Raw genomic sequence first — 57671 nt, 5'->3', positions numbered from 1 at the left:
ATGCGGTTATTCAGCACACCAAAGTCAAGACCAATATCAATCTGCTCCGTAGACTGCCAGCCTAAATTGGTAGCCGGAAGGCTGGTAACGGTATACGCCAACTGCTGACCAGCCGTGCCCGTTCCGAAATTGTAATAACCGGCCGACAAGGCTCCCAGTGTAGAGTAGGCTCCTACGTTTCGGTTACCCGACAAACCCCAACTTCCCCGTAGTTTCAGATTTGAAATCGTTGGAACACTTTTCATAAAGGGTTCCTCAATGATATTCCATCCTGCCCCAATGGCCGGGTAGTTAAAGTACCGATTGGCGGGCGAAAGCGTCGACGATCCATCCCGGCGTAACGTTAAGGTCAGCAGGTAGCGGTCGTTGTAGCTATAGTTTACCCGACCCATGTACGAAAGCAATCCGGTTTCTGAAAACGAATTACCAAAGTCCGAAGCCGCAACCGGTGTACCGGATGCCAGCGAGAAATTGCCCGTTTTAATGTAATCGGCCGGAACCCCCGTTATAGTAAAGCGGCTACCCAGCGAGTGGTTTTTGGTATATTCGTAGAGTGCCGTAGCGCCCAGTTTATGTTTACCAAACGTTTTGTCGAAATACAATAAATGCTGGAGGTTTACATCCCAGTATTCGGTATTGCTGATTTCGGCGTTGGACGACGACTGAACGGTGGCGGTGTTAAAATAGGTCAGTGGCCCATTGTAGCCATTGAAGTTCGACTGGCTGAAATTCAAACCCGCATTGAATCGGTAGCGTAAACCGGGCAGCAGGTTCACCTCAGCATACAGGCTGTTGAATGTCCGTATCGAACGCGTGGTGTTTAAATACGAATCTTTCTTGGTGATGATCGTCAGTGGGCTGATCCGGGCCGCATCAATAGAGCCTTCTGCCGGAAACAGGTTAACGGAACCATCCGCATTATAGGGCGAGGCCAACGGCGTCAAACTCACCAGTCCACCCGGAATTCCACCACCTCCTGGTGTGTTGGTATAGGTCAGCGTGTTGAGTGTATTCAAGCCAACCTTAATCCGCTTGCCAATGCGCTGGTCGATGGTAGCCCGAATGTTCACCCGGGTAAAATTCTGACCGGGAATGATCCCCGTCTCATTAAAATAGCCCAAGCCGAGTGAATACTGTGTATTTTCGACACCACCTGTCATGCCAAGTTGATGATTGGTCATGAAACCGGATTTGTAGATCAAATCCTGCCAGTCGGTCGAAACACCAGCAGCCAGGGCATCCTGCTCCTTCTGAGTAAGCGGGTAGGCTGTAGTGCCGGAAGCCGTCCGATTGTATTTTGTAGCATCGGCTTTAAATTGGGCGTATTCGGAGCCATTGAAGACATTGTATTTACCCATAATAGAGGTTACGCCATGATAGCCATCGTACGTAAATACAGGCTTACCCACTTTCCCTCGCTTGGTGGTTACCAGAATAACGCCCCCTGAACCTCTCGATCCATAAATAGCCGTAGCGGAAGCATCTTTCAGAATTTCCAGGTTAACGATGTCGTCCGGGTTAATGTCATTCAGCCCCCCATAGGGTATTCCATCGACTACCACCAGCGGCCCATCCAGGTTATCGCCCGTACCTGGGTTTGTGCTGCTGGTCAGCGTCCGATTACCGCGAATACGGATTTGTGGCTGTGCACCGGGTGTAGTTCCATTACTCACAATAGAAACCCCGGCTGCCCGCCCCTTTAGCTGATTGAGCATATTAGGCGCGGGAACTTCCTTTAATGTAGTCTCATTCACCGATGCGACGGCTCCAGTAATGTCGCGTTTGCGCTGCGTACCATACCCAACTACCACTACTTCAGTTAGCGTTTTGTCATCAGCAGCCATCGTGATATTAACGACCGACCGGGTGCCTACGGTTGCTTCCTGGGTCGCATAGCCGATGAATGAGAAAACCAGTACGGTACCAGCATCGTCGGGAGTCGACAGGCGGTAATTACCATTTACGTCGGTCGTGGTTCCCCGCGTCGTATTCTTGATCTGAATATTTACGCCAGGTAACCCCTCTCCAGTTTCGGCCGTTACCCGACCCGTGATCTGCCGATCCTGAGGTTGCTCCAGTTCAATGTCGCCAGAAGTTTTATCCTGAGGAATGGCAGTAGGGATAATTTCTCGTTTTATAACGATTTGCTGTCCTACTACCTCGTAACTCAAACTAAGAGGAGTTAGAATATGGTCCAAAACGAGGGAAAGCCGTTCGTTTTTAGCCTGATAATTAATTTTCCGTTTCGATTGGATGATTTCCCGGCTAAATAAAAATTGAACGTTAGCCAGTTTTTCAATTCGTTTGATCGTTGTCTCAACATCCTCATTCTGAGCGGAGATGCTAACGCGACGGGTTAAGAGTTCCTGGGCTTTTCCATCCAGGGCCAGGCTTGTATTGGCTAAGGCAAGCACTAATAGGAGTTGCAGGCTTGAAAATTTCATAATCCTGAGCCATACATTACGGTTCAATAAACAAGAATGCATAGGTTTGTAATTGGTGTTGGTTTCTGAGAAGAACTGACAATAATGCGCTATCCCTTAAGTAGAGGGAAAATGTGTGAGCAAGACACATTTAGGGCGATTCCGGGCGATAGTGTTGGTAGCACTATCGCTTTTTCGTTTAGAAAGAGAGACGATCTAGTGCATAAGCATACGATGGGTTATGGGTTAACAGGTAATTAATTACAGCCAGCGCTGTGGATGAGAATCTGGTTGTCAACAGTTTCGTAAGACGACTCGGTAGCCAGGCAGATGAGCCGGATTTTTTCGAGAAAAGGTACATCGTTGAGCTGCCCAGTAAATGTGCAGTTTCGCAATAACTGCTGATCGTAGCGGATAGGCATATGGTAACTGGCTTCCAACTGATCAAATACCGATGGAATAGGTGTATAATTGAATGTAAACTGCTGATTAACAATGGCACCAGGTTCCTCTTTCGATACAAAATGATCGTGCTTGATCACTTGCTTTGTCGTCGTTCCAAGTTTAAGTTCCTGGTTTACGGTTAGTAAAATCGGTTTATCGGGAGCGTTGGCCGGTGTAACGGTTACATTACCGGTTTTCACTTTAACATATGCGGTCGCTTCTCTGGCAAAAGAATGCACCTGAAAGCTAGTTCCCAACACTTTAGTAGTCAGGTTGGCCGTATACACAATAAACGGTTTGGCGGGATTTTTGGCCACTTCAAAAAAGCCTTCTCCCTGAAGATATACCTCACGCAGGGCATGATTGGTCTGTTTGCGAAAACGTAGTTCACTATTCGTCGATAGCAGGACAGATGAATTGTCGGGGAGCAATACCACCAGCGCCTGGCCTGTTACATTCTTCACAATCTTCCACTCTTTATCAGCCATAACCTGTTTAGCTCGCTCGTCGGATTTCGTCAATGGATTGAATACAGACTTACCCACTTGAAACCAGACTATCAAACCAATTACTGCAGCAGCACTTAACCAACGCCCCCAATACCGGTCCAGCAGCGGCTTGCTAACGGTAAACGGATCGGGCATCTGATCAATGATCTCCGCCGTTTTGACCTTTACCTGCTGGTCGGAGAGTGCTACGGGTTTACCTTGTAGGGCTAACAGGGTTGCTACGGCCTGCTCATACGTATCCCTTTTTTCAGGATGCTGAAGCAGCCAGGCCTGCCAGCGTATCCGGTCTTCGGTACGCCTTTCCAGAATCCACGCCCGAAACGCGTCGTTTTCCAGGAAATCCTCAACGGTCGACAGATTTTCGGGTAGGTGGTCCATTGGTACTTTTCTACTATTTTTATTGATAGTATGGAGAAGTACGCCAACGATACCCTACTTAAAGCGAATTTTTTTGAAATAAAATGCAAATCGCTGTTTAGCAGTCGATTTGCGTATGAAGTTGTTCTGAAATTTCCCTAATCGTGTCTTTTCTGTCATCCCTCCTTCGACTACGCGTCCCGGTCGGGATGACAGAAAAAGACTAGACCATTGCCGCGAAAGTTTAAACAGGTTCTTAGTCAATCAGCCACCGGGACTAAAAAAAGAGTTTGTTCACCAGAACACAGAGGGCCAGGAACGCGGGCGAAAGCCACCTACTTCGAATCTTATGGATGGCTTTCTGCAAGAAATTGGATACCGACTGGCGGTTTACGTTCATAACCTCGGCAATTTCGGGTATGGATAGATTCTCGTAGTACCGTAGATAAAGAGCCTCCCGTTCGCGAGTGGGTAGCGAAGCCAATAACTCCTGAATCGTATTGGTCAAACTGGTTAGTGATTCCCGTTGAATCAGTAAGGTTTCGGAATCCGTTTCTTCCGCTAATGAGCAGTCCCAATCCAATTCCTCCACCAACGCCCGTTTTTGCGACCGTAAGTGTAAAAGTATATGGTGTCGTAAGGCCTTGAACAGATAATGCCTGACGGATTCCGTCGGATTGATTTGGGTTCGATTTTGCCAGAGTTGTAAAAACAGATCCTGGATACAATCTTCTACCACCAACTCATCGACCATAAATTTTAGCCCATAGTGTTTCAGCGAACGATAATAGCGTTCGGCCAATTGGCCCAATGCGTGCTTATCGCCCTCCCGATATAACTGCCATAACGCCTGGTCCTGAAGAGTCATAACATTCTAAAAATCTATGCGTTGCCTGTTGATGATTGAATTGCGGTCAGAGGTTCACGCTCCAGAAGACTTTCATAGGCTGTTAACTCCGATCGAATAGGAGTGGATAATCTTTGCGCCCAGCCACTGGGAGATTGTGCTACCACACCAGAAAATAATGCTTATAAACCTCCCTCAGCGTTTGCTCCTCAACTGGATTAATTGGTTTGAAATACACAGTATTCAGAAAACGCCGGATAGTATAACATTGCATTTTTTTCTGTTGTGACCCAATCAAATTGCACTCCAGATACCATACTACGCCCAGGCCCTTGCAAAAGTGTCTTTTTGACACTTTTACGATTAAAAAAAATAGCTATTGATTTATAGCTAACCTATACAAATGCCCGAGATGAATGCAATTTTGACAATGCTCCAGCTCTTATCCTGCATAACTACAAGAGCTAATTAATAGACTCCTAGTTAATAGTACAATTTTACAGCGGTATAATTATAAATATACATATCTTTTTAACAAATACTGACTGTATTTTAACACATTTCATGGCCTTATAGCATCATTGGGCACAAATCGACAAATACACTGGGTAGTAGCTCGCCATTGATTATAAATTGACGTTGATCAGGAAAGGCAGCCACTATAAAAGCGACGCCAGTTCCTGCCAGGAAATCAGAACAATGGCTACCACAGCTAAGACCAATCCAATTTTGTTGGCAGTTGATAATGACTCTTTGAAGAAGAGAGCGGCCATGAGCGCAGCCAGTAGAATAACACCGATGTTGTAGACAGGATACACAAACGCCCCATTGCCACCAAACGCCGTCAAGGCCATCACCAGCGTATAGAAGCTCAAAAAATTGGGTACGCCGAGCGTTATAGCCCCGATCAGATTACGAGACTGAATTTGTTCCTTTCCCTGAATGAGTCGAATGACCAGCATCAACAAACCAGCTACGATAGCCCCAATCACCATGGTCAGCGTTACCTGAATGGTTTTGTCGGTAGAGGGAATATAGTGCAGATTCATGTAATTGATCATGGTATTAGTAGCGCCATAAAACAAAAACACCCCAACCGGCAACAGGACATTGGCCCCTAACCGGCTACGCTTCGTGCTGGCATCAGCGGCTGATTCTGACTTATACGTGCTTAACCCAACAGCTACTACAGCCAGTAACAGCCCGAGATAATTCAGGGTGTCAAATACTTTACCGCCCGTTTTAAAGACGAATAGGCTAAAACAGACCGGCACCACCAGCGAGAGGTTATTAGCCAAAGATGTAGCGGTAATTCCCATTCGTTGTGTCGATGCCCCCGAGAGCATGAACGTCAGAATAAACCCCACCCCCAACCCAAAGGCCAGCCAGGTCCAGGTTTGCGAGAAATCAATGGTAAACGATTGCCCGGCAGGCAGGAGGAGCAACCCGGTCAGAAAACAGACTGGGTAGTTGAACACTATAGCCTGAAACGTATCGACGTTGTAGCGGGGGAATACCCGGAAGTTCAGCAACAACAGCACCGAAAGCAGGATGCTAAGGGCTAAAAAGAGCATGGGTCTACGTGGGATTGGTAATTTTGGAGCTAAGTTAACCGGTCAAATCGGTTGTCGGTGTATCTTTCCAGTCCGAACCCAGCGGTTTCATTATGATCAGAACGTTGTGTCTTTTTCTTACCCTTCTGATTTCTCCAATTGCACTGGCCTTCGGTCAGAAAAAGCTGTCTCTTTCCGCAACGGTTTCTCCGACTTTCTCCCGCACGGTATATCAGTTCCGGTATCTTTACCCAGAAAGTGACGGGCAGATCGTAGAGCCTATTTTTCTGAATGGTAGCCGATGGGCATCTGGTTTTTCGGCGGGGGTATCGATTATTCACGATTACGCACCCGGCTGGTCGTACTCCTTCGGCATCTGGTTTCAGCAGTTGACCATCCGTCAGGACCGTCAGCCCACAGCGGGCGAAGGGACTGTTGCATTCCATAAACGAGTTGTTCGCTTTCCTATCCAGTTGAATTATTATTCGTCGCTGAAACGGCTATCCCCTTATTTTTCGATTGGTTTTTTAATCGACCTACCTATCACCTCACGGGTGGTTGTAACACGAGCCGGCGAATCGACGCAATATTTACGGTTACTGGATAAACCCCGGCCAATTTTCCTCGGCTTGTTAGGCGCCGGAATGCGCTACAAACTGACAGATCGGTATACGGTTTCGGCTCAACCGGTCTGGAGCTATAATTTTGGGCAATTAGGGGGTGCCAGTACGCATGATAGTTCCTTTGAAGTCAGTGTGCAGATGCAGGCAGCTTATGCATTTTAAAAACAGTAAAATCAGGTGCAACCCCATCTCGACGCATTGCATCTTTAGCCAAATTTCTGGCCTTCACGATGATGACATTTTTTATGATACTCTCCCGGCGTCTGTTTATCCTGGCTTTCTGGCTCGCTCCTACTCTGCTCCATGCCCAACCAAAACACCCCGAACAGAATTCCGCTCAGTTCGATGCGTTTATTACTCAGTTAATGAAGCGGGATAGCATACCCGGTTTATCCATCGCCATCCTTCGTCAGAACAAACTGGTGTACCACAAAGGCTACGGGCTCACCCGCTCCGATTCGACCCAGAACGTAACGGCTGAAACAATCTTCGAAGCCGCTTCACTCACCAAGCCTACCTTTGCCTATGCTGTGCTGCAGCTGGTCGAAAAGGGGCAGCTTGATTTAGACAAGCCCTTGTACGAATACCTCTCCTATCCCGATGTTGCTGCTGACGAGCGTTATAAAAACATCACAGCCCGACTGGTGCTCAGTCATCGAAGCGGTTTTCCGAACTGGCGTAAAAACCGACGTTCCGCTGAGCTTGCCATGCTTCGCACGCCCGGCGAACGATTTGGGTACTCGGGCGAGGGATTTGTGTATCTGCAAAAAGTGGTTGAAAAAATTACGGGCAAACCCATCAACGAGTTCATGGAAGAGCGCGTCTTAAGACCACTGGGCATGACCAATAGCGGTTTTGTCTGGAAATCGGCTTTCGATTCACACGTTGCCTTGCCCCATTATGAAGGCAATAATGTTGGTGAAAAGTATAAACCTGATCAGGCCAATATGGCTTACTCACTACAAACATCAGCCGATGATTACGCCAGATTCATTCAGGCTATTCTTACGCCAACGGGTTTGAAATCTGCTACCGTCGATCAGATGCTTAGTCAACAGACCCAATTACCAACCCGGTTTTCGGGCGATACCTTATCGAACCGGTTGTACTGGGGACTCGGCTTCGGGCTGGAACGCACACCCACCGATACGTATTTCTGGCACTGGGGCGACAATGGAGCGTTTAAATGTTATGTAGTCGGTAGCCGTAGCCGCAAAGATGCCGTTGTTTACTTCACCAATGCCTCAACTGGTTTGCGATTAATCAGCGACATTACCAACCAGGTGTTGGGCTATGACCCGGCAACGTCTGGTTTTCTTGGCTATCAATCTCCGAAAAAGTAACCCATCAAAGCAACCACCTTCTACTTTATACATTTGCAGAAGTCAACCCAGACGGTTATGATTGTAGATTGATAACGACGCCGGAGGTTAGTTCGGCGTCGTGACCAACTTCCTCGTAACCAAACATGATTGATAGTTGTCGGCCTGATTCATCAGCTAATACAGGTCGTATAGTTCGTCGTTGGCTATTTCTGATTTGTGCCTGCCTGCTTTATTCGTTAACAGCCGTTTCGCAGCCGTTTCTGTGTCGGCAGTTTTCGGCCAATGATGGGCTACCTTCCTCCTATTGCTTCATGCCCTTTCAGGATCATGATGGCTATTTGTGGGTCGGTACGTACGGTGGTATCAGTCGGTTCGATGGAACAACGTTCAAGAACTTCACGGTCAACGACGGTCTGGTCAACAACCAGGCCATGAGCATCTGTCAGGATAAAAATCAGGCTATCTGGATTGGCACCTTCAACGGCATCAGCATCTGGAAGCAGGGGCACTTTCGCAACATTACCAGCGTAGGGAATGCTCCTATCGAGCGGGTCTATTCTATCACGCAAACCCGCGACGGGCGAATCTGGGCAACCTGTGACGAGGGACTTCTCTACTTCGAAAATTCGGAGTCGGCGCCTAAGCTAATTCAGCAAACTGTTCGGAAAGAGCCCGTTCAGCATCTCAGAAGTGTTTGTCAATTACCATCTGGACAACTGCTGGTCAGCAACACCTACCATCTCTATGTTTTCGATAAAGGTCAGTTCTCTGAAATAATGTATGACAACGGCGCTCCTGTTGAAACCCGTTGCCTTAACCAGGTCGGCAATCAGGTGCTGATTGGCACGTATGAACAGGGCGTCCTTGAGTACAAATCGGGACATGTTAAGCCGCTATATACTTCCCTTTTGCCTAGCGGCTTACGCGTATTCAATATACTCACTGATAATAGGAAGCGTTTATGGCTGGCTACGAATCAAGGCGCTTTTTGCATCGACAAAGATCACGTAACCGCACTGAACACGACCAATTACCTGCCCAGCGACAAATGCCTGGGTATGTGTAAAGATACCGAAGGGTCGATCTGGCTTACGTCGCCCGAAGGACTGATTCAGTGCAAGGAGCGTTTTATTGATGTGTTTACCAAAGCCAGTGGGCTGCTGAACGACGAGATCTATTCACTGGCTCAGGATAAAAAAGGCGTCATTTATTTTGGCGGGAGCAACGGTCCCTTCACCGCTTACCGTCAAGGTGCTTTCGTTCAACCGTTTCCCCGTTTTACGGCAACGAAAAACAGTGGTACTCCTATTCATTTTACCCGATTCGACCGGAAAGGTAATTTATGGATTTCGTGCGATGCAGACAGTCTATACCGAATCTCCGGCTCGCGCATCGATAAAATTAAGCCCCCAGGCGCTTTCTGCTCCGCATTCCTCGAAGATACCATCCACGATGCGATCTGGATCGGTAACAAAGGGGAATTATTTAGAGGCCATAAGGACAAATGGGTGAAGATTAAGCCCCCTCCGGCTATGGCCGTCGATGATATTCTGGCGCTGTATCAGGACAAACAGAGCCGACTATGGGTGGGCACATACGGGCTACGGCTTTACGATGGCAAAACCTGGGTCGATCTTTCCCAAAAAACAAACACCGAAAAAGTATTCATCCAATCCATCAAAACCGATGCGGAAGGCGCTATCTGGGTGGGTACGATCGGAAAAGGAATTCGTAAAATTCGACTGGACAGCCAGGGAGCGATTGTCTCGGTCGAAAGTATTACTGTCCGCCAGGGTCTTCAAAATGATAGCGTGCTCGACTTGCTGTTCGATGATGACGGGCAGCTTTGGGTAGGCTCATTTGGCGGTATCATGCGAATCGACCTGAAACGACCCAAAGAAAATGGCCAGTATCGATCGCAAATTTTCAACAAGAATAGCGGGGTGCTAGATAACACCTGGCAGGTTGTTTCGCTGTTAAAAGACGACAATGGCAATATCTGGGCAGGCACTTCTAAAGGAGCGATGCGGTTTGCGATCCGGGCTATACCCACCAACTCCACCAGCCCACCTGTACATATCGTTTCGGCGCAACTCCTGCAAAATGCTCACGAATCGCCCGATAGCAGTCAGAATTTAGCCAACAATGCGGTATTGCCCTATAATCATAACACGCTGAATTTTCAGTTTACGGGTATCAGTCTGAGCGATCCAACGGGCATTCGCTATACCTATAAACTCGATGGGCTCCCCGGTGCCAACTGGTCAGCGTTGTCCAATCAGCGAAGCGTTAATTTCAGCAACTTACCTCCCGATACCTACACGCTGCTCGTGAAAGCCACTAATGCCGACGGCGTGGAAAGCGTCCGGGAGGCCCGATTCAGTTTTACGATTCAGCCGCCTTTCTGGCAAACCTGGTGGTTCCGTATCCTGATTGCCTTATTGGCCGCTGGAGCTATCTGGGCCGTTGTTCAGTTTAGAATCCGATTTCTGAACGAGCAGCACAAGGTTGCCCTGCAACTTAGCGAGTGGAAACTGAAAGCGCTTCAAAGCCAGATGAATCCGCATTTTATCTTCAACTCACTCAATTCCATCCAGAATTACATTATCACGAATCGACCGATTGAAGGTGTCCGGTACCTGTCGAAGTTTTCCAAGCTGATTCGGAAAATCCTGGATAACTCCAACTACCAGCAAATGGAGTTGGAGCGAGTTATTGAAACGCTACAGATGTATGTGGAGCTGGAAGCCATGCGGTTCAATCATGAGTTCAGCTATGAATTTCTGATCGACGACGATGATGCGGTCCATGATACCTTATTGCCACCTATGCTGTTTCAGCCGTTTGTCGAAAATGCGATCTGGCATGGGCTAATGCCTCAGAAGGGCGAAAAAAAGCTCCTGATTCAAATCAAAAAACAGGTCGATAGCTTGCTCTGCATCATTGAGGATAATGGCGTCGGACGACAAAACAGCGCCAAAAAAGAGGGACATACGTCGCGGGGCGAATCCATTACCAAACAGACTTTCGAAGCCTTCAATCAGCAAATGGGTAAAGAAGCTACGTTAACTGTTATAGATAAACCAGCCCCTCAAACCGGTACTCGGGTTGAGATTCAGATTCCCCTTTAATTTGATTACTCAGACAATAAAGCAGGTTTATCGGCCGCGAGCAGGCGCATACGGTAGGCGTTCATGGCTGTACGACCCAGTTGGTTGATGAGCCGGTAATTGACAACAATACCGACTGCAGCCCCGATACCGGGAATCAGTTGAGCCATTTTCGCCAGATCGATATAGTCGCGGTATTCCTGCTGAAAGCTTAACCAGTCGAACTGGTTGATGTCTTCTGGAAGTTGACGGCTATGCTCAGACCAGTTGGCCAGGTATTCGTACACAATCTGCCGTCGCTCCTGACTCGAAAAGGCTAACTGAAAGACATACAAAATATAAACGCGTTCCCGATAGTCGCTCACCGAAAATCCGTAGAGACTGGCGATTTCGAAGAGCATCTTCATTTTCAGTGCCAGCAGAATCGGGAAATCGGCCAGGCCGAGCCAGAATCCACCCGCTCCCGTCACACCCCCTTCGGCCGCACTGGTTTTCCGGTAGAAATCGATTCGTTTCGCAACAGCCGCATCGCGCTGGGTGAGTGTTTGGCCCTCTACAGGGGGCCGATTCAGGAATTCAGCACCAAACAGAACCGCCCGTGTCATCTGTTTGATAGTCGCTGTAATTATAGCATGTATCCGATTGGGAATGATACGGTTTATACGATGCTGAATAGATGTAGAGAGCCGTCCAAAAGCCGATGGTGGCTTTTGCATAGCCTGTTGCCAGCGGGTCAACTCGTTCTGAACCGCTCGTTCATAAGCACTCATATCGTTATTTTTTAACCAAAAAGTAATATCTTGAGCGAATTAAACCAGTGTTTAGGCTGTTGTAAGTTTATACATCCTCTTATACCCATAAACATATCCTATTTATCGGCATGAAGAATGTTTTTTCGCTTCTGGTAGGTTTAGCCGTTATTTATTTGGCCACCACTGGATACAAATCCTCCCGTAACGTAACGATGGCAGCCGCAGCCCCTAAAGTGGCAAGTACACCAAAAATTAATTCGACCAGGCACCTTGCTGTTTATGACCAGCTTAACCTAGCTCAGACCGGTTTACAGCGTAGTGTTTTTGAATACGCCCTGCGTGGCTGGCAGAAAATGGACACTGCCAAATCCATGCTCACGATCGTTGACCTGAGCCAGCCCTCGAATCATAAACGACTCTATGTGGTGGATTTGTTCAATAAAAAATTGCTTTTCAACACCTACGTAGCCCATGGACGAAATTCGGGCGATCTGGTAGCCAACCAATTCTCCAACATTAATTCGTCGTTTCAGTCAAGCCTGGGTTTTTATCAGACGCTAAATACCTACATGGGTAAACATGGCTTGTCGCTGCAATTGAAAGGGCTGGAAAAAGGCTTTAACGATAATGTCTACAACCGGAATATCGTGCTGCATGGAGCTGACTACGTTTGCGAAGACATTATTCGCAAGACCGGTCGATTAGGCCGCAGCCAGGGTTGTCCTGCCGTTCCCTACGCCGAATCAAAAGGCATTATTCAGGCGGTTAAAGGCGGCTCCTGCCTATTTGTTTACGCACCCAATCCCAATTATCTGGCTCAGTCGGCTTTTTTAAGCGACCCATATACATCTTTATAGAATCGCAACTTTCCGTTGGCGTCTACATCAGCGATGTTGTAGGTGATAAACACTGGAAATGGTTTTGGAATTTTCAGGACGCGGGGCTTCTGATCAATCAGGCATTTGTTCATAAAATCATCATCAAACGTCTGCTCGCCCAGCACCAGATTAGCCAGTTCAACTGGTTTCTGAACGCGTACACAACCATGACTCCGCCAACGATCGCTGGTAAGCTTGAATAAATCACGGCTGTTGGTATCGTGCAGGTAGATAGCGAGTGGGTTGACCAGATCGAACTTCAGCAGCCCCAGTGAATTCTCACAGCCAGACGCCTGCCGAATCCGATAGGGAAAGTTCGTTTCCGTTAAGCCATCCCAGTCGACTTCTTCCGGGTTTACTTCGTGGTTTCGCTCGTCCAGTACCTGAAAGTTCTGATTGTATAAGTAGGCGACATCCCGCTTTACGTGCGGTACGATTTCCTCTAGGGCAATTTTCTGGGGTACATTCCAGTACGGGTAAGCAATAATATCCTGAATGTAGGTGGCCATGCAGGGAGTTCTGCGGTCGGGCTTGCCTGTAATAACCTGCATCGGCAGCAATCGCTTGCCTGTTCGATCAAATACGTTTAGCTCACCCGCTGGAATATTGACTACCACGAACCGATCAGGATCAAACCGATTGACGTACCGATAGAAATTGAGTGTTTGCCGAATCAGTCGCAGCGAATCGTCAGCGGCCGGGTTTGTTTTCACTCGTTTACGCAATCGGTTATAATGACCAACCAGTTTAGCGTAGGGCTCAAAAGTCAGCAACGATGTTTTTACCTGCACCACCTGAACGGCATCCGTCTTTTTTGCCCAAGCCGAATCGACCGTTTCTTTCAATCCACTGAAGGCCAGCTGCGACGGTTTTTTCCCATATCGGGCTTCTAATAACACCTGTGTTATGTTGTCATCAAGTTCATCTTTGTCGAGTTTTCCGGGAACGCCAAACCGACTTGTATCAATACCAACCGAATCAGCATATTGGCAGAGCTGATGAAGGGCCAGAGCGGTCTGTTTGACGACCTTTTCATCCTGTTTTCGCTTTTGTTCAATACGGGCAGCCTGTTCGCGGTCGGCCTTTCGATGGGTCCACCACCGCCCGACAAAAAACAGGATAAGTACGCCTGCACCTATCGCTACTCCAATGATAATTTTCTTCTGCTTTTCCATGATTTATGGCATGAATGGTGTATCTTAAATAACGTAGGAAACGAGTTATTGGTTATGATTTCCCGGTACTCTACACAAATAAAAAGGGCAATTCACTGATCGAATTGCCCTTTCTCTGGTTTAGCTGTAAGCGGGTTTGTCAATATCAGGTTTCGGATTGGGGTTTCGATTGGGGTGTTTCATACGTACGTTAGCGGCTGGCTTATCCCCATCCATGTATTCATCCTCCAGTTCATCAGGAGCTAACTCTTCCGGGTCGATCTCGCTACCTGGCCCACTGGTTCCCTCTACTGATTGATTGGCTAGGCCCGCGGGCGAAATAGCCTGCTTGGCCCGGATAATGTCGTCCTTCTCTTGATTTTCCATAACAACCTTGTTTTTCGTATCGGACAATGTCTTGTTTTTTTAACCCGCAGTCAGTCGTATTGTTTCTAAAAATCTCTTGGTATTGATATTAGTGCGCTTTTGGGATGGAATACGGAAGAATTGCCAGTTTCATCGACTGGTTTTATTTTTACGAAATTGAAGTACTCTTCTAAGCTCATAATCAGCCAGTATAGCTTTATCATTCAGTACTACATCATGGATTTATTTCGAAAAGCAGATGCTGATGATGCGGAGCTTTTGAGCTTTCTGGCCAAAGAAACCTATATACAGGCCTTTGCCCACACTTGGCCCGATCAGGAGGGGCTTACAAATTATGTCAGTAAATCCTTTAACCCAGAAACCTTAGCCAATCAGTTGGCTGAACCGGGGACTGAGTTTTATATTGTTCAGTTGGCGAATGAGCCGGTAGGCTATTTTAAGTTTACGATTGCCGACAACTCGCTGTTTTTAAGCAAGATGTATTTTTTGCAAAAGGCCATCGGGCAGCAGTTAGGTACGCAATGTATGGCCTTTATTGAGACTGTTCAACAAAAACATAACCTAAGTGAAATCAGGCTGGAGGTGCTGGCTAGTAACGAAAAAGGGATTCGCTTTTATCAGAAACACGGATTTCGGGAAGTTGGACAGAAAGAAAACTATACGGTCAAGTCGAGGGGAAAGCTGCTGATCATGAAAAAGTAAACAGGCCCTTCCTTGAACCTGTTTAAACTTTTTCTTTTGTGGAAAATGTAAGACTCTTTTTTGTCATTCCTCCCTCCGGTCGGAATGACAAAAAATCGATCCAGTTATACCGAAAGTTAAAAGTTTAAACAGGTTCCTTATAAAATACCTTTACGAATGGAAACTCATTTTGATTTGAGCGACGAAGCGTTTGAACAACAATTTGAAGCCTGTACCTTACCGCCTGCCATTTTTAGTCACGAAGCTCACCTTCGGCTGGCCTGGATATACATCAGAAAATATGGCACCGAAAAAGCCGTGGAGACTGTCTGTCGGCAACTGATTAACTATGTGGATTCATTGGGTGCCCGTGACAAATACAACCAGACGCTGACCGTTGCGGCCGTACGAGCCGTCAGTCACTTCGTGGATCGCTCAAATGCCGATACGTTCTATGATTTCATTCAACAGTTTCCCCGGCTTAAGGATAATTTTAAAGCCTTGATTGCCACTCATTATCAGGTTGACATTTTCAATTCCGATCTGGCGAAACGCACCTACATCGAACCCGATCTGCTTCCGTTTGTCTGATTTTCTCTTTCGTTCTGTCCAATTTCCAACTTCTCATTTGTCATATGGGTGTAGTTTAACCTGTTTGATCACCTATTAAACCAAACACAAATGGACGAATACGTTTTAGTGATGCGAAATGAGGATGGGAAAAACCTGGCCTCGCCCGAACAGATGCAAATTTGGATGAAACAAACTATGGACTGGATTGGAGGTATTGCTGCCCAAAACAAATATGTATCGGGTACGGGGCTTCCTTTCGAAGATGCCCGTGTGGTACATCCTAACAACATCGTGACAAACGGCCCTTTTGGCGACATCAAAGAAACCATTGGCGGGTTTATTACTGTCAGAGCCGAGTCGGTCGATGAAGCCGTTGAATTTGCCAAAGGGTGCCCTGTTTTGCAGGGCGAAGGTAATAGTGTCGAAGTTCGACGAATAGCCAGTCGGTAAACCCAATTCGCGGAGTGGGTGGCGTACGTTCTTCTAAACTCCTTTCTTTAGGAAACGAACCCATCCACTCCTCTACTCGATGAATCAGGAAGTATTACCTCATTTGTTCCGAACCGAATTCCGAAAAATAACGACGGTTCTGTGTAAACATTTTGGTATTGACCACATCGAAACGGCTGAAGACATCGCTAGCGATACGTTTCTCTCCGCCCTCGACGTATGGACTTATAAAGGCATCCCCGACAATCCAACCGCCTGGCTCTATACGGTAGCCAAACACAAAGCTACTAACTACCGCACCCGCACAAAGTCCTTTCAGGAAAAGGTTTTTCCTCTGCTTCCTACCGATCCGAGTTACCAACCCGACATTGACTTATCGGCCGAAAATATACAGGACAGCCAGCTACAGATGCTGTTTGCCATCTGCCATCCGGCCATCCCGGTTGAATCCCAGATCGGTCTGGCTCTGCGTATCCTGTGCGGGTTCGGGATTGACGAAATCGCCAATGCGTTCCTATCCAATAAAGAAACCATCAACAAACGTCTGTTTAGAGCCAAAGAAAAATTAAGACTCGAACAGGTACGCATCGAACTACCCTCCAGCACAGAAATTGACAAGCGACTCCAACCTGTCCTGACAACGCTATACCTATTTTTCAACGAAGGTTATTATTCCGAAAGTCAGGCGATTGTACTGCGTGAAGATCTTTGCCATGAAGCGATGCGCCTAACGCAGCTATTGACAGAGAATAAGCGGACCAATCTTCCTCCTGTTAATGCATTACTTGCGTTGATGTGTTTTCATGCATCCCGGTTTCCAGCCCGGAAAAATGCGCAGGGCGAACTTATATTATATCAGGATCAGGACGAATCGCGATGGGATTATACCTTAATCTCGAAAGGCGCTTATTACCTGCAACAGGCTTCGCGGGGAAGTAACCTCTCCCAATATCATCTGGAAGCTAGTATTGCGTACTGGCATACCATTAAAGCCGACACGGTTGAAAAATGGGAAGCTATTTTACAGCTTTATAACAAACTGTTGCAGATTGCTTACTCGCCTATCGCAGCCCTTAACCGTACCTATGCCCTCTCGAAAGCCAACAGTAAAGAGGAAGCCATCCGCGAAGCCGAAAAACTTCAACTGACAGACAATCCCTATTACTTCACACTACTCGGTGAGCTATATAAAGACATCGATCCTGAAAAGGCCAGAGCGAATTTTGAACAAGCCTTGCCATTGGCTAAAACACAGACCGACAAACTTCTGATCACTCAAAATCTTTTGAAAATAGACGGAAATTGTTTGTAGTTTCAGGTTCATGTTGCCACTCCCTTGCAGTGATAGCCACCTTGAAGCGATAACCAGAATCATCCTCAACCTCTTTTGAAATCTTTCTGAACTATGCACATGTCGGCCAGTATTACAAGCGCATTCAATCAGCACGATGTGGTAGTACAAACCAACGGCACAACAAAGGAACTGTCCATTGCTACCAAACCATCTGGCTTTGGTTCGGCCATCAATGGAGGTGAACTGCTCCTGCTTTCGCTGGCCACCTGCTTCTGTAATGACATCTACCGCGAAGCAGGCAAGCGAAACATAGCTGTTTCGGGTGTCGAGGTTACTGTTTCGGGCGAATTTGGTGCGGATGGTGAACCCGGTTATAACTTTACTTATCAGGCCAAGGTCATTTCTGATGCACCAGCCACTGAAATTGATGAATTAATCCGCCATACCGACCAGATTGCCGAAGTTCATAATACCTTACGAAAAGGATTAAACATAACACTAGTGACCAATTTGGCAACAAACTGATTCTGGATGCGTATTTTGCTATCGTATTATAGCTATCACTGAGTATGGCCCACAACCCCTTTACCTATTTCATAAGCATTTGTTTGAGTTGGCTTTTTGCTGCGCCAGCTATCGGCCAGGCCCAACCGACGAATCCGGTCAAAGCAATCTTTCCGGCAGATACTCGATTTATTTCGAATGTGGCGTATGCGGGCGATACCCTAAAGAAGCATTTGCTGGATATTTATTTACCAGCTAAGATGGATGCTAATGCCCCATTGGTTGTTTGGGTACATGGCGGAGGCTGGATGGTCAACGACAAGTACGCCGATATGAGCTACATGAAAAATACGATTCGATCGATTCTGGAAAAAGGGTATGCCTTTGCTTCTATCGATTATCGGCACAGCACTACCGCACCCTTTCCGGCTCAGATTCAGGATTGCAATCAGGCGCTTGAATTTTTATACCAAAACGCGATTAAGTATGGCTACGATCGCAATCGCATTGCTCTGATCGGCTTTTCGGCAGGTGGTCATCTGGCATCGTTGCTGGCTCTGGCTACTAATAACTCGATGAGCGACTTTTATCCCAATCGAAAAAAGCCTTCGTTTCAGATCAAAACGGTCATTGATTTCTACGGCCCTGCCGATTTACTGGCTATGACTCGCCGGGATGTACCTTTGTCAGATACGGCGGTGGCTTCGCCGGAAAGTCGGTTACTAGGTGCTTCTCCCCTGCTTCGTCCCGATCTGGCCCGGCGTGCCAGCCCGGTAACCTACATCGACAAAAATGACCCACCTTTCCTGATTATTCAGGGCGAAAAAGATGAATCGGTCCCAGCGGCTCAGTCGGTATTGCTCAGTTCGTGGCTGACACTCGCTAAGGTAAAAAACAAGCTTATTGTGGTCCCCGGAGCACCCCATTACGGCGTCATGTTCGACAGCGAAACAAATCGTCAGGCTATTTTTAGCTGGCTGGATACGTATCTGCGCTAAACTCCTTGTAGGGATTTTGTTATAAAACAGTCGAATACAGAGCTATGTGAATTGGCTATTCAGAGTTCGCCCCGACCGTTCAAGGCTAATGAATAACCGTCAACTGTCCCCGGTATGTATGTGAGAGCGGCTCTTTACCCGTCCTGATCTGGTAGGTATATACTCCAGTTTGTACAAGTTGTTGTTTGTATGTGCCATCCCACGGTTGTGTATAGCCTTTTGAGAAGAAAATTAACTCACCCCACCGATCAAAAATCGATACCTCACATTGTGGGAATAAATCAATGTTAGGCAGGAGCCAAACGTCGTTATTTCCATCGGCATTGGGAGTAAAAGCAGTTGGAATATATAAGATAGACGACACTTCGACATACACGCCAAAGGTTGTACTACAGCCGTCGATATTGGTTGCTGTTACCTGATAGCGCGTCGATTCGGAGGGACTCGCCATTGGACTGGCAACCGTCGGCAGGTCGAGCGATGTCGGTGGCGACCACTGATAGGTTTTAATTGGCTGATCAGCCTGGGTTACCAATTGAACACTATTCCCCTGATTAAGATGATAGAAGATCTGACCCGACAGGTTCGGGCTGGCAACGACCGCTACCCTTTGGCTTTTCTGGGTCCGGCAAACCGTATCGGAAACGACGGTATACGTTATCTGATAGGTACCAACTCCTACAGACCTCGGATCGAACCGATTAGCCGAAACGCCGGGTCCGGCGAACGTTCCTCCGGCAGGCTGCCCTCGTAAGGTAACAACTTTGCTATCGTTGAAACAAATGGGCGGAATCGAATCCAGTAATAGTGTCGGTCGGTCATATTTCGTCGCTTTAACCGACGATGAAACAGCAGTACACCCGGATGGCCCTATTACAGCAACCTGATAAATACCTGATTGGCGAATAGTCAGCCGGGACGTCGTATCCGAAAGTTTTACTCCGTTTTGCTGCCAAACATACCGGTATCCAGTCTGGCTGTTGGCAGATAACTGGAGTGAATCATCTGCACAGAACGACAGCTTAGGCGCCTGAATAGTTGCGACTGGTTTCGGATTAATCGTCACCCGAGCCGTGTCAGTTCCATCGCATACGGCTGTGGCTGGCCTTGCCAATACAGTGTATACCCCTGATTGATACACGCGCAGCGTAGCCTGTCTGGCTCCAGCAATCTCTTTACCATTCTGCTGCCACTGGTATTGATAATTCGCCTGGCCGGTAGCCTGTAAGGTAAGTGTATCCCCTGTACAGTAAGGCTTAGGTGTCGCAATGGCAACCTTTACCGTAGGGGGCGTTACATAGGTTACTTTGACAGCCTGCGACGTAGTATCGTTGGCACAAGCCTTTGCCAGACTTTTTACGACCGTATACACCCCTGGCAAATGTACCTGTAGCGTGTCGGATGTAGCACCCCGAATATTATCGCCATCTTTTTGCCACTGATACGCCCAGGCCTGATTTTTCTCAACCGACAATACCAATGGCTGGCTTCCACACCAGACCAGGTCAGAAGCAATCGTTCCATTAGCCATTACGACAGCGGCTGGCGGTGTATTCTTCGAACAGTCGACCACTGGAAGCTGGAAGTCCCGCCGAACAACGCCAATCCGTTCGCCATTTCGGAACTCTTCGCACTGCACCGTAAAGAGATAAAGCCCTTCTTTTGTTGCCCGAACACTCAACTGACCCGTCGCTGGATTAATTGATAGAGCCGGATTACCGGGAATAATATTGGACAAACTATAGCCCGGTGCCCAGGTTATGATTGGATAGCTAGTTTGTGGAGATTCATCAAAAACGGTAGGAAAAAACTTAGTTGTGAATCCATTCAGGGGCGTTACGAGCGAATATCGAAGTTGATCTCCATCGGCATCCGAAGCGCCCACGTCGAATGTAAACGGCTTATTGATGCAGATATAATCACCATTGGGAAGTCCAAACTCAGGCGACGAATTTTTGAAACGTACACCGGCTCGACTCATTGGCGGGAATTCCAGGTAAAAGGTCATGGCCACACCCGTTGTAGGGGATGGAGTCACATTCGTCAGCGCATCGTTTCGGCAACAACGCTCCCAAACCATATAATACCCGCCGGGATCATTGTACAGATTGGTGTTAAATTGATAGGTCGTGTAATAACGGGCTTGAGTAAAGCTAAGCTGGCGTAGCGTTGCACAGGCAATATTACCAAATGTAAGAGGCAGTGTTTCCCGCAAGGGTAATGTCACTTTCTCCATCAAAATAGGGTTCTGCTTCCTATAAATTCGTAACGTAACCGATTCATCCTGATTACCGGGAACGGATTGGGTAGCATCCCAAAACTGAATGAGTTGCAGTTGAAAAAAGCCGGGAGTTGTCCCCACTGCTTTCATGCTCACCTCACCTCCAATAATATGATTTGCCAGTACCTGAACTGGTAATAGACTAGCCACTATAAGCCCTACCCGCACAAGCGTACGCCAGTGTTCTCCTTTTCTTCCCACCCGCATGGTTTCTGTAGCAGATTACCAAATTCCCTTCAACGTTACCAATTAACAATGAATTTACGCATACTTCCAGAACGATCGATTAAAAGACCAATTCTATTATTGTATGGCATATTCAGTTACGCCAGGTCAGCTTAGTTTGATCCCCTGAAAGCAGTAGTAAATAGCGAGTCGATTCGAAACGGGCGCATCAGAGTGCACGGGTGGTAGCCGTACCTACTTTGACAGAATACCCTTCGCAATAAGATAAGGAATCAGAAGCCACAAAAGCCCCTTAATTAGGAAGAAAAGAAAGCCCAGCCACCCAACTCGCCTGAACCAATATCTGAATCGTTCATTCATACGGTAAAGATATACATTTCCCTATTCTACACTGCTCCTATACCCTTTTAGGCATAGAATCGATCACTCGTTACAAGAGTTCATCAGCTTTATATAGTTAAACAGGTATGGGCAAAAACGGGCATGTCTTCGCTCACTAAAGTGTAAAAAGTACATGACTATAGATAGTTAAAGAATTAACAAAAATAGTCTAAACAGGAGGGTGCGGGAAGGTTCCCAGCTAGGGACAAATCATCTTTGCAATTGGTTAAATACCATTTGTTAGCCAACAACCAATCTATAGACTCTCTTTAAACTGTTTGGTCCCATGAGAAAATTTACCCAGTTAGCCAGGCTTCTGCTGCTAACCATTGCGCTCCTCTCGAGCGGGGGCGTGATGGCTCAGGTCGTCACGGGTGTGGTCACGTCATCGGAAAACAACGAAGCTCTTCCGGGTGTCAATGTCGTTCAGAAAGGTGCAACCAGCGGTTCGGTAACCAACGCTAAAGGGGAATACAGCCTGCGCGTTACAGGAACGAATGCTGTTACGCTCACCTTCTCCTCAATTGGCTATGTTAGTCAATCGGTTGCTTTATCCAATCAAACCGTCGTTTCCGTAAAACTCGAGCCCGACAATCGATCGCTTAGTGAAGTCGTGGTCATCGGATACGGTACGGCTAAAAAAGCGGATGTAACGGGTGCTGTAACCTCGTTTGATACCAAAACAATTGATCAACGTCCGATCCTCCGGGTCGATCAGGCATTGGTCGGTCAAATGGCCGGTGTACAGGTCAAGCAAACCAGCGGTGGACTTGGCAAAGGATTCAGCGTACAGGTTCGGGGCAGCGGCTCCATTACGGCTGGTAACGAGCCTCTCTATGTCATCGACGGATTTCCGCTGGCGACCGCAGCCCCAAACGGATCAGGCAACTTTGCGAATGGAAATCCATTGGACAATATCAACCCCAACGATATTGAATCGATTCAGGTGCTGAAAGATGCCGCTTCGGCGGCTATTTATGGCTCTCGGGCAGCCAATGGCGTGGTTCTGATTACAACCAAACGCGGAAAAGCCGGACGAACCACTGTTACGTTGAACACCTACACAGGCTTCATGGAGCGCACTCGTAAACTGGATATGCTCAGCGCCGACGAGTGGGTCGATCGGGCAACCGAAATGATCAATGCGCAATGGGTAGCCTCTGGAACCGGTCGTTCAGCCTCGCAAACCAATGAGCAGCGCCGGGTTATTTTAGGACTACCGGCTGGCACGGTCAACACCAGCTACATGACCGACGACCGTTGGGCTATGGCTGGCCATCCGGGCCTAAATTACTTCGACTGGCAGGAGTTAGCCTTCCGAAAAGGCCTGGTCCAGAATCATCAGGTTTCGGCAAGCGGTGGTACGGATAAGACCCGCTATTATATCTCGGGTAATTACGTCAACCAGCAGGGTATGGTTATCAACACCAACTACACGGCTTACTCGGCGCGTGCCAATGTGGAAGTAAATGCAACCAATCGGCTCAAGCTAGGTTTAAATCTGGCCCCCACCTACTCGATTAACAACGATCCGGGGGTAGAAGGAAAAGACAACATTCTGCACCAGTTGGTCAGCATGACACCGGTACAGGAAGATACCATGGGGGTTTATCCGAACGTTGGGAATAATGGTCAATATCGCTGGAGTACATCCACCAACAGCCCAATCGGTAAACTGCAAAATGCTATCGGTGAAACCAAACGGTTCCGTACCATCGGGTCTGCCTTTATCGATTATCAGATCCTGAAGGGGCTTACATTCCGGACTACGGTCAACCTCGACAATACCAACAACACAGCTAAATCGTATAACCCGTACATCATTGCCAGTACGCTGGCTACTCGTCAGGCCCAGCTTACCACACTCACGTCTGGCTCATACAGTACTTATCAGAAACGTACGTTTGTCAACGAGAACACGCTGTCGTACGCCACCACCATTGCCGATAAGCACAATCTGTCGCTGCTGGCGGGTTTCTCTTATAACTCCGGTAAGCTCGAAACGTCGACGCTCAGTTCAAATGGAGGCTTTAACAGCAACGTAATCACAACCCTGAATGCGGCTAACGGCATCACGGGCAACACAACGGAATCCCGCAACGTGTTGATCTCGTACTTTGGTCGAGCCCAATACAACTACAACGAACGCTACCTGTTCTCGGCCAGTTTACGGCGCGATGGTTCATCCCGTTTTGGAGCCAATACCCAATGGGGACTTTTCCCGTCGGCATCGGTCGGCTGGCGCATTTCGGAAGAGCAGTTCATGAAGGAAATTACCCCAATCAATGACCTGAAATTACGGGCCAGCTACGGAACTGCCGGTAACTACAACATCGGTGATTACAGTACGTTGCCAATACTGACCGCCTACAACTATACTTTTAACGGTGTAGCCGCTATTGGACAGGCTCCAAGTGGGGTAACCAACCCTGACCTAACTTGGGAAACATCTGAAACGGTTGATTTTGGTCTGGATGCTACTGTGCTGAATAACCGGCTGAGCTTCTCGTTTGACGTCTATAATAAACTCAACAAAGGTCTTCTACTGAACGTACCTATTCCAACTGCAACGGGTTTCTCATCGTACCTGAGCAATGCCGGAAGTGTTCGTAACCAGGGTTGGGAACTGGAAGTAAACAGCCGTAATACCACAGGCGATTTTAAATGGACGACATCGGTCAACCTGAGCCACAATGCCAACAAAGTAGTGTCGCTGGCTGGTGGACAGGAGCAAATACTAATCCCATCGGCCTTCGACGTTTCGCATTCGCTGTTGCGGGTTGGGGAGCCACTGTACAGTATTTATGTCGTCAAACAAATTGGTATTCTGTCGCAGCAGGACATCGATAGCAAAGCCGCTGTGTTTGGCTCAGAAACCGTTGGCGATCCGAAGTATTTCGATGCCAATGGTGACGGTGTGATCGATGCCAACGACCGGGTTATTGTTGGCCATCCAAACCCGAATTATGTTTGGGGGATTACCAACAGCTTCCGCTACAAAGGTTTCGACCTGACTGTTTTGGTACAAGGCCAGAATGGTGGTTCTATTTACTCGCTGCTGGGTCGGGCATTGGGCCGTACCGGTCAGGGCTCTACCGACAATGCACTTGGCTTTTATCGTGACCGTTGGCGCTCACCCGACAATCCTGGTGCAGGTGTTGTCAGCAAGGCCTATTCTACTTTCGGACGGATCAAAAACACTGACTGGCTGTATTCATCCGACTATGTACGGGTTCGGAACATTACACTGGGGTACGACCTGAAAACCATTGTTAAGATTCCGCAACTTCAGGGTGCCCGCGTGTATGTGACGGCCGAAAACTTCTTTGGGTTCGACAAATACAAGGGCGGTTTTAACCCCGAAGCCTCAAACACGGATTTGAGCGGCAATTCATCCTATCCAGAAGCTGGAGACTATGGAGGTCTGCCCCTACCCCGGTCATTGGTTTTCGGCCTGAACGTCACCTTTTAAATGAACAATGAATAATGTAAAATGAGCAATGAAAGCGGTACCACTCATCATCCTTTTTCATAATACATTTTACATTATCCAATTCTTCCGACTTTCAATCATGAAAAAGATACTATATATCATCCCTTTTCTGGCACTGGCAGCCTGCACTGGCGATTTAAATCAGGTGCCCATTTCGTCGGCGACCACGTCTACGTTCTATTCACAGACCAACGACTTTTTACAGGCCAGCAACTCGGTTTATAATGACCTCCGCGGCTACCCCGACCGACTGTTGAACCTGTCGGAAACCCGCTCCGACAACTTATATGCGGTTTCGGATGGCGGTGTTCGCGATTGGGAAGGCATCAACAGTTTTCTGAAAAGTATTGCGTCGAACCCCTATGTTACGGAAGCCTGGTCAGCGAATTTCAATGGAATTTACCGGGCAAACGTTCTGTTGGATCAGTTGACTAAAAACGGGAAAGTGATCACCGATGCCAGTCTGCGAACCCGGCTGGAAGCCGAAGCTAAATTTTTGCGTGCCTTTTTTTACTTCGATCTGGTACGGTATTTCGGCAAAGTACCCATAATCGATAAACCTGTTACGGCCAATGAAGCCCTTTCTATTGGTCGGAGTTCGGTGGCTGATGTCTACAAGCTTATTTTGTCGGATCTAACGTTTGCTGCGTCGAACCTGCCCGAAACCTATGCAGCGGCCGACAAAGGACGAGCTACTAAATATGCTGCTAAAGCTGCGTTGGCTCTAGTGTATATGACCCGTTCAGGTGCAACCTACGATATCGAAGGACCAGGCCTGGGCTTGAACGAATGGTCGCAGGCACTTACGTTGTTGAATGAAATCATTGCTAGTGGAAAGTATTCGTTTCTGCCTTCGTACACCAACATCTTCTCGTATACGAATGAAAACAATGCTGAAGTCATTTTCGATATTCAGTACGCGAATGGTCTAACGCCAGTGGTAGGTAGTACATTTCCCTGGGTCCTGGTGCCTGATACCTGGTTCCAGTCCAATGGCAAAGGCACCCAGGGTGGTCTCACCATCCGACCGGTATCGAACGATTTACTAAACTCGTATGAAGCAGCCGACGCCCGGAAAGCCTTTACGATTCAGACAGGTTATACCTACAATGGAGTTGCTGAGCCTCGTTCGTTCGTTAAGAAATATGTGGATCTAACCAAAGTACCGACTAACAACCGGCTCGACTGGCCTATCAATTTCATCGTGTATCGCTACACCGATATTTTATTGATGAAGGCGGAATGCATTTTACGAGGAGCTACCGGAGGAACTCAGGCTGATGTTGACGCGATTGTGAATCAGGTTCGGACGCGAGCCGGTCTGTCTACGATCACGAACGTAACGCTAACACGACTGTTTCAGGAACGCCGGAAAGAATTTGTCGGTGAAGGAACCCGTTGGCATGATCTGGTTCGCAGCGGGCAGGTTGATTCAATTATATCGGCCTGGATTCCGGTTGAAGATACGCAGAAGCAAATGCAGTCCTTCCAGAAAAACTACATTCTTTACCCCGTTCCGCAGTCTGAGTTAGACGCAAAGCCGGGACTATATACTCAAAATCCGGGCTACTAATTAGTGCCAGGATCAGGATCAACTTCCCGAAAGCTTATAACTTTCGGGAAGTTTTTTATACCATTTATTTCCGTCGCTTTTTCCGGACCACTAATTCCCGATAGCCGAATTTTGGATCTACCTCCCGTACGTATGTCAGATCGGTCATTACGCCGATGACAATCTCGGCTGTAGTATAAATGGTGCTACCGTCTACCAAATGCCCTCCTATCGTTCGGCCCGTTGAATCCGATACCGACAAATGCAGATGGCTTCCCCCTGTTGAGAGAGTACCAACCAGCGAAACAATTTCAAAATGTCCCTGCCATACTGTGGGTTCTGCCTGATTAGCCAATCGTAAAGCTACACGGGTAAGGCTGCCTACACAGGTGATCATGGCTCCAGCTTCAATCCGCTGTTGTTGAACAACGGCGTCTAATTCTTTTTTCAGATCCTGGCCTGGCAGCAACCGAAATGAATAGGTTTGCATGGTAGCCGAAGCGACAGCATCTGTATGAGTCGATTGTGCATTAAGCATGGTTACTTGGCAAATTAATAGGATTGCGAAGAGATAGCGCATTGAGGTTTCGAATCAGTATCAACAAAAAAACCGGGAGCGTTGGCCCCCGGTTTTTTCAATCGTATTAGCGAATTATTCAACTCCGAACATTACATCTGACCGGCGACCGCTGTTACCACCCCGGCGACGTACCGCTTTTTTCGGTGCGGGAGGAGCTAACAACTTAGCTTTCTGTTCACTGGTCAATGGCTTCAGGTCTGTAATGGTGTAGCTGTTATCACTGATTGTGGTCATGAAGCTACCCACCGTTTGCTCAGGCTGACCATTGCAAGGCTTCTTGGTAACCGTAAAGATAGCGCGGAAGTACTGAACCTGTGGACGTACCCGGCGACCTTTGAAACGAATAGCGTTACCACTTTCGATCTTCGCTTTTTCAGACTGGAATTGCTGAGCCAGACCACCTGGAAGTTCGTTCAGGTTCAGAATAACCGTGTTTGTGTCAAAATCAACAGCTCCCGATGCCAGCATACGGTTCAGGCCACGGTAGCGCAGACGTGTAACGGTGTCACCAACTGAGGTAACGGTACCATTACAGTAACAAACGTTTGCCACTTCGCGGGTGTATGGAGTCCGGTAGAATACTTCCAGGCGCTCAAGCTTGTGGTTGTACTCACAATCAGGATGTGGAGGAAGCTTGGGCTTCACACTAGCAAAGCTGGTCGTAGCCACTTCACTCATACAGGTACCACACTTAGCCGTTTGCTTATTGTGAACTGTTACGTAGTAGAAACCTGGCGTCATCTGACCAGCCGAGAAATAGGCTGTTGGGAACGCCAGCGTGGTATCCGTTGTGTTTTCCAGTTGAGCAATTACCTGATCGTTATTACCAGCTACGACCGAATCGGGACGATAGTACAGACGAGCCGTAAAGGTTTCGTTTTTCGGATTCGGGGTTGTACTGCGCCAGCTAATAACCGGAGCCGTAGCGGCAGTATTAACCGGAGCTGATTGGGCGGCATTGGTACTATCCACATAAGCCAGCGATGCACCTTTGAGTGAAGCGCCATTGAATCGTACATTCAGCTCGGGAACCTGTTCGCAGGTTGGGCAAGATACTGGAGCTTTGGGGATAAGCTTCTTCTGAACAAATCCTTTCCGAACCGCCAGACCAACACTGAAACCACCATGTTTCCGTTTGAACTCATAGAGTTGATCGTCAATACCGTTGATGATCAGGTAATTTAACTGGGTAATAAAACCTTGTCCCTGAACACCGATATTCCAGTTGTTGCGACCAATTGGGAAGAACACAGCAGCCGAACCAATTGCCCCAAGGTGATACAGGTGCGAGCTTGGGTTTACCGATCGAATCAGACCACCACCGTCAACAAAGGAAGGAACGTTTGGTAGCGTCAATGTCGATGGGGTATACGCTGCGATAGTAGCAGCTTCGGTACGGAACAGACCACCACGAGCGGCTAACTCAATAAACGAAGTAGCATCCGGATTTTTACGGCTCCGGCCCAGCGTAAAGGTCAGTACAGGCCCTACGGTCAGGAACATATCTTCCGAAGCCCGTTGGTTAATGGTTACCTGGTTGTTGGTGAAACCACGTGACGCTGCCAGGCTGTATAGATAATCGCGGTAAATGCTACGGGTGATGTAGTTCTGATACCCGATAGCCGCGCCCACTGCAAACCGAAGCCGACGGGTAGCTGGCGTCAGGAAGTAATCGGCATTGGCCGTTACATTGAATCCAGCACCGTTGTATAGTGTATTGTCACGCTTCGTGGGGCCAAAGGTATTTTCCCAGGTACCGCAATAAGCGAAGTTCGGACCGGCATATAAGCCAATACGCCAGGGCGACAATCGCCTGACTAAAATAAACGTTTGAAATGTAGTGTCGCAGTCATCCAGTTCTGCCACATCACTGGCCTGTGCCTTAAAGTCATCTCTACGAAGGGTGTCAGTGTAAATGCCTTTTCCTAATCGATAGATATTCTCACGCACATAACTTCCACTGGAAGTAGTCGATGATGGACTTGTCGTAGCCTGTTGAGCAAGGCTAACAGTTGGTATTGCAAAACTTAGCAACACGAGTCCAGCCAGCATCCGCAGGGGGTGTTGTTGGATAAATGTTCGCATATTTATTGAGTTAATTTGACGCAATGTTTCTTACTAAACTTTTAATCTTCCAAATACGACTGTAGAAATTTAGGGAACGGTAACAACCCTCATTTTTCGAATTATACCGCCTGTTTCCTCCTTTCTACACGAAGCTGACGTCTATAGCCCCACCGTACCACCATATGACTAAATTTTTGACGAAATGTTTCTCATTGCTACAAATAATAGATAAATTATTTTCACACTGAGTTTATCCGGGCTTTTAACTCAACAGGAGTTACTGATGAATCTGATCAGCCAATTAAGCCATACGACGAATCAGTCTTGAAACGGCCTTATCATTTATTTTTTTGCAATGTTAAGACTGAATCGCAAAAGTCAACTCATCCCATTCCTATTTTTTCAACTATTCTATCCTATTGACACATTTTCTCAACAGGTTTACAAAGCAATTAAATCCTGACAAAGACCTGACTTATACTACTACGAATTGGCTGCAATTGTGTTTATAGATTCAACAATTTTTATTTACGGCCAATTATAGCAATAAACAGGTGATTATAAAACAAATACTGACCTCCCTTCTTTAGAAACTCCATTTTCCTCTATTTGTCTTATTTATTCCTGAATTTTTCCCAAAAGCCCAGGACATATTTGCCTATATGACTTGCTTGCGCTAGCACAATCCCGGCAATTTCCTATTGGCGGTTACCGATATACGGTCTTATTTTTTCACTTCTGATTGAATGAAAGCCCGTATTTGTTCCTTTGACAGATAAAACATGAAATCGTAACAGCAAGGTAACTTAATTTTTCAATAATAGTTAATTAGCCTTTAATCAAAAAGTCAGTTTTACAGACGTTTGAATCAGATTTGTCGAGCACTTCGCAATGATTTTCCCATCGGTGGCGACTATACGCCCTTCACAATGAATAATATTCTTTCCAGCCCGGATCACTTCTACCGTTCCTGTTACTACGTCGCCAAGTTTAGCCGCATGTAAAAAATCAACGGTAAGATTTACGGATGTGTACGCATGATCGCGCCCAAGCGCATAGACCATTACACCCACTAAATCATCCAGTATAGCCGATGCCGCTCCGCCATGTAATACCTTAGCCGGATTGGTCATATTTTCACGGATCTCGAAATCAGCGACCATACGTCCATAGTCCACTTCACGAATAATTCCATTTAGCCAGCGGCCAAAAGGTGATGGGCTGTGAACCATAGGCTGCCCGATCTGAGCACGCAAAAAATCGAGTCGAGGGTTAGAGAAATTGTCCATATCCGGCAAAAATAGCATTTAACTAAGCCATAAGGCCATCAGATGCGATTATTTGTGGACTTTCTTGGGAGGTTTCCAAGACTTATACTACTTTTGGGCGATTTTTAAATACGCCTACTCGATTTCTCTGTATGAATTATACGCTTACGCAGATCCCTGAACGTACCGCTAAACCCCGACAAAGTGGGCTCACTATGGTTATGGATAAGGGGTTGAGTCTGCGCGAAGTAGAGGATTTCCTATCGACCTCTGCTGATTATGCCGACATTGTTAAATTAGGCTGGGCAACCTCGTTCGTTACGCCAAATCTTAAGGAAAAATTAAGTATCTATAAGGAAGCCAACATACCAGTCTATTTTGGTGGGACTTTATTTGAGGCCTTTGTGATTCGAAACCAGTTCGACGAGTACCGAAAATTACTGGATAAATACGGTATGCAGTATGCCGAAGTTTCGGATGGATCCATCGATATGACGCAGGATGCAAAGTGCGAGTACATACGCCAGTTAGCTACTCAGGTCACAGTCCTCTCAGAAGTAGGTTCTAAGGACGAAGCTAAGATTATTCCTCCCTATAAATGGATTCAGTTGATGAAGGCGGAGCTACAGGCTGGCGCCTGGAAAGTCATCGGTGAAGCTCGCGAGGGCGGTACGGTTGGCCTCTTCCGCTCAAGTGGAGAAGTTCGCCAGGGACTGGTAGAAGAAATTCTGACCCAAATTCCTTTTGAAAGCATTCTTTGGGAAGCCCCGCAGAAAGAGCAGCAGGTCTGGTTCGTCAAACTACTGGGCGCCAATGTAAACCTGGGCAATATAGCTCCTCATGAAGTCATCCCTCTTGAAACCATCCGGTTAGGTCTTCGGGGTGACACATTTATGCACTTTTTAACTAAGAACTGAGGAATGAGAAGTTAGGAGTGAACATGGCAGACACGTCATACTACTTTCGCGTCAGCCATGCTCACTCCTCGCTTCTCGCTCCTAACTCCTGTCTTATGGAATTGATCAAATCGCTACTCGATTTTTTGCTCCACCTGGATCGTTATCTTGATTTGTGGGCCAACCAATATGGTGTATTGCTGTACGCCATATTATTCCTGATCGTTTTCACGGAAACTGGTCTCATTGTCATGCCACTGCTCCCCGGCGATTCGCTGTTGTTTGCGGCAGGGGCATTAGCGGCACGACCTACCAATGAGTTGAGCGTCTGGGTAATTATCCCACTGCTGATCGGAGCTGCTTTATTAGGCGACAACGTCAATTATTTCGTAGGTAAATTTATGGGGAATCAGATTAAATCGCGTGAGCGGATTCTGTTCTTTAAGCGTGAATACATATCAGAAACCGAAAAGTTTTATGCCAAATACGGTGGCCGCACGGTGATTATTGCCCGTTTTATTCCCATCGTTCGGACCATCGCCCCTTTTGTGGCTGGTGCGGGCAGTATGACTTATAGCACCTATATCCGATACTGCATTGCCGGGGCTATTTTGTGGGTTACGAGCATTTCCCTGCTAGGCTTCTTTTTCGGGAATTTCCCAATCGTTCAGAAAAACTTTGAACTGGTTGTATTTGGCATTGTAGGCCTGTCGATCTTACCCATTATCATTGAGTTTTTCAAAAAACGTGTTTCGCGGGCTTAATAAAGTAGTTCTCTGTTTCTGTGGGTGCGCTGATTTATGGTGAATGTACGCCAATAAAAATCAGCCCATCCACAGAAACGTTTTTACCCAGTCGTATGAATCGTTACGGTCTTATTGGTTTTCCCCTGACTCATTCGTTTTCGCAGCGCTACTTTTCAGAGAAATTCCGTCGCGAAGGTATTGAGAATAGTCAGTACAACTTGTTCGAAATGCCCGACATTACGGCCTTACCGGAGTTGTTCGAATTACCCAATCTGCGTGGACTAAACGTAACGATTCCGCATAAACAGGCCGTTCTACCCTATCTGGACCGATTAGACACCTCGGCCGAAAAAATTGGCGCTGTCAACGTTATAAAGTTCGAAGCCGACGGATCGAAAACTGGGTATAATTCGGATTACTACGGCTTCCGGCAATCATTGATCGACTGGCTTACTTCCCTCGGGCGCACCACTGCCGATCTGAAAGCGCTGGTACTCGGTACGGGAGGGGCTTCCAAAGCCGTGACTGTTGCATTAAGCGACATGGGCATTCCCTACAAATTTGTATCGCGCACCAAAACGGACGACAATTTAACGTACGATGACGTGGAAGCCGTTTTACCGGCCTATCATCTACTCATCAACGGGTCGCCGATCGGGACATATCCCAACATTGACCAGGCTCCTGCTCTGCCCTATCCCCAACTAACCGATCAGCATTTGCTATATGATCTGGTTTACAATCCGGCAAAAACGCTATTCATGAAACGTGGGCTCGAACAGGGCGCGGCTGTACATAATGGTTTACGGATGCTGGAATTACAGGCAGAGAAAGCATGGGAAATCTGGCAAGCCTAAGCTGTTTGTTCCTCATTAATCTGTCTTCATAAGCAGATTTCATGCATACGGCCTTCGTCCATAACAAACACATTGAAGTCGACCTGCCCCCGGATACCTTTCACCCAGCCATTCTGGTTATGTTGCCAGAAATAAAGTTTATCGGCATCATAATTCCGTAGATGTTTGGTTGAATAGTCGGCTATCCAGAGTGGATAATCGTCAAGGTTTCCCTTGATGTATCGTCGGTATAAGTTGCCGTTGGTGTAAATAATTGGGCGAACCTGATAATGTTCCTCAACTGTTTCGAGCCAGGTTCGTAGCCCATTTACGATCGTTTCATCGGTTTGTCCATTGATCACTTCGAAATCAACTACGGGCGCAAAATCACCAGCTTTGAGTTCAACATGGCGAATGAAATTTGCCGCCTGCTTAAGCGGATCACGCGTTGGGTGATAAAAATGATAAGCCCCGCGATGCAAAGCGATCTTTTTAGCTTCCCGCCAGTTTTTGTCAAAATGTTTATCCGACAACGTGGCTCCTTCGGTTGCTTTGATAAACACGAATTGAATCCGAACGCCTTCGGCTTCCATTTTCTGGACAGTTGCCCAGTTGATACGGTCATTGTGGCGGGATACATCAATGCCATGGATGGTATAACGCATAGGTAGCCGAATCCCAAACGCCTGCACAAACCGCCAGTTCATTTCGTCGGGCCGTCTTGTCCGAACAACCCAGATGCTCACCATCAGCATAAGAAAAGCTATAATCCAAAATCCATATCGTTTTGAAATCAGCTTATACAAAACACGAACTCTCATTCGAATCTAAAAATCTACCTGACACTTCCAGCGTCGAAATTACGGTTTTCTGGGCGAACCTAATTAATGCCAAAAAAGCTCATTGCATATGCAATGAGCTTTTTTGGCATTAATTGAAAAATAATCTAATCGTGGCCTTCCAGCTTCACTAACTTATTGTATAAGCCAAGCAGCAGAAAGGGTGCTGCCCACTGCCCAACAAACAAACTCTTGTGGCGCTCGCCCGTTGCCTGTAAGGCTAAGGATATAGCCATTGAGCCCAGCGAGGCCCATAAGAAAATATCGGAAGGCAGTTTGGCGGTTTGTTCCTCAATAGCGGTGGCTACTGGGCCTTCTTTGTGCTCAGGATTATCACTCTTGTTCTTTGCCATAACGTTTCGATTGTTTGATTCTTTACCAAGAAGCAACTGACCGTTTAAGCAGAAGGTTTTGAAAGTGTTCTAATGGTCCGCTTACACGTTCGGCTGTGGTGTTGTCCGCAAATACGGCTTCACAAACGTTACTCCTTTGGGGAATTTAGCCTCCAGCTGATCGTTTGGTACAGCCGGTGTCACAATCACGTCTTCGCCATTTTTCCAGTCTGCGGGGGTAGCTACCTGATAATCAGCGGTCAGTTGCAGCGAGTCGATAACCCGAAGCAGTTCGTTGAAATTTCGGCCTGTCGAAGCCGGATAGGTCAACGTAAGCTTGATCTTTTTGTCGGGTCCGATCACAAATACCGAACGCACCGTTGCTTTTTCGCTGGCATTCGGATGGATCATGTCGTAGAGCGTGGCTACATTCCGATCGGGGTCGGCAATGATCGGGAAGTTTACCTCCGTTCCAGTAACATCTTTAATATCGGGCGTCCAACGGTTATGTGATTCCAGGTCATCGACCGATACGGCAATAACCTTTACGTTACGCTTACCAAATTCGTCTTTCAGCAACGCCGTCCTGCCTAACTCGGTGGTGCAAACGGGTGTAAAATCGGCCGGGTGCGAAAATAGCATCCCCCATGAGTTGCCAAGCCATTCGTGGAAATGGATGTGGCCCTGGGTTGTATCGGCCTCAAAATCGGGAGCAATATCGCCTAAACGCAGTGACATAATAGAGGGTGGTTTTAGTTGATAAATTCTACCTGTTTAATATAGTAGTAATGGAATCTAAAACCGGCAGTAAGCCGGTTTTGATGGGCAAACCTAAAAAATAAGCGGTGAGTTCGCAATGCCACCGCTTTATTAAATTTAGATCAGTTTATCCTCAACAGCCATTCTGACGAGTTCGGCGGCATTGCGCACCTGTAGCCGACGCATCATATTGGCCCGGTGGTTATCGACCGTCCGAACACTAAGCTGTAGTTTTTCCGCAATTTCTCGGCTGCTCATTCCAGCGACTAGGAATTGCAATATTTCTTTTTCCTTATTGGATAGCTTCGACTGACGCTCGGCCCGATTTTGCTTATTGCCTTTTTTGAGCTGTTGCATGTAGCCACTCAAAATTATGGAGGCTACCGGCGAACTATAGTATTTTTCGCCACTGGCAATGGTCCGAATGGCCTTAATCATTTCATCAGACGATGAATCTTTCAGAATGTAGCCATAGGCACCTGCTTCCACCGACCGTAAAATGTAATCTTCATTATTATGCATGGAAAGCATCAGTACCCGTAAGTTTTTATATAACCGACTGATAACCTGAGCGGTCTGAATACCCGACATACCCGGCAACGAAATATCCATCAGAATCAGGTCGGGCAGTTTTTCGGGCGTTTGCTGGTTTGCTTTTAGCTTATCGAGGGTTTCTTCACCATCATTGGCTTCGTCAATGATTTCTAAACCTTCGGCTTGTTCTAACAAAAGCCGGATACCATCACGAACGATTGAGTGGTCGTCCACCAGCATTAATTTAGTAGGTGTCATGTTGAGCAAAATGCGTTTGGTAGGGAATGCTAATCTGTAGTTTAGTACCTTTTCCGGGTATTGAATTAATTTTTAGTTTACCGTTGACGAGCTTAGTACGTTCTAATATATTATGTAGACCCTGCGATGGTGGCCGGGACTTTGCCATCCGTGTATGTTCAGCATCCAGTATGGGTTTCATCAACTCATTAGGCTGATTGGCACGGGGCACGTCAAACCCTGTTCCATCGTCACTGACTACTAATTGTAAAGAGTTTCCACGGTCCTTTAGTTCGATATGCACATGAGATGGTTTAGCATGTCGCACCGCATTACTGACCGCTTCCTGAGTAACCCGGTATAACATAATCTCCACGTTTTTATCTAAACGAGGCATATCTGTCGTCAGATTCGTTTTAAATGTAACGTCTATTGTTTCACTTCTGTCCTGTTCGGCCAACATTTTAATGGCTGGCACAATTCCAAAATCGCTTAATACGCTGGGCATCAAATTATTGGATATTGTCCGGGTTTCCTGAATCGTCTGGGTAACCAGCGTTTTTAATGTTTTCAGATTTTTTGTATAGGGGATTGAGCCATTTTGTTCGCCAATGATCATCTTAGTCAGTACAGCTTCGAGTCCTTCAATCTGCAATTTGATAGCGGTGAGCATTTGACCCAGTCCGTCGTGAAGTTCACGCGAAAGTCGTTTACGTTCTTCTTCCTGACCGGCAATCAGGTATGAGGTTCGTAGTTTCTGGTCATCGATCTGTTGCTGGTACTGCAGTTTGGTCGCTTCAAATAGTTTCTGCCGGGTTTCCTTCAGCGATTTATTGGCACTAAGTAATTTCTTATTGGCCGCTGTAGTCCGACTTTCAGCCTCTACTAACTGATCAAACGTTTGTTTTAGTTTTCGGGCGGCTGGTCGGAAAATTAGTAAGCCAATGGCCACTAAGGTAACTAATGTGAAAATATAGGAGTAAAATTCAATGGTCCGCAGCAGCGTCAGTTTGGCCCTTAGCTCCAGGTTACACACCACGACAATGCGATCTATTTTTTCCAGAAACGGTTTTTCGTTGGCCAGCATCAGCCGGAGGCTAGCCTGTACATCGGGCCGACGCACCTCCTCAAAATGCTGTAGTTTCATCATCTGATTGGCACTTTGTTGAAACGCTTCAAACTGGGGCTGTATATCGCCATATAATCGATTTACAGTGTCGGAGTAGACCATTTTCACCTCACGACTATTGGCACGGCCTTCGCGGGTTTCTAAGTGGTAGCGTTCAAAAACAGGAAACAACTGCCTCAGCTCGGCCACATTCTGTTCAAAACTAGCCTGTTCGCCCGCATCGGTTATCTGGAGAACCTGTTTCACAATCTGCTGGCTCTGGTGCCGTTGAAGCGCCGTTTGCCGGATCACACCCATTTCATTTTCAATGACGCTGAACCGCCATTGCGAAAGTCCCTGTCCGACGGTCAACAGAACGGCCAGGATTAAAAACATCGTTATGTATAAACGAGTGAACCGAACGGGAATTACCGAACCGTCTTTTGTGTTATCGTGAAGTAAATCGGCCACTGAACAGCGTAATCAAGTCAAAATGATTTATAAAAGTAATCTTTTTTGTAGTTTTACCATTAGTTTCTATCGTTAAAGTCTTTCAACGCCATGAACCGTATCGTCATCGCTTTCCTATGCGTATCGCTCGTAACTTCGGCTTTTCGGCCTGCTAAGTTGCCCGTCGAGCTAACTAAGTCTAAAGCCGTTCCTTCCGTTGCTGCTGAGCCCGTCAAGTTATCGTGGGAAGTGTTGCGCGATGTTACCTTTAAGAAGAAATGGTATGCCGAAGAGTCGGTGTACATGCTGTATCCAACATTCGGTCAAAGCATTCAGAAACTAAACGGCAAAACGGTTGAATTAACCGGCTATGTGCTACCGGTCGACCTCGAAACAAACGTATATGTTCTATCAGCTTTCCCCTACAGTGCCTGTTTCTTCTGTGGTGGCGCAGGTCCGGAATCGGTAGTGTCGCTGAAATTCAAGAAATCGGATAAGAAGTTCAAGACCGACGAGCGCCGTACCTTCCGGGGTACCCTCAAATTGAACGCCGACAATATTTACGAACTGAACTATATTCTGGCCGATGCCGAAATGATTGACCAGTAAATCGCTTTCGTTCACCACAAACATCCCTGCTATTCGCAAGAGTGGCAGGGATGTTTGTTTATAATATTCGCAGTTACGATAATCGATATGACATAAAAGATGGAGGCTTATACATACAGGCGGTATTAAAGGCAGACACTGAAGCTACTGATTACGAGCACATTTCTATCAAACGGCATTGCTTAATCTGACTAAATGGCTCTATATTTACTTGAACCGCTCTCCCTTTTTTATCACCCTTACTAACACCTTAATCTGACTGTCTACATGAGAAACACCACCACAACCCTTCTGCACAAATGGTTTCAGGATGTCTGGAACAATGATGATGAAACTGCTATAGACCGACTGATGACTTCCGATGCCTTCGCTCAGGGTGTTTTTACCGAAGATCACCCTAGAGGGGCAGAAGGTTTTAAACTGTTCTTCCGGGATTTCAGAAGTCAGTTTCACACTATTAAAGTAGACATTGATGACGTCATTAGTCAGGATGATGTTGAATCGGCCCGTACGACGGTTCATGCCATCCATACAGCCTCTGACAAACCCGTGACTTTTCCAGGAATCTGTATGGTACGCGTTGAAGATGGAAAAATTGCGGAAGCCTGGAATAGCTATGACTTCCTTAGCATGTACCAACAAATTGGGATGCAATTAACTCCAGTTGAGTAAGTATAGCTAGTTAAGTAGGCGGCTTATCCACCCCTTGAGGGGAACCTAAGCTGAGAATTGTCAGGTAGCTCTGGCCTATAGGTGCTCTACTCGACTATTCTCATCTTAGATTCCCTCTACAATCAGCTTTCCAACCTTTTATCGTTGAGTTTGCTCTTATAGGCAATCTTATTCAGCGATGTTATGAAAACGCCAAAAATTCTTATCGTAAGTGTAGTGACAGCTCTAATTAGCAACGGAAGCTGTACTGATCAAAACTCATCCCCCTGCGGCCAGCCTCAACAGGTTACGGTCGATTCAGAATGCTATACTGGCAACGGTTTGCGATTGACAGCCAGTAATTATGGCGATAGTCCTTTAAGCTTTACCTGGGAGATTTATGCCCTAAAGGACACCAGTCGAATTATGGGATGGACACCTAAGGATGAGAAAATCAAGATGATTGCCGCTAATACATTCGTTGTTCCTGATAGTTTGGCGACTAATTACCAGCGACTGATCGTGAACGTAGCGGCAAACTGCGGAGGGCAACTTAAATACTCAACGTATTATGCGTTCAACAAAAAGATTTCAACGAGTAACAACTGCACCACTTGGGTTAATCAAAATCAATAGTAACAGAATTTCAGCCATTAGCTTATCAATATAAACCTGCTCAGCGTTTTCGGTGCTATGAATAAGCTAGAATTTGAATGGTCAGTCGGCCCTGCATAGCGTACATAGTCAAGTAAAAGTTAACAAATGAGATAAAGAGAGGAAGAGAAAGATTTCAATCTACTTCACAATTATATGGAAGTGATAGTGTTACTTTGAAAAGTTGATTGCTTGAACTAACTCAAGCAATCGTTTCAGAAAACCCTTAAATTCCCATATTGATTATGGAAACAAACGAGATCGAATTAAAACTAAAATTTACGATTGAAGTTAATCAGGCGCTACTAGATAAATTGACCCAGGGCTTGGCTGAACAATATATCCGAATTATAGCCTTAGAATTAGCGAAGGATGGCGTAGATGTCGAACGTACTTCCTACAACATCCATCTTATAAAAGATATAGCGTGATCTTAGAGCCTCTCTCAAACGGCTGGATTTGATTACACAAGCCTAGAAAATACAACGCCCTCCACAACTTTTGGATTTGATCCTTTAAAACTGATCCGTTTTTTGCCACCAAAAAACTGCCAATATGCAGGGCACAAAAGAAAAACCGCCAAATCTCGATGATTTGACGGTTTTTTGTGTCGGGGTGGCAGGATTCGAACCTACGACCTCCTGCTCCCAAAGCAGGCGCGATACCGGGCTACGCTACACCCCGAGTGGTGAGTAATCAAGTTATACAGTATTCTGTATCCCTTTGTTTCCTGCGGAGAGAGAGGGATTCGAACCCTCGGTACCGTTACCAGTACGACAGTTTAGCAAACTGTTCCTTTCGGCCTCTCAGGCATCTCTCCGTAGTCAATTCGTCCGTTCCTGAACGATTGGGACACAAAGATAGGGCTATTATACGTTTTCGTCAAGAGGGAAATGAAAAAATCTTTTCATAATTATTAATTTCGCCCTGCTGGTTGCTGACAGCTATCCCCCCAACTTCATCAGTGTCAGCCTGATACTCGCTTTCATGAATTGGTTATACCCCTTTGCCCGTACAGATTTTTTTTTCATCACGCTGTTCATAAGCCTATATGCATTCTACGTTTGGCGCACATTTCGGCTGGCTGGACAGCTCAATACATCGGCCTGGGGTGTTGTTCCTAAATTTTTTTTAAGGGGAAGTTACCTTACCTTATTGATCATAGCGCTGCTCGGTCCTTCGTTTGGCGAAGCTGTCGTTGATTTCACTACATCGGGCCACGATGCCTTTCTGATTGTCGATATTTCTCGCTCAATGGATGCCAATGATGTTGTGCCAACGCGTCTGGAACGGGTAAAATACGACATCCAGCAACTGTGCGATACCCTGCCAGCCAATCGATTCGGGCTTATTCTGGCTTCGTCCAGCCCGTTTGTACTGGCTCCGCTCACGGCCGATCAGGACGCCCTCAAACAGTTTATCCGCGAAGTACATACCAGTATTTCGCCAACGGGCGGAACGGATCTGTGTAATGCCATTGAACTGGCTCAGCAAAAGTTACTCTCCGACCCATCGACCCGGCGGACGGTAAAGGCTATTGTTCTCTTTAGTGATGGTGAAAGTTCGGGGCCATGTGAGCGTAGCAGCCTGATTCGCCTGCGTATGCAGGGTATGCCCATTATTGCGGTCGGTGTAGGCAGCGAAACAGGTTCGTCCATTCGGCAGGGCCGCGATTTTGTACGCGACGATAATCACCAGATCGTTCGAAGTCGGCTAAACCGTTCCTTCTTACAGGATCTCGCCCGCGATAGTCGGGGACAGTACGTCGAAGCCGATGCAAATGGGCGTTATATCAATGAACTGGCCGGGATCTTACGATCTCTGAAAGGGGGTACCAGCGATCAGCGTCGCATTGCTGTAGCCACCAATAAATACTATTATTTTCTACTGGCAGCGCTGGGTTTGGTGGCGCTCGATATACTTATCGCTATTCGAACGTTCCGTTTGTAAGCGAGTCTCAACGTTTCGCCTTATTTTTGGCTCAGATTTTAGCGGCACTATTCGTTCTATCCGTTAAATAGAATGTATAACCCCTTCGAAATCTTAGGATCTGACGCATGTATGATCTATTTACTCGTTGCAGCCTGGCTTTGGCTAAATGAACTGATTTCCCTGAACCAGATATCCCGAAATAATCAGGCTCGTCAGGAAGCTCAGCTCGCCTATCAGTCGGGCAACTACCAGCGCGCAATAACGTTTTATACATACCTGAGTCAACGTACCTCCACAATCGATCCCGCCGTTCGATTAAATCTTGGCCATTCGTATTTTAAACTAAAACAGTACGCGAAAGCCAAGTCGCAATATGAAACACTGCTTCAGACCGATCGGCATGACTTACGAACGGCAGCCGCTACGCAGTTAGGTGTTCTGGCTTGTCTGGAAGGCGACAGTGCCTCTGCGTTAACTTTATTTCGCCAGGCTTTGCTCGAAAATGCGGATAATGAATCGGCCCGGTATAATTTTGAACTCATAAAACGATATTACTCGGGAAAACCACCGCAAAATCGGCCAAAGCGTAAATCATCCACGAAAGCTCCACAACTCGTCAACAAACCCCGACCAATGGGGCAACAGGTCGAGCGATCGGCCCGACAGGATGAGTTGTTACGTCGTTTTCGTCGCTTGAATCTAAGCGAAGAACAGGCTTTGCAACTGCTGGATGCTATGCGTGGCGATGATTTGCCATATGCGTTAACTCGCTCAGCTCGTCAGGCAGGTCCAGCACCCAAAGAGAGCGGGAATCGGTGGTAAACCGTAATCAATAGATACCTATGAACGAAGTCGTCATTATTTCTGCGGTCCGCACACCAATCGGCAGTTTCGGGGGAGTTCTATCTACCCTGTCGGCTACTGATCTGGGTGCTGCTGCCATTCGGGGAGCCCTGGCCCGCGCTGGTGTACAACCGGAGCAGGTACAGGAGGTTTTTATGGGCAATGTTGTATCGGCAAATGTCGGACAGGCCCCGGCCAAACAAGCCGCTCTGAAAGCCGGTCTGCCTGCCACCATTCCGTGTACAACCATCAATAAAGTATGTGCGTCGGGCACAAAAGCCATTATGCTGGCAGCTCAGGCTATCCAGTTGGGTCAGGCCGATGTCATCGTGGCGGGGGGCATGGAGAGTATGTCCAATACGCCCTATTATGTCCCTAAAGCACGTTTTGGCTACAAATACGGTAATGCCGAACTGGTCGATGGATTGGCTCGGGATGGGTTGGTCGATGTCTATGATCAATGCGCTATGGGCGTGTTTGCCGATCAAACGGCCAAACAGTATGCCATTAGCCGGGAGGAGCAGGATGCCTATACCGTACAATCGTATCGCCGGTCGGAAGCCAGTACCCAAACAGGCCGGTTCAGTGCCGAAATCGTGCCTGTCGATGTGCCAGGTCGCAAAGGAACCGTGACGGTAACGGAAGATGAAGAATATAAAAATGTCATTTACGACAAAATTCCAACGCTGAAGCCCGCCTTTACACCCGACGGTACCGTAACCCCCGCCAGTTCGTCTCCCATCAGCGATGGGGCTTCAGCGGTAGTGGTTATGAGTCGTCGAAAGGCCGATGAGCTGGGCGTGAAACCGCTGGCCCGAATTCTGGCCTATGCCGATGCCGAGCAGGAGCCTCAATGGTTCACCACGGCACCGACCAAAGCTGTTCCTCTCGCGCTGGAGCGGGCCGGGTTAAAAACGGACGACATTGATTTCTTCGAGGTGAATGAGGCTTTTGCCGTAGTGCCTCTAGCGTTTAGCAAGGTGCTGAACGTACCCCAGGAAAAATTGAACGCATTCGGTGGAGCGGTCTCGATTGGCCATCCGCTGGGCGCATCGGGAGCCCGGATTGTTACCACCCTTACGAATATTCTGCAGCAAAACAACGGTCGCTATGGAGCAGTTGGTATTTGCAACGGGGGCGGGGGTGCTTCGGCGATTGTACTTGAAAAACTGTAGCAAATATTATGTTTCAGGTTCCAGGTTTCTGTTTCAAGTTGCTGACGCGTCAGCCCACTCTTGTGTCAGCAACTTGAAACCTGAAACATCAAAACTTTCTTAAATGAACGCCATTCAGGAAACCAATTTTCATTTCCCCGGTCAGACGGGATTTTATCGCGGAAAAGTTCGGGACGTTTACTCATTTTCGGATAAACTGGTCATGATTGCCTCAGATCGTATTTCGGCCTTCGATGTCGTCCTTCCTCGTCCTATTCCGTTCAAAGGGCAGGTGTTGAATCAGACTGCCGCCTACTTTCTGAAAGCAACCGCCGATATTGTCCCGAACTGGCTCCTTGCCGTTCCCGACCCAAACGTCAGCATCGGGCTTAAATGCGAGCCTTATGCCGTTGAAATGGTGGTTCGTGGGTACCTGGCGGGTCATGCCTGGCGGCAGTATCGCGATGGGCACCGTACGTTGTGTGGCGTAGCATTACCCGAAGGGTTGCGGGAAAATGATCGGTTGCCAATTCCCATTATTACTCCATCGACCAAAGCGCACGAAGGCCACGATGAAGATATTAGTCGCGAGGAAATTCTGAGCCGGGGTATTGTGCCCGAAAGCGAGTATGTCCAGTTAGAACAGTATGCACTAGCTCTGTTTGCCCGTGGTACCGAAATGGCCGCCAAACAGGGACTGATCCTGGTCGATACCAAATATGAGTTCGGGAATCTGGATGGCAAAGTATACCTGATCGACGAAGTGCATACGCCCGACTCGTCGCGGTATTTTTATGCGGACGTTTACGAACAAAATCAGCAGGTCGGACAATCGCAAAAACAATTATCGAAGGAATTCGTTAGAGAATGGCTTATTTCAAACGGGTTTCAGGGGAAAACGGGCCAAACCGTACCACCCATGTCGGACGAATGGGTGAGCCAGATCACCAAACGATACATCGAATTGTTTGAAACCGTGACGGGTCAACGTTTCCTACCCGATGAAACAACCGATCCACTCGTCCGAATCGAAACCAATATACAACAAGCGATAAACTAATTTAGAATGACTGAATGATAGAATGATAGAATGATTGAATAACTTAACCTATTCAATCATTCTATCATTCTATCATTCTAAATTGAAGATTTATGAATTATAGCATCGAGAAAAACGAGCAATACGCCCTGATCCGATTAACAGAGAATCAATTTGGAGAGGCTATAACAACTGACTTTGAAACACTTAGCCGAAATCTTTTTCGGGAAGGCTATAGCAACATCATCATCGACATGGCTCCTGTTCAGTCAATTGATCAGGCTGGCGTTTCAACGATCCGAAAAATAAGTCGTCAATGCACCAATGAACAGGGTTTGTTGGTTGTTGTTACAAAAGACGACGATCTGATCACGTTTCTGGATAAGGCCCGTCTAAGCGATCTGACCATTCTACCCACAGTGGAAGAAGCCATCGACGCTGTGTTTATGAATGAACTGGAAAATGACTTCCGAAGTGAAGCAGATGATGAGTATGATGTCGGAGGCAGTGTCGAAGCCTAATCAGGCCCTAATGCATGTAGAAACAATCCATGAATCGGAACCACATCGTCCGAGCCATATTCCTTTTACCCTAACTATCCTGGGAGCCGGCTCGGCCACACCCTCGCTTAAACTCCACCAAACGGCCCAACTCCTGACCGTCGGCAACGAATATATTTTGATTGACTGCGGGGAGGGAACTCAGTATCGGCTGCTGGAACAACGCATTCGACCAGGAAGGCTTCGGTATATTTTCATCAGTCACCTCCACGGCGATCACTATTTTGGGCTGGCCCCGCTCCTGTCGTCGCTCAATATGGCTGGACGCACGGAAGATTTGTACCTGTTTGGTCCACGAGGCCTGGATGAGGTACTGACCACCATTTTCCGCGTTTCGGATTCTCGGCTGGGTTTTCGGCTTCACTTCCAGGCCGTTGACCCCGACCAGCCGACTCTGTTACTCGACCACTCGTTGATGACGGTACAGTCGATTCCGCTTCAGCACCGGATTGACTGTACGGGTTATCTGTTTCGTGAAAAGCAGGCCAAACCCCACTTACTGCGCGAGAAGCTACCGGCCGATGCTCCCATCGCCTACCTGAAACAGCTTAAAGAAGGAAAGGATATTGTAGATGCCGACGGGCGGATTCTTTATGCTGCGGCTGATTATACGGAACCCGCACCTGCCCCCCGCTCCTACGCCTTCTGCTCAGATACCCGCTACGTGGAAGCTCTAACCCTACAAATTCAGGGAGTGAATCTGTTGTATCACGAAGCAACCTTTTTGCAGGACAATCTCCAACGGGCGGCCGAGGTATACCATTCAACGGCTGGGCAAGCCGCTCTGATTGCGGCCCAGGCACAAGCTGGCCGTTTACTAATTGGCCATTTCTCGTCGCGCTACAAACAATACGATCTGTTTCTGGAAGAAGCCCGAGCAATTTTCCCCGAAACCTACCTGGCAACCGAGGGCCAAACGACTACTATTTAGACACTTACCTCGGTTTATTTATTGTTTCAGATTTCAAGTTTGAGGCTAGCCAACATAAGAGGTTAACCTTTAACCCGAAACTTGAAACAATAAATCAGCCTGTCCAAGTACTTAATTCTGTTTATATTTAGCCCGTCAACTTTCTTTATTTGATTCATGCTGGCTTTTCGCCTGGGGTTTTTAGAAATCGGGTGGCTCGATTTATTAGATATTGGGTTGGTAGCCCTACTTATCTATCAGATTTATAATCTTGTTCGCGGGAGCGTTGCCAGCCGGGTTTTTGTGGGCTATCTGTTGGTTTATCTCGCTTATCTACTGGTGAAAGCCCTTGGTCTCAATTTGATGACGACCATTCTGGAGTATTTCATTAGTGTGGGAGCCCTGGCATTGATCATCATTTTTCAGCACGAGATCCGGCGCTTTCTGCTACTCATCGGCAAATCGACTAACCTGACCAATAGCCGTCTGGTCAAACGGTGGTTTCTTCGCAATCCAGAACTTATTGACGCCCAAACGCCCCTCAAACCCATTCTGGATACCTGCAAAGCGTTGAGTGGCGAATTTTCGGGTGGTTTGCTGGTGCTTCAGAAAAATGATGACTTAGAAAAATTCGTTGAGTCTGGCGAAATTATAGATGCTGATCTGTCCAAACCGTTGTTATTGGCCATTTTCAGCCAGTACAGCCCATTGCACGATGGTGCTGTAATTATCAGTGAAGGTCGTATTCGGGCAGCCCGTTGCATTTTACCCGTTTCGGAAGATGATGAACTGCCTGCTACCCTGGGCTTCCGCCACCGCGCGGCTTTGGGCATGAGCGAAGCTACTGATGCGGCCGTGATCGCCGTTTCTGAAGAAAGTGGGCGGCTGTCGCTGGCATTGAACGGTGAGCTATATACCAATCTTAGCCAACCTGAATTAGAAAATCGTCTGGAAAACTATTTACGCGAACCGAAAGCGTAAGCCTTTGTGAAGATGACCACCAATCGACTTTACGTTGATTAATGGAAAAGAAAACCCTTGGGCGTCACTAAGGCAGTGACGCCTGTTGGGTAGCTCTGTTGGTAAAAAGAGAGTGTTTATTGTAAACCCGACGATTTTAGCTAAGTCGGTATCACTTTATTTTCGAGAATAGCGATCCGTCTCAGCTCATCGGATTTTGCTTATTCGTTACTCTTTTTAGTATTCCAGCATTCTGGGTAGCTTTTTGGCTTGTTCGACAAAATCACCGATTTGCTCAACTGAAGGAGGGCGTTGCGTATATTGCCGCACCTTGTTGATCTGAATCAGTTTAGCGTGTAGGTTGTCGGCTGATCGTTGAGCCAGTTCTTTCACCGTATCAACTCCAGCTTCTTCCATGAGGTCGCTATAAACCCGACCAATTCCTTTGATGCGTGCCAGGTCAGCGCGATTGGCTAGTTCCAGAATGGCTTTTGAATCAACGCCACTCGCTGATGACAGTGACTTGCGGTCTTCAGGGGTCCGGGTTGCTTCAAGTAGCGAATCGGCATCGCTAATACCTTGTGCCTTAAGGGCGTTTAGAACAGCATCTGTTATGCCTCGCAGTTCTCCTAGTGTAAGGCTCATGAAATAATGTTGAGTTTTAAATAAATACGACAACCCGGCCTTCGGATTGTTTAATACATTTTTAACGGACAAGGTACTTTCTTCGAGTATCATTCAAAAGAAATTTCTTCTGAGCGGTAAAGCTTTCCGGATGCATTTGCATGAATTCGCGTTGCCATTCTTCAAATAATGCCGGTTCGGCCTGTCGAAACTGCTCAACACTGATCTTTTTCTGAACTAAATATTCCTCAAAGGACATAGGTTGAATCTGCCATTTTTACCGAGTATTATACAAAGTAATGGCTTTTTTAAACATCGCGCTATACTTCACTTCGTTAAAAATGACAAAATGACGGATAAAATTTAGCTAATAGCCATGAAAATCAATATGGAACAGATCGTGTGATCGCTTATAGAATCACTGAACCAACTTTATGTATGGAAACGCAATTCATCACATTTTCGGAAGCGTCATCGCACACAGGGGGCACAGCCTCGCAGGACGGGGCACTTCTGGATGCCTATTCAAATACAGTTGTCAATGTTGCGAAAAAGGTTAGTCAGTCTGTCGTCCAGATCAAGGTAAGTGGCCGTTCTACTACTCAGGACGCTCCCAAAAACAATCCTCCAGGGCGTCGTTCACCAGGCCGGGGTGAATCCGAGGGCGGCACTGGCTCCGGGTTTGTGATCTCAACCGATGGCTATATTATTACCAATAACCACGTTGTGGCGGGTGCCAATACGATTCATGTCTCATTACCCGATTCTAACGAATACGAAGCGACGCTGATCGGGCGGGACCCAGCCACCGATATTGCCGTTATTAAGATTTACGCCGATGGGCTCAAAGCCATCAGATTTGCCGACTCGAAACAAGTGCAGGTAGGGCAGATTGCCATTGCGGTCGGAAACCCCTACGGCTTCCAGTACTCGCTGACTGCCGGGGTGGTTAGTGCGCTTGGCCGAACCTTACGTTCTGAGTCGGGCCGCTTGATCGACGATGTGATTCAAACTGACGCTGCCTTAAATCCGGGTAACTCGGGTGGACCGCTCGTCGATTCGAATGGCGATGTTATTGGTGTCAACACCGCCGTTATTTTACCAGCTCAGGGCATCTGTTTTGCCGTTTCGTCGAATCTGGCTGCTCTGGTGGCTGGTAAACTGATCATACACGGTCGGGTTCGTCGGGGTTATCTGGGCATTGCCGGGCAACTCATCAACCTCACCGAACGCATCAAGCAATACAATCAGCTAACGACAAAATCGGGTGTTATGGTTGTTAGTGTAGAGCCAGATGGCATAGCCGGAAATAGCGAAATGCGTGAGGGTGATATTATTGTCGAGTTCAACGGCCAGCCCATTGCTACGGTCGATGACCTCCATCGATTCCTTACTGACGATACTATTGGGCGACTTACTCAACTGACTGTTTTGCGGCAGAATCGCAAAAAAGGTATCATGGTCACTCCCGGTGAGATGAAATAAGGTAGTGTTTATCGGGTTATAGGCACTACCAATCAATTACGCTTTCATTTAACCGCGAAGACGCAATAGACGCTAGGTGTTACCAAGTGTAAATATCCTTTGGGGCCTCTTATGTCTTCGTGATTACAGGAAACAACAGCAGTACATAAACACACGTAATTTACTATTTAGTAAACATTTTTGGTTACTTTCTGCCAGCACTTATCGTCATAGCGTAGTACATACAATTTGTTTACTACACAATGAAGCGTTACTTTTTTTCTTTATTCATGCTGGCAGCCCTGTCGGCTAGTGCTCAAACCTACAAACCGTTTAAAGTAAACCTGTCGTTAGGCTATGCCAAACCACTAGCCTCGGGGGTGTCGGGTGGAGTTTTGTTTGCCATTGAGCCAAAGTATGGCATCAACGACAACATTGACCTTGGCCTTCGGATGGAATGGGCGGTTGTTGCTCGTGCAATCGTCAGTAATAACAACACGGTTACTGGCGATGTAGGAGCCTTCGGTTCGTATCTGCTAACCGGTAACTATTTATTCGGCGAAGGCAATACACGCCCTTTCATTGGATTAGGCGCTGGTGTATATAGCGTTGCTTCGGCTGGTACTGTTACTGTTATCGATGGGCAGACCCCTAAAAATGTAACACTGGCTGCTGAAACCAAATTTGGCGGTATGATTCGGGCGGGTGTTAAAACAGGGCACTTTGTTGTTGCCGCCGAATACAATGCCGTTCCGACCACATCCAATAAATTAACCAATACAACCATCGACAGCAAAAATGCCTATCTGGGAATCAAGCTAGGCTTCGATATTGGTGGAGGGCGGTTATAAAGAGTGAATGAGTGAAAGAGTGAATGAGCGAAACTTTCCGATGCTGGGTAGTTTTTTCGCTCTTTCACTCCGCTTCGGCGGTCCGATTTCACTCTTTTGGCAAGATCAACGGGTGAAAACGAAGCCCTTTTATACGGTTGAATTCGAGCGACGGGGCTGGAATTTTGAAAAACTGGGCGGTACCAATAAAGCGTTGTAGTGAGGGAGAAAACGTACCAATTCGGGACAGGTCGGCGTCGGGTGAGATAAAAAACTGTCGGTATCGGGTAAACGTCACTTCATGGCCGGCAGCATCAACGACTTTGGGATTCTCATGCCCGCCAATCATTCCACTACCACTATAACCGAAATCAAGATTGAGCCACTTCGGGAAATCAGGGCCAACTGGAAGCACTGATGCCAGATTGACCGACAACCAATATTGCTGACCGTTATAATCTTTCAGCATTTGCTGACCGGTTGACTTTCCCAACAGATTAGGCCGATAGGGTGGGAAAATCGTTTTCCGAAACCCATACTTCAAACTCACCACCTGCTGCCCCGCTCCATACTGCTGCCCCATAAACAGGGCGGTTCCGGCTATATTAGCGACCATATCGCCTTTCGAAAACCCCCAGCCCTCCGCGTGCCCATCATACACTTCGAGTGTCGTTTGAAATAAAAGGGCGAGTAAACCACCTGTCAGAATACTGGCCCGTTCGTCGACGCCACTCCAGCGCATCAGTTCATACCCGCCCCGGCTCATGCAATAGGCCGTTGCAGCATGACCCACTTTGTCCATCTGGAGCCATTCGGCATTGTCGTTAAAGCTGTGAAACGGCACTTTTTTCTTATACCACTGTTTTCGAAGCATAAGCAGCGTAACCGTGTAAAAAGCCGCCGTACCGACCAGTACTCCAATAAACCGCCCCTGATTAATACCCGACTGATCAGTCGTTGCTGGGGCAATTGGCATTGGCTGAGCCTGGATGGACTGACTCAGCATCAGCCAGCACATACCAATCCAACCAACTCGCCGTATCTGATTTTTCATTCGCCAAAAGTACCGAGAAAAGAGTTTCAAGTTTCAAGTTGGCTGTTTCAGGTTGGCTGACGCACGAGTTATAAGCGTCAGCAAACTTGAAACATCAAACCTCTTCCCCGTACCTTTGCCAAACTTATTTCACGTCTTATTCATGAATCTTGTTCCTTCTCCTCCCCTTACCCGCGCTCAGGAGTCGCGCGTGGCCATTGAACGTTTGTATATTACCATGCGGCATTTGTTCAATCGGGGATTCTATAAACCATCTGGGGTTTCGGGCGAAGAAATCCGCCGGGCCTTGCTAACCCTCCAACCCGAAATTTACGGTCTGGTTGGCGATCCACAGCGCGTTGAACTCGATGGCCTTGTGTATGTTATGGACCGATTGCCCAAAGGAATCGAGTCCTGCCGAATTATTTCCCTGGCCTCACGCGAAGGATTTGAGCATTCGCATTTCCCGGTACTGGTTCCCGCCAAGCGTCGCCGGAATTGCTACCGTATCGACAACGAGCAGATGGTGATTGAAGTAACGAATGGCCGTAGCGAAATCTACGACATCCTTACCCACCTGACGTTTATGTTTATGGAAGCCGACAAAATCCGACGCAACGCCTTTCAGGAACGGGGTAGCCGCACCCGCGAATGGGAGAAACTCGAAGCGATTGTACAGTCGGGCGGTATGGTCAACGACGATGAACGCGAACTGGCTCTGATGTACCTCAGCTCGATTCTGGGACGTACGTTCGAAGAAACGCAACAGGCTTATCAGCGTTTTGAGGAAAATGCGGGTACGAATAGTGGTCTGTTTCAGATTGTGTACGGGCTGGGTAGCGTATCGATTCGGGAGCTTGTGGAGCCGAAAATAGCCAGGGAAATCAACTTCACACCAATGCTCCGCGAACGAGTTGGGCAACACCTCTATGGCGAACGCTGGGCCACGCGTATAAAGCAATATATCTGGGAACATAACTTACAGGAACGACCAATTCACATCATCAGCGCCAATCCCCATAGTGTGATGAACTGTCTTTATGCCTCCGCAGCCTTATCAGACGCCACTACCTGGGATAATCTGTATGATCTGGCCCTAAAACTCAGTCTGCCAGCCGAGCGGAATCTTCGTAAGCAAGTGACTACCTACGCAAAGGAACATGGCATGCACTTTCTGGAGGATCTGGCCGGAACCAGTCTGCTCGTGCAACTCATCGACACGGCGAAGCTAGACCCCAAAAAATTACCGACCGAAATCAGCCACGACGCCAAACACATTCGGGAAACGAAGCCCTTGTTGCTGGTCATGGACTATGCCTTTGGCGAGCAGGCCTTTGAAACGATGGACGAGTTGCTGAAACCCTACGAACATAATGAGGTAACGGCCCCATTGAACGTAGCGTCGATTTCGGTGATCGGCAAAGCGGGTATCCTGACGGGCGGCAAAGGTGACCTGATGATTCCAACATCACACATTTTTGAGGGCACAGCCGATAACTATCCCCTTGATAATGACTTCAGTAAAACGGATTTTGAAGGCAACGGCATTCCGGTCTACGAAGGGGCTATGATCACGGTGCTGGGCACATCGCTCCAAAATAAGGACGTTCTGAGCTATTTCCGCAATTCATCCTGGGACGCCATTGGCCTGGAGATGGAAGGGGCTCATTATCAGAAAGCTATACAGGCTCAATCGAAAATTCGGGGCAGTGTACCGGCTAACGTTAAGGTGCGTTACGCCTACTATGCCTCCGATAATCCGCTGCTTACGGGTGCCACATTGGCTTCGGGCAGTCTGGGCACACTGGGGGTTAAACCAACGTACCTGATTACGGTTAAATGCCTTGAAAAGATCTTCAAAGCCGTTTAATCAGATTCATTATATTCTACAGATTTAATGGGACTAAATTAGGAAAGATTCAGTGCGTTGAACAAGCTGAATCTCAAATTTGTAGCAATAAGGAATACATACCTGCCAACCAATTATCATGGCGAAGCGTAAAAAATCTACCGAGAAAGGTCCCGACGTTATTCTGATCGGCGCCGGAATTATGAGTGCCACGCTGGGCGTGCTACTGAAAGAGTTACAACCCGATCTGACCATTGAAATTTACGAGCGTCTGGACAGTGCAGCCGCCGAAAGTTCCGATGCCTGGAACAATGCCGGAACAGGTCACTCAGCCTTCTGTGAACTCAACTACACGCCCGAAAAAGAAGACGGGTCTATCGACGTATCGAAAGCCATCAAAATAGCCGAATCGTTTGAGCAGTCGAAGCAATTCTGGGCCTATCTGATCCAGAATAACTTTCTGCACGATGCTCCAAATTTCATTCGCTCCATTCCGCATATGAGCTTCGTGTGGGGGGATGAGAATGTCGAGTACCTGCACAAACGCTATGATGCTCTCCAGCAGAATTACCTCTTCCACGGAATGCAGTATTCTGAAGATCCGGCGCAACTAGCCGATTGGATACCGCTGGTGATGGAAGACCGCGATCCGGCACAACCTGTAGCCGCTACCCGCATGGATATTGGCACCGACGTCAACTTTGGAGCCCTGACCCGCGCCATGTTCCGTCGGTTATCCGATATGCCGGGCGTTCGGCTGTATTTCGCGCACGATGTCCATGATCTCTGGCGTTCCAAAAGTCTGGGAGGCTGGAAACTGCGGGTCGAAAACGTAACCACTCGTCAGGAACGTGAAGTGCAGACTAACTTTTTGTTCATTGGAGCCGGTGGCGGTTCACTGCGGCTGCTCGAAAAATCAGACATTCCTGAGAGTCGCGGATTTGGTGGTTTCCCGGTAAGTGGTCAGTGGCTCAAGTGCGTGAATCGGGAAGTGATTGAAAAACACCAGGCTAAAGTATATGGCAAAGCGTCGGTCGGTGCGCCACCGATGTCGGTACCACACCTCGACACCCGGATGATCGATGGCAAACGAGAATTGCTGTTCGGGCCCTATGCCGGTTTTTCGACCAAATTTCTGAAAAGCGGTTCGTATATGGATCTGCCCAAATCTATTCAGTTGAGCAATATGGCCCCCATGTTGATGGCTGGCCTGCATAATATTCCACTGACCAAATACTTGATTCAGCAGGTAATGCAGTCGCCCGAAGATCGGCTGAATGCGCTGAAAGAATACTACCCGGATGCCAAAATGGAAGACTGGGAACTGGAAATTGCCGGGCAGCGGGTTCAAGTGATCAAAAAAGACGAAGAAGAAGGGGGCGTGCTGGAATTTGGTACCGAAGTGGTGAGTGCGGCCGATGGTAGCATTGCTGCTTTGCTGGGTGCATCGCCAGGCGCTTCGACTGCCGTTTCGATTATGCTTGACCTGCTAAAACGCTGTTTTCCCGAACAACTCAAGTCGGAAGCCTGGCAGCAAAAGCTGAATGAAATGATCCCCTCCTACGGACAGATTCTGGCCCAAAACCCTGAGCTTGGTCAGGAGCTTCGCAAACATACCAGCGAAGTATTGGGTCTGGGAATGTTTGAATATACTCCTGAAGTAACGCGATAAGCTGGTCATTCAGCGGACATATCTTTCGGGATATTCAATACCTTCAATCAAGCCGCAAGGACGCGTAGACGCCGGGGTCTTAACTCTTTACGTTTATTGCGTCCTTACGGTTTACAGAGTTCTTCTTTCATCGGGCAAATACTATCGCCGAGCCGCCGTATCGGTCGATTCGGCATTCTGGTTCAAACTACAACGGCGAATTGTGAGAAGTTTAGTTGGGAAAATACAATATTAAGGTCAGTACCAATATTCCGTACCTACGACATTTAATTAGCTACAAATCAATGTCTAAACCTCATAGTTCACGTTAGTTCACAGTGTAATTAGCCTACTTGGGCATAAGTTTAGCTAAAAAAACACCGTATTGCTCGGTGCTTTCTAGGGTTGCCAACTAGAAGATTTATTCGGAACGCAGACTTTTTACCGGATTGATCATGGCTGCTTTCACTGCCTGGAAGCTAACGGTCAGTAGCGTCAGCAGCAAAGCCCCCGCAATGGCCACCCCAAAGATCCACCAGGACAGATCCACGCGATAGGTGTAGTGGCCCAACCAGCTGTTGATCAGGTAATAAGTGACCGGGATCGTAATCAGGCAGGCGATGAGGACCAACACCACAAAGTCTTTAGAAAGCAACTGCCAAAGGTTGGTCACCGACGCCCCGAGTGCTTTACGAATGCCAATCTCTTTGGTTCGTTGTTCCGCTGTGAAGGAAGCCAGCCCAAACAGGCCTAAGCACGAGATGAGGATGGCCAGGGAGGCAAAAATACTGGCCAGCTTGCCAACTCGTTCTTCGGCTGAAAACTTGGCGGCATATTCCTGGTCCACAAACCCATACTGAAAAGGGAGAGCAGGCACGTTCTTTTTGTAAATCCGCTCGATCCTGGCTAGACTTTCCTGAACAGAGAGTGCCGGATTCAGCCGCAGGTTATAAAATCGGGCAGCGCCTTTATTAAATTCATAAACCGTCGGTTGGACAGGTTCATAAGGCGACTCCATCACCACGTCGTCGACCACACCAATGACCCGCAACGGTGGAGCCGTGCTCTTGTCATTATCCTCCCGAATAAGGGTGCCAACAGGATTTTTCAGGCCCATATACGCGACGGCCGTTTTATTCAGGAGCACGGCGTTGGAGTCAGAGGGAAAGTCAGTGGAAAAATCACGGCCAGCGGTGATTTTCATACCCAGCGATTTGACGTAGTCAGGTGACACCCAGACCCAGGCGAAACTATCCTGAAAGTCGACAGGTTTGCCTGCCCAGCGGAAACCACCGCGACCAAAGTTTACCGCTGTAGCTGGATCGCTGGTTGCCGACATGGCCACCACGGCTCCCGACTGCAACAGTTCGTTTCGGATAACTTCGTACTTACCCGTAAACTTACCTTCTGTCAGCGGAATGGATAGTAGTCCGCCCCGGTCGTAGCCAACGGGTCGGTTTTTGGTATACTCAACCTGGCGAAACACGACGATCGTACTGATAACCAGCGTGACGGAGACGGTGAATTGGACCACTACCAGAACCCGGCGGGGTAAGGATGCAAAACGACCCAGCCGAAACGTTCCTTTCAACACCTTCAATGGCTGAAAAGCCGACAGATATAGGGCCGGATAACTACCCGACAACAGGGCTGTTAACAAGATAAAGGCAAGAGCGGCTATCCAGAAGGAAGCGCTCTGCCAGGGAAATACGATTTGCTTGGCCGCCAGTGTATTGAAAATCGGCATCGTGAGCAGCACCAGCGTTAGGGCGATCAGAAACGCTAAGGTAACCACCAGGAACGACTCGCTTAAAAACTGAGTAATTAATTGCCTCCGCATCGAACCTAATGACTTTCGAACGCCGACCTCCCGGGCTCGTTTTTCCGAGCGAGCCGTCGAGAGGTTCATAAAATTGATGCAGGCCAACAGCAAGACGAAAGCCCCGATACCACCAAACAGCCATACCATCTCGATGCGCCCGCCAGTTTGCAGGCCGTTCTCGAAATTGCTCCGCAGATACCAGTCGTTCATCGGCAGCAGGAAGAATTGCGGATTACGCTTGGCGTATTCAGCCCGATTCGTATTCAGTTTGATGTCTTTGATGTTGGCCGTTACCTGCTCCATCGTCGTGTTTTGGGCGAGTTGGAGGTAGAGCCGAAAGGAATTATTTCCCCAGGAATCGGCGGCTTCTTTAATCCAGGGCGTATTGGCCACCAAATGCTCCCAGGGAATGATAAAGGTCGTAGTGTGGAACGAATTATTGACTGGAATGTCGGCATATACACCCGTGACCGTCAGATCGTGCCGATTATCGAATCGAATGATGCGGCCAATAGGATTTTCTGTCCCGAAAAGACCTTTCGCTGTCGAAGCCGCCAGCATAATCGAGTTAAGTTGTTGTAGCCCCTGTTTTTGTCCGGCCAGTATATCCAGGCTCAGTAGACCGGGCGCATCGGGCTGCATATAGTTGCCCGTTTTGACCAGTTTCGTATCGCCGTAAGCGAGAATACCGTCCAGCGTCCAGCTACTCATGACGATGTAGGTGAAATCTTGAGCGTACTGATTTCGCAGCGCAGTTTCCAACGGGCGCGGTACATTGTATCGGGTTCTAATTTCTCCACTCTTCACATCACTTTGCCAGACTTGAGCAATCCGATCGTGGTTTGGGTGGTAGTGGTTGTAGGTCAATTCATCATGGACCCACAGCCCGATCAGAATGGCGACTGCCATGCCAATGGCCAGTCCCCCAATATTAATGGCCGAATAGCCTACATTTTTGACTAGGTTGCGAAAGGCGATTTTGAGATAGTTTCGGATCATGTCAGGATTTAGTAGGGGTGACGAAGGGTGTTGATTGGTAAAGTAGGAATGTGTGGTAGCTGGTTGCTGCGCGAAGCCCCCCTTTCGCTGGTGGACTAGGCTGGTCACTCGACGGCGTAGGTAATAAGGTCGAATGACCTTCAGGGCTTCCAGACCATACCACCAACGGGCCCGCCTGGGACCGACCTGGTCAACTCGCTGGGCAAACTGCTCCTGCAAATCTCCCTGTAACTCTTCCAGCAGATCAGGGGGCGTCAACCAGCTCAGCAGACGGTCGGCCCAGCGGGGCGGCCGGGCCGACGTTCGGCGCTCAGGCTGAGGTGTTGGATTGGGTGAAGGCTTGTTCATGGCCTAGGAATAGAAAAGAGTGGGTATAGCCTCCCAAAACCCCATCCGGAGTTGGCGCATCTCCCGTAGCACCTGCTGACCAGCGGCCGTCAGGGTGAATAGGCGTTTGCGCCGTCCACCCCGGGCCAGGGTAGCTCCACCCAGGACCGAGCCAACGAGCCCTTTCTCCTCCAGGCGATACAAGACCACATGCACCCCCGTCACAGAGGTGGTCCGGTGAGTACGTTGCTGGAGTTCGTCGGCGATGGTGACGCCATAAGCCCCAGTGGGTTGTTGTTCGAGGAGGGCAACGGCGAGTAAGACCAATTCTTCAAACTCGCCCAGGTAGGTTC

At 47.7% G+C, this 57671-nt stretch carries 51 protein-coding genes and 2 tRNA genes (1 of these 53 running past the window's edge); 30 read left to right on the top strand and 23 right to left on the bottom strand.

All coding sequences use genetic code 11. From position 1 onward, the window contains the following. The 4 genes from ACYVFD_RS26040 to ACYVFD_RS26025 form a co-directional block, all read right to left on the bottom strand. Positions 1 to 2444: the 5' portion of a TonB-dependent receptor gene (locus ACYVFD_RS26040; RefSeq protein ID WP_461093441.1), read on the bottom strand. The gene continues 1018 nt to the left of window position 1, outside the view; the window shows 2444 of its 3462 coding nt (coding positions 1-2444); its start codon is at positions 2442 to 2444; its stop codon lies off the left edge, out of view. Positions 2445 to 2680: 236 nt separating this feature from the next. Further along, a complete protein-coding gene (locus ACYVFD_RS26035; protein WP_461093440.1) occupies positions 2681 to 3754 on the bottom strand; it encodes a FecR family protein in 1074 nt (357 codons plus the stop codon). Positions 3755 to 4010: 256 nt separating this feature from the next. Continuing rightward, the gene (locus ACYVFD_RS26030) at positions 4011 to 4601 is read right to left on the bottom strand and encodes an RNA polymerase sigma factor (protein ID WP_461093439.1); all 591 of its coding nucleotides are present in this window, start codon (positions 4599 to 4601) and stop codon (positions 4011 to 4013) included. Positions 4602 to 5239: 638 nt separating this feature from the next. After that, positions 5240 to 6154, bottom strand: a complete 915-nt coding sequence (locus ACYVFD_RS26025; protein ID WP_461093438.1) for an EamA/RhaT family transporter — start codon at positions 6152 to 6154, stop codon at positions 5240 to 5242. Between the two features lie 92 nt (positions 6155 to 6246). On the opposite strand from ACYVFD_RS26025, the gene ACYVFD_RS26020 reads away from it, so the two are divergent. The 3 genes from ACYVFD_RS26020 to ACYVFD_RS26010 all read left to right on the top strand — a co-directional run bounded on the left by ACYVFD_RS26020 (position 6247) and on the right by ACYVFD_RS26010 (position 11212). Further along, positions 6247 to 6918 carry a PorT family protein gene (locus ACYVFD_RS26020; RefSeq protein WP_461093437.1) on the top strand — a complete coding sequence of 224 codons (672 nt, stop codon included), beginning with the start codon at positions 6247 to 6249 and terminating at the stop codon, positions 6916 to 6918. An 83-nt stretch (positions 6919 to 7001) separates the two neighbouring features. After that, positions 7002 to 8099 carry a serine hydrolase domain-containing protein gene (locus ACYVFD_RS26015; RefSeq protein WP_461093436.1) on the top strand — a complete coding sequence of 366 codons (1098 nt, stop codon included), beginning with the start codon at positions 7002 to 7004 and terminating at the stop codon, positions 8097 to 8099. Positions 8100 to 8224: 125 nt separating this feature from the next. Further along, positions 8225 to 11212 (top strand): two-component regulator propeller domain-containing protein, encoded by a 2988-nt coding sequence (locus tag ACYVFD_RS26010; protein ID WP_461093435.1) that lies wholly within the window; start codon positions 8225 to 8227, stop codon positions 11210 to 11212. 5 nt (positions 11213 to 11217) lie between these two features. Here ACYVFD_RS26010 and ACYVFD_RS26005 read toward each other — a convergent pair whose 3' ends face one another. Next, positions 11218 to 11961: an EcsC family protein gene (locus ACYVFD_RS26005; protein ID WP_461093434.1), complete on the bottom strand. Its 744-nt coding sequence runs from the start codon at positions 11959 to 11961 to the stop codon at positions 11218 to 11220. Positions 11962 to 12071: 110 nt separating this feature from the next. Here ACYVFD_RS26005 and ACYVFD_RS26000 point away from each other — a divergent pair, with 110 nt between their 5' ends. Continuing rightward, entirely contained in the window at positions 12072 to 12800 is a 729-nt protein-coding gene (locus ACYVFD_RS26000; protein WP_461093433.1) for a murein L,D-transpeptidase catalytic domain family protein, read from the top strand. On the opposite strand, the gene ACYVFD_RS25995 is transcribed toward ACYVFD_RS26000, so the two are convergent. Further along, the gene (locus tag ACYVFD_RS25995) at positions 12761 to 13996 is read right to left on the bottom strand and encodes a L,D-transpeptidase family protein (RefSeq protein WP_461093432.1); all 1236 of its coding nucleotides are present in this window, start codon (positions 13994 to 13996) and stop codon (positions 12761 to 12763) included. The genes ACYVFD_RS26000 and ACYVFD_RS25995 overlap by 40 nt on opposite strands. A 120-nt stretch (positions 13997 to 14116) precedes the next feature. After that, positions 14117 to 14362: a hypothetical protein gene (locus tag ACYVFD_RS25990; RefSeq protein ID WP_461093431.1), complete on the bottom strand. Its 246-nt coding sequence runs from the start codon at positions 14360 to 14362 to the stop codon at positions 14117 to 14119. 216 nt (positions 14363 to 14578) lie between these two features. Here ACYVFD_RS25990 and ACYVFD_RS25985 point away from each other — a divergent pair, with 216 nt between their 5' ends. The 6 genes from ACYVFD_RS25985 to ACYVFD_RS25960 all read left to right on the top strand — a co-directional run bounded on the left by ACYVFD_RS25985 (position 14579) and on the right by ACYVFD_RS25960 (position 18862). Continuing rightward, complete coding sequence (locus tag ACYVFD_RS25985) at positions 14579 to 15064, top strand: GNAT family N-acetyltransferase (RefSeq protein ID WP_461093430.1); 486 nt, start codon at positions 14579 to 14581, stop codon at positions 15062 to 15064. 156 nt (positions 15065 to 15220) lie between these two features. Continuing rightward, positions 15221 to 15634 carry a hypothetical protein gene (locus tag ACYVFD_RS25980; protein WP_461093429.1) on the top strand — a complete coding sequence of 138 codons (414 nt, stop codon included), beginning with the start codon at positions 15221 to 15223 and terminating at the stop codon, positions 15632 to 15634. A 90-nt stretch (positions 15635 to 15724) separates the two neighbouring features. Next, complete coding sequence (locus ACYVFD_RS25975) at positions 15725 to 16066, top strand: YciI family protein (protein ID WP_461093428.1); 342 nt, start codon at positions 15725 to 15727, stop codon at positions 16064 to 16066. A 79-nt stretch (positions 16067 to 16145) separates the two neighbouring features. Next, positions 16146 to 17378: an RNA polymerase sigma factor gene (locus ACYVFD_RS25970; RefSeq protein WP_461093427.1), complete on the top strand. Its 1233-nt coding sequence runs from the start codon at positions 16146 to 16148 to the stop codon at positions 17376 to 17378. Positions 17379 to 17477: 99 nt separating this feature from the next. Further along, positions 17478 to 17885 carry an OsmC family protein gene (locus ACYVFD_RS25965; RefSeq protein WP_461093426.1) on the top strand — a complete coding sequence of 136 codons (408 nt, stop codon included), beginning with the start codon at positions 17478 to 17480 and terminating at the stop codon, positions 17883 to 17885. A 44-nt stretch (positions 17886 to 17929) separates the two neighbouring features. Next, on the top strand, positions 17930 to 18862 hold the full coding sequence (locus tag ACYVFD_RS25960) for an alpha/beta fold hydrolase (RefSeq protein ID WP_461093425.1): 933 nt from the start codon (positions 17930 to 17932) through the stop codon (positions 18860 to 18862). A gap of 85 nt (positions 18863 to 18947) precedes the next feature. On the opposite strand, the gene ACYVFD_RS25955 is transcribed toward ACYVFD_RS25960, so the two are convergent. Beyond that, positions 18948 to 21350, bottom strand: a complete 2403-nt coding sequence (locus tag ACYVFD_RS25955; RefSeq protein WP_461093424.1) for a gliding motility-associated C-terminal domain-containing protein — start codon at positions 21348 to 21350, stop codon at positions 18948 to 18950. 646 nt (positions 21351 to 21996) lie between these two features. Between ACYVFD_RS25955 and ACYVFD_RS25950 the strand changes: the two genes are divergently transcribed. Next, entirely contained in the window at positions 21997 to 25182 is a 3186-nt protein-coding gene (locus ACYVFD_RS25950) for a SusC/RagA family TonB-linked outer membrane protein (protein ID WP_461093423.1), read from the top strand. Between the two features lie 100 nt (positions 25183 to 25282). Continuing rightward, a complete protein-coding gene (locus ACYVFD_RS25945) occupies positions 25283 to 26776 on the top strand; it encodes a RagB/SusD family nutrient uptake outer membrane protein (protein WP_461093422.1) in 1494 nt (497 codons plus the stop codon). A gap of 64 nt (positions 26777 to 26840) precedes the next feature. Here ACYVFD_RS25945 and ACYVFD_RS25940 read toward each other — a convergent pair whose 3' ends face one another. From ACYVFD_RS25940 to ACYVFD_RS25930, 3 genes are all read right to left on the bottom strand, one after another. After that, positions 26841 to 27293 (bottom strand): PPC domain-containing DNA-binding protein, encoded by a 453-nt coding sequence (locus ACYVFD_RS25940; RefSeq protein ID WP_461093421.1) that lies wholly within the window; start codon positions 27291 to 27293, stop codon positions 26841 to 26843. Positions 27294 to 27407: 114 nt separating this feature from the next. Then, positions 27408 to 29387, bottom strand: a complete 1980-nt coding sequence (locus ACYVFD_RS25935) for a hypothetical protein (RefSeq protein ID WP_461093674.1) — start codon at positions 29385 to 29387, stop codon at positions 27408 to 27410. A gap of 854 nt (positions 29388 to 30241) precedes the next feature. Then, the gene (locus tag ACYVFD_RS25930; protein ID WP_461093420.1) at positions 30242 to 30691 is read right to left on the bottom strand and encodes a PaaI family thioesterase; all 450 of its coding nucleotides are present in this window, start codon (positions 30689 to 30691) and stop codon (positions 30242 to 30244) included. 131 nt (positions 30692 to 30822) lie between these two features. Between ACYVFD_RS25930 and ACYVFD_RS25925 the strand changes: the two genes are divergently transcribed. The 3 genes from ACYVFD_RS25925 (at position 30823) to ACYVFD_RS25915 (ending at position 33169) form a co-directional block, all read left to right on the top strand. Further along, positions 30823 to 31587 carry a phosphosulfolactate synthase gene (locus tag ACYVFD_RS25925; protein ID WP_461093419.1) on the top strand — a complete coding sequence of 255 codons (765 nt, stop codon included), beginning with the start codon at positions 30823 to 30825 and terminating at the stop codon, positions 31585 to 31587. A gap of 95 nt (positions 31588 to 31682) precedes the next feature. Next, positions 31683 to 32330: a DedA family protein gene (locus tag ACYVFD_RS25920; RefSeq protein ID WP_461093418.1), complete on the top strand. Its 648-nt coding sequence runs from the start codon at positions 31683 to 31685 to the stop codon at positions 32328 to 32330. Positions 32331 to 32425: 95 nt separating this feature from the next. Further along, positions 32426 to 33169, top strand: coding sequence for a shikimate dehydrogenase family protein (locus tag ACYVFD_RS25915; RefSeq protein WP_461093417.1), 744 nt, complete (start codon positions 32426 to 32428; stop codon positions 33167 to 33169). Positions 33170 to 33195: 26 nt separating this feature from the next. Here ACYVFD_RS25915 and ACYVFD_RS25910 read toward each other — a convergent pair whose 3' ends face one another. The 5 genes from ACYVFD_RS25910 to ACYVFD_RS25890 all read right to left on the bottom strand — a co-directional run bounded on the left by ACYVFD_RS25910 (position 33196) and on the right by ACYVFD_RS25890 (position 37353). Next, entirely contained in the window at positions 33196 to 33969 is a 774-nt protein-coding gene (locus ACYVFD_RS25910) for a glycoside hydrolase family 25 protein (protein WP_461093416.1), read from the bottom strand. 125 nt (positions 33970 to 34094) lie between these two features. After that, a complete protein-coding gene (locus ACYVFD_RS25905) occupies positions 34095 to 34340 on the bottom strand; it encodes a hypothetical protein (RefSeq protein WP_461093415.1) in 246 nt (81 codons plus the stop codon). 81 nt (positions 34341 to 34421) lie between these two features. After that, on the bottom strand, positions 34422 to 35057 hold the full coding sequence (locus tag ACYVFD_RS25900) for a peroxiredoxin (RefSeq protein WP_461093414.1): 636 nt from the start codon (positions 35055 to 35057) through the stop codon (positions 34422 to 34424). Positions 35058 to 35195: 138 nt separating this feature from the next. Then, positions 35196 to 35852 carry a response regulator transcription factor gene (locus ACYVFD_RS25895; RefSeq protein WP_461093673.1) on the bottom strand — a complete coding sequence of 219 codons (657 nt, stop codon included), beginning with the start codon at positions 35850 to 35852 and terminating at the stop codon, positions 35196 to 35198. A gap of 4 nt (positions 35853 to 35856) precedes the next feature. Next, positions 35857 to 37353 carry a sensor histidine kinase gene (locus tag ACYVFD_RS25890; RefSeq protein ID WP_461093413.1) on the bottom strand — a complete coding sequence of 499 codons (1497 nt, stop codon included), beginning with the start codon at positions 37351 to 37353 and terminating at the stop codon, positions 35857 to 35859. A 165-nt stretch (positions 37354 to 37518) separates the two neighbouring features. Here ACYVFD_RS25890 and ACYVFD_RS25885 point away from each other — a divergent pair, with 165 nt between their 5' ends. The 4 genes from ACYVFD_RS25885 (at position 37519) to ACYVFD_RS25870 (ending at position 39752) form a co-directional block, all read left to right on the top strand. After that, positions 37519 to 38016, top strand: a complete 498-nt coding sequence (locus ACYVFD_RS25885; RefSeq protein WP_461093412.1) for a DUF3299 domain-containing protein — start codon at positions 37519 to 37521, stop codon at positions 38014 to 38016. Positions 38017 to 38283: 267 nt separating this feature from the next. Next, positions 38284 to 38688: an ester cyclase gene (locus ACYVFD_RS25880; protein WP_461093411.1), complete on the top strand. Its 405-nt coding sequence runs from the start codon at positions 38284 to 38286 to the stop codon at positions 38686 to 38688. A gap of 183 nt (positions 38689 to 38871) precedes the next feature. Beyond that, entirely contained in the window at positions 38872 to 39303 is a 432-nt protein-coding gene (locus ACYVFD_RS25875; protein ID WP_461093410.1) for a hypothetical protein, read from the top strand. A 263-nt stretch (positions 39304 to 39566) separates the two neighbouring features. Further along, positions 39567 to 39752 (top strand): hypothetical protein, encoded by a 186-nt coding sequence (locus tag ACYVFD_RS25870; RefSeq protein ID WP_461093409.1) that lies wholly within the window; start codon positions 39567 to 39569, stop codon positions 39750 to 39752. A gap of 179 nt (positions 39753 to 39931) precedes the next feature. Here the strand turns inward: ACYVFD_RS25870 and ACYVFD_RS25865 are convergent. Beyond that, positions 39932 to 40005, bottom strand: a tRNA-Pro gene (locus ACYVFD_RS25865). A 49-nt stretch (positions 40006 to 40054) separates the two neighbouring features. Then, positions 40055 to 40141, bottom strand: a tRNA-Ser gene (locus ACYVFD_RS25860). 167 nt (positions 40142 to 40308) lie between these two features. On the opposite strand from ACYVFD_RS25860, the gene ACYVFD_RS25855 reads away from it, so the two are divergent. The 7 genes from ACYVFD_RS25855 (at position 40309) to cdaA (ending at position 46740) form a co-directional block, all read left to right on the top strand. After that, positions 40309 to 41271 (top strand): vWA domain-containing protein, encoded by a 963-nt coding sequence (locus ACYVFD_RS25855; protein ID WP_461093408.1) that lies wholly within the window; start codon positions 40309 to 40311, stop codon positions 41269 to 41271. A 111-nt stretch (positions 41272 to 41382) separates the two neighbouring features. After that, positions 41383 to 42075 (top strand): tetratricopeptide repeat protein, encoded by a 693-nt coding sequence (locus tag ACYVFD_RS25850; RefSeq protein WP_461093407.1) that lies wholly within the window; start codon positions 41383 to 41385, stop codon positions 42073 to 42075. A gap of 20 nt (positions 42076 to 42095) precedes the next feature. After that, complete coding sequence (locus tag ACYVFD_RS25845) at positions 42096 to 43271, top strand: acetyl-CoA C-acyltransferase (protein WP_461093406.1); 1176 nt, start codon at positions 42096 to 42098, stop codon at positions 43269 to 43271. A gap of 103 nt (positions 43272 to 43374) precedes the next feature. Further along, on the top strand, positions 43375 to 44310 hold the full coding sequence (locus ACYVFD_RS25840) for a phosphoribosylaminoimidazolesuccinocarboxamide synthase (protein WP_461093405.1): 936 nt from the start codon (positions 43375 to 43377) through the stop codon (positions 44308 to 44310). 92 nt (positions 44311 to 44402) lie between these two features. Beyond that, entirely contained in the window at positions 44403 to 44810 is a 408-nt protein-coding gene (locus tag ACYVFD_RS25835; RefSeq protein ID WP_461093404.1) for an STAS domain-containing protein, read from the top strand. Between the two features lie 10 nt (positions 44811 to 44820). Beyond that, positions 44821 to 45780: a ribonuclease Z gene (locus ACYVFD_RS25830; RefSeq protein ID WP_461093672.1), complete on the top strand. Its 960-nt coding sequence runs from the start codon at positions 44821 to 44823 to the stop codon at positions 45778 to 45780. 156 nt (positions 45781 to 45936) lie between these two features. Then, positions 45937 to 46740 (top strand): diadenylate cyclase CdaA, encoded by an 804-nt coding sequence (gene cdaA / locus ACYVFD_RS25825; protein WP_461093403.1) that lies wholly within the window; start codon positions 45937 to 45939, stop codon positions 46738 to 46740. A gap of 216 nt (positions 46741 to 46956) precedes the next feature. Here cdaA and ACYVFD_RS25820 read toward each other — a convergent pair whose 3' ends face one another. Together ACYVFD_RS25820 and ACYVFD_RS25815 are read right to left on the bottom strand one after the other, a co-directional pair. Further along, positions 46957 to 47364 carry a DUF4332 domain-containing protein gene (locus tag ACYVFD_RS25820; protein WP_461093402.1) on the bottom strand — a complete coding sequence of 136 codons (408 nt, stop codon included), beginning with the start codon at positions 47362 to 47364 and terminating at the stop codon, positions 46957 to 46959. Between the two features lie 61 nt (positions 47365 to 47425). Then, positions 47426 to 47602, bottom strand: coding sequence for a hypothetical protein (locus ACYVFD_RS25815; protein WP_461093401.1), 177 nt, complete (start codon positions 47600 to 47602; stop codon positions 47426 to 47428). 179 nt (positions 47603 to 47781) lie between these two features. Here ACYVFD_RS25815 and ACYVFD_RS25810 point away from each other — a divergent pair, with 179 nt between their 5' ends. Together ACYVFD_RS25810 and ACYVFD_RS25805 are read left to right on the top strand one after the other, a co-directional pair. Then, positions 47782 to 48828: a S1C family serine protease gene (locus ACYVFD_RS25810; RefSeq protein ID WP_461093400.1), complete on the top strand. Its 1047-nt coding sequence runs from the start codon at positions 47782 to 47784 to the stop codon at positions 48826 to 48828. A gap of 242 nt (positions 48829 to 49070) precedes the next feature. Then, a complete protein-coding gene (locus ACYVFD_RS25805; RefSeq protein ID WP_461093399.1) occupies positions 49071 to 49658 on the top strand; it encodes an outer membrane beta-barrel protein in 588 nt (195 codons plus the stop codon). A gap of 88 nt (positions 49659 to 49746) precedes the next feature. Here ACYVFD_RS25805 and ACYVFD_RS25800 read toward each other — a convergent pair whose 3' ends face one another. Beyond that, a complete protein-coding gene (locus ACYVFD_RS25800; protein ID WP_461093398.1) occupies positions 49747 to 50691 on the bottom strand; it encodes a DUF2279 domain-containing protein in 945 nt (314 codons plus the stop codon). Between the two features lie 142 nt (positions 50692 to 50833). Between ACYVFD_RS25800 and ACYVFD_RS25795 the strand changes: the two genes are divergently transcribed. Both ACYVFD_RS25795 and ACYVFD_RS25790 read left to right on the top strand, forming a co-directional pair. Continuing rightward, positions 50834 to 52540 (top strand): DUF6909 family protein, encoded by a 1707-nt coding sequence (locus ACYVFD_RS25795; RefSeq protein WP_461093396.1) that lies wholly within the window; start codon positions 50834 to 50836, stop codon positions 52538 to 52540. 118 nt (positions 52541 to 52658) lie between these two features. Beyond that, positions 52659 to 54191 (top strand): malate:quinone oxidoreductase, encoded by a 1533-nt coding sequence (locus ACYVFD_RS25790; RefSeq protein WP_461093395.1) that lies wholly within the window; start codon positions 52659 to 52661, stop codon positions 54189 to 54191. A gap of 400 nt (positions 54192 to 54591) precedes the next feature. On the opposite strand, the gene ACYVFD_RS25785 is transcribed toward ACYVFD_RS25790, so the two are convergent. Together ACYVFD_RS25785 and ACYVFD_RS25780 are read right to left on the bottom strand one after the other, a co-directional pair. After that, complete coding sequence (locus ACYVFD_RS25785) at positions 54592 to 57339, bottom strand: ABC transporter permease (RefSeq protein ID WP_461093394.1); 2748 nt, start codon at positions 57337 to 57339, stop codon at positions 54592 to 54594. A gap of 3 nt (positions 57340 to 57342) precedes the next feature. Continuing rightward, positions 57343 to 57671 (bottom strand): PadR family transcriptional regulator (locus ACYVFD_RS25780; protein ID WP_461093393.1); only part of this gene is annotated, 329 nt, incomplete at its 5' end.

The organism is Spirosoma gilvum (assembly GCF_054776815.1).
The sequence above is the reverse complement of the archived record's forward strand: the minus strand, read 5'-3'. Positions and strand labels throughout refer to the sequence as shown.

Coding starts and splice junctions, on each gene's coding strand:
- ACYVFD_RS26035 (WP_461093440.1), bottom strand. CDS start 3,754: ATGGACCACCTACCCGAAAATCTGTCGACCGTTGAGGATTTCCTGGAA.
- ACYVFD_RS26030 (WP_461093439.1), bottom strand. CDS start 4,601: ATGACTCTTCAGGACCAGGCGTTATGGCAGTTATATCGGGAGGGCGAT.
- ACYVFD_RS26025 (WP_461093438.1), bottom strand. CDS start 6,154: ATGCTCTTTTTAGCCCTTAGCATCCTGCTTTCGGTGCTGTTGTTGCTG.
- ACYVFD_RS26020 (WP_461093437.1), top strand. CDS start 6,247: ATGATCAGAACGTTGTGTCTTTTTCTTACCCTTCTGATTTCTCCAATT.
- ACYVFD_RS26015 (WP_461093436.1), top strand. CDS start 7,002: ATGATACTCTCCCGGCGTCTGTTTATCCTGGCTTTCTGGCTCGCTCCT.
- ACYVFD_RS26010 (WP_461093435.1), top strand. CDS start 8,225: ATGATTGATAGTTGTCGGCCTGATTCATCAGCTAATACAGGTCGTATA.
- ACYVFD_RS26005 (WP_461093434.1), bottom strand. CDS start 11,961: ATGAGTGCTTATGAACGAGCGGTTCAGAACGAGTTGACCCGCTGGCAA.
- ACYVFD_RS26000 (WP_461093433.1), top strand. CDS start 12,072: ATGAAGAATGTTTTTTCGCTTCTGGTAGGTTTAGCCGTTATTTATTTG.
- ACYVFD_RS25995 (WP_461093432.1), bottom strand. CDS start 13,996: ATGGAAAAGCAGAAGAAAATTATCATTGGAGTAGCGATAGGTGCAGGC.
- ACYVFD_RS25990 (WP_461093431.1), bottom strand. CDS start 14,362: ATGGAAAATCAAGAGAAGGACGACATTATCCGGGCCAAGCAGGCTATT.
- ACYVFD_RS25985 (WP_461093430.1), top strand. CDS start 14,579: ATGGATTTATTTCGAAAAGCAGATGCTGATGATGCGGAGCTTTTGAGC.
- ACYVFD_RS25980 (WP_461093429.1), top strand. CDS start 15,221: ATGGAAACTCATTTTGATTTGAGCGACGAAGCGTTTGAACAACAATTT.
- ACYVFD_RS25975 (WP_461093428.1), top strand. CDS start 15,725: ATGGACGAATACGTTTTAGTGATGCGAAATGAGGATGGGAAAAACCTG.
- ACYVFD_RS25970 (WP_461093427.1), top strand. CDS start 16,146: ATGAATCAGGAAGTATTACCTCATTTGTTCCGAACCGAATTCCGAAAA.
- ACYVFD_RS25965 (WP_461093426.1), top strand. CDS start 17,478: ATGTCGGCCAGTATTACAAGCGCATTCAATCAGCACGATGTGGTAGTA.
- ACYVFD_RS25960 (WP_461093425.1), top strand. CDS start 17,930: ATGGCCCACAACCCCTTTACCTATTTCATAAGCATTTGTTTGAGTTGG.
- ACYVFD_RS25955 (WP_461093424.1), bottom strand. CDS start 21,350: ATGCGGGTGGGAAGAAAAGGAGAACACTGGCGTACGCTTGTGCGGGTA.
- ACYVFD_RS25950 (WP_461093423.1), top strand. CDS start 21,997: ATGAGAAAATTTACCCAGTTAGCCAGGCTTCTGCTGCTAACCATTGCG.
- ACYVFD_RS25945 (WP_461093422.1), top strand. CDS start 25,283: ATGAAAAAGATACTATATATCATCCCTTTTCTGGCACTGGCAGCCTGC.
- ACYVFD_RS25940 (WP_461093421.1), bottom strand. CDS start 27,293: ATGCTTAATGCACAATCGACTCATACAGATGCTGTCGCTTCGGCTACC.
- ACYVFD_RS25935 (WP_461093674.1), bottom strand. CDS start 29,387: ATGCTGGCTGGACTCGTGTTGCTAAGTTTTGCAATACCAACTGTTAGC.
- ACYVFD_RS25930 (WP_461093420.1), bottom strand. CDS start 30,691: ATGGACAATTTCTCTAACCCTCGACTCGATTTTTTGCGTGCTCAGATC.
- ACYVFD_RS25925 (WP_461093419.1), top strand. CDS start 30,823: ATGAATTATACGCTTACGCAGATCCCTGAACGTACCGCTAAACCCCGA.
- ACYVFD_RS25920 (WP_461093418.1), top strand. CDS start 31,683: ATGGAATTGATCAAATCGCTACTCGATTTTTTGCTCCACCTGGATCGT.
- ACYVFD_RS25915 (WP_461093417.1), top strand. CDS start 32,426: ATGAATCGTTACGGTCTTATTGGTTTTCCCCTGACTCATTCGTTTTCG.
- ACYVFD_RS25910 (WP_461093416.1), bottom strand. CDS start 33,969: ATGAGAGTTCGTGTTTTGTATAAGCTGATTTCAAAACGATATGGATTT.
- ACYVFD_RS25905 (WP_461093415.1), bottom strand. CDS start 34,340: ATGGCAAAGAACAAGAGTGATAATCCTGAGCACAAAGAAGGCCCAGTA.
- ACYVFD_RS25900 (WP_461093414.1), bottom strand. CDS start 35,057: ATGTCACTGCGTTTAGGCGATATTGCTCCCGATTTTGAGGCCGATACA.
- ACYVFD_RS25895 (WP_461093673.1), bottom strand. CDS start 35,852: ATGCTGGTGGACGACCACTCAATCGTTCGTGATGGTATCCGGCTTTTG.
- ACYVFD_RS25890 (WP_461093413.1), bottom strand. CDS start 37,353: ATGTTTTTAATCCTGGCCGTTCTGTTGACCGTCGGACAGGGACTTTCG.
- ACYVFD_RS25885 (WP_461093412.1), top strand. CDS start 37,519: ATGAACCGTATCGTCATCGCTTTCCTATGCGTATCGCTCGTAACTTCG.
- ACYVFD_RS25880 (WP_461093411.1), top strand. CDS start 38,284: ATGAGAAACACCACCACAACCCTTCTGCACAAATGGTTTCAGGATGTC.
- ACYVFD_RS25875 (WP_461093410.1), top strand. CDS start 38,872: ATGAAAACGCCAAAAATTCTTATCGTAAGTGTAGTGACAGCTCTAATT.
- ACYVFD_RS25870 (WP_461093409.1), top strand. CDS start 39,567: ATGGAAACAAACGAGATCGAATTAAAACTAAAATTTACGATTGAAGTT.
- ACYVFD_RS25855 (WP_461093408.1), top strand. CDS start 40,309: ATGAATTGGTTATACCCCTTTGCCCGTACAGATTTTTTTTTCATCACG.
- ACYVFD_RS25850 (WP_461093407.1), top strand. CDS start 41,383: ATGATCTATTTACTCGTTGCAGCCTGGCTTTGGCTAAATGAACTGATT.
- ACYVFD_RS25845 (WP_461093406.1), top strand. CDS start 42,096: ATGAACGAAGTCGTCATTATTTCTGCGGTCCGCACACCAATCGGCAGT.
- ACYVFD_RS25840 (WP_461093405.1), top strand. CDS start 43,375: ATGAACGCCATTCAGGAAACCAATTTTCATTTCCCCGGTCAGACGGGA.
- ACYVFD_RS25835 (WP_461093404.1), top strand. CDS start 44,403: ATGAATTATAGCATCGAGAAAAACGAGCAATACGCCCTGATCCGATTA.
- ACYVFD_RS25830 (WP_461093672.1), top strand. CDS start 44,821: ATGCATGTAGAAACAATCCATGAATCGGAACCACATCGTCCGAGCCAT.
- cdaA (WP_461093403.1), top strand. CDS start 45,937: ATGCTGGCTTTTCGCCTGGGGTTTTTAGAAATCGGGTGGCTCGATTTA.
- ACYVFD_RS25820 (WP_461093402.1), bottom strand. CDS start 47,364: ATGAGCCTTACACTAGGAGAACTGCGAGGCATAACAGATGCTGTTCTA.
- ACYVFD_RS25815 (WP_461093401.1), bottom strand. CDS start 47,602: ATGTCCTTTGAGGAATATTTAGTTCAGAAAAAGATCAGTGTTGAGCAG.
- ACYVFD_RS25810 (WP_461093400.1), top strand. CDS start 47,782: ATGGAAACGCAATTCATCACATTTTCGGAAGCGTCATCGCACACAGGG.
- ACYVFD_RS25805 (WP_461093399.1), top strand. CDS start 49,071: ATGAAGCGTTACTTTTTTTCTTTATTCATGCTGGCAGCCCTGTCGGCT.
- ACYVFD_RS25800 (WP_461093398.1), bottom strand. CDS start 50,691: ATGAAAAATCAGATACGGCGAGTTGGTTGGATTGGTATGTGCTGGCTG.
- ACYVFD_RS25795 (WP_461093396.1), top strand. CDS start 50,834: ATGAATCTTGTTCCTTCTCCTCCCCTTACCCGCGCTCAGGAGTCGCGC.
- ACYVFD_RS25790 (WP_461093395.1), top strand. CDS start 52,659: ATGGCGAAGCGTAAAAAATCTACCGAGAAAGGTCCCGACGTTATTCTG.
- ACYVFD_RS25785 (WP_461093394.1), bottom strand. CDS start 57,339: ATGAACAAGCCTTCACCCAATCCAACACCTCAGCCTGAGCGCCGAACG.